This window comes from Pseudomonas sp. Marseille-Q5299, from assembly GCF_943737035.1.
Taxonomy (GTDB): domain Bacteria; phylum Pseudomonadota; class Gammaproteobacteria; order Pseudomonadales; family Pseudomonadaceae; genus Aquipseudomonas; species Aquipseudomonas putida_E.
In genome coordinates this window covers 171219-226685 of record NZ_CALSFR010000003.1, presented here as the reverse complement: position 1 = coordinate 226685, position 55467 = coordinate 171219, and the positions used below count along the sequence as shown (strand labels likewise).

Genomic DNA, 55467 nt, shown 5'->3' with positions numbered 1-55467 from the left:
CGGGACATACCCTGAAATCAATTTAAGCACCACGTCGCCCCGGTCCTGGCGGCGCTGACGCACCAGTACCCAGTAGTCGCGGTTCTGCCAGTGCAGGGTCAGGCGTACCGATACACCCAGGTTGGCCAGTTCAGCTACGAAACGCTGGTTATCGGGTAGCTGGATGGCCCGGCGCCGTTGTTGGGTCTGGGCGAAGTTCACCGGCATGCCGATGCTCTGGTAGACCAGGCTCTCGGAGGTGGCTTCGACATGCAATGGCAGTGTTTTGAAGTTGCTCGGGTTCTTGCGAATCAGCGTACGCGGCACGAGGCTCCTCCTTGCGTCGGGTCAGTCTCCAGGCCCGGGGTGGGGACAACTCAATGCTGGCCCAAAATGCGGGCGACCGTGGCCACGTTGTGGGCCAGGTGCAACGGGTTGATGGTGCCGACGATAGCACTGCTGACGCCAGGGTGGGCGAACAGCAGTTCGAAGCTGGCGTGTACCGGGTCGACACCAGGTGCGAGGCAGACATGCCCACTGGCCAAGGCCTTCTTCACCAGAATGGCTTTGCCGTGCTCGGCAGCGTAGTCCAGTACCGGTCGTTCTGCCTGCTCGTTGAGGTTGAAGGTGACCATGGCACAGTCGCCCTGCTCGAGTGCCTTCAGCCCGCCGGCGACAGTTTTGCCCGACAGGCCGTAGCCGAGGATCTTGCCCTCCTGCTTGAGGGCTGCGAGGGTCTGGTAGACCTCTTGCTGCTCGAGAATCTCCAGGTCGTTGCCATCGGAGTGCACCAGCACCAGTTCGATACGGTCGGTTTCCAGCCGGCGCAGGCTGCGTTCGACCGAAAGACGGGTGTGGGCTGCACTGAAGTCGAAGCGCGACAGGCCGTTTTCGAACTCTTCGCCAACCTTGCTGACGATCACCCATTCATCGCGCTGGCCGCGCAGCAGCGGCCCCAGGCGCTCTTCGCTGCGGCCATAGGCCGGTGCCGTGTCGATCAGGTTGATACCCAGTTCGCGCGCCTGGGCCAGCAGCAGGCGCGCTTCGTCATCGCCGGGGATCGTGAACCCGGTGGGGTACTTCACGCCTTGGTCGCGGCCAAGCTTGACCGTGCCCAGGCCCAGAGGGGACACCTTCAAGCCTGTGCTGCCCAGCGGGCGGTAGAAGTCGTGCAGGGTCGGCAAGGTCATGGCAGCAGTTGCTCCCAGGCGGGCACGCCGAGTGGCGGGCGTGGCAGCCCTGCAAGCTCGGCCTGGGCGCTTGGGCGGATGCCGTCACGTTCCAGGCTGGCCAGCACACGGTCACTGAAGTCGGGCGCCAGGGCAAGTTTGGTCGGCCAGCCCACCAGTAGGCGCTGCTGGTCGGCGAGGAACGCGTTGTCGGGCCGCACCAGGCCCGATTGTGCAGGCTCTGCGCGGTCGACCCGCAGCGTGGCCCAGCGGACCAGGCGTTGATCTACCCACGGCAAGAGCTGGCTGACTTCCTTCTGGGCTGCGGCAATCTGTGCCGCCGTGTCGCGTGCTACGCCATCGGCTTCAGCCAGGTCGCCGCCCAGGTACCAGACCCATTGGCCATCGGCTGCGGGGTGGGTGGTGATGGTGACGCGCGGCTTGGGGCCGCCGCCCAGGCAGTGGGCATACAGTGGTTTGAGGTTAGGGCCTTTGGCCATGACCATATGCAGCGGCCGTGTTTGCATGGCCGGTTGCTCAAGGCCCAGGGCGTGAAGCAGGCCCTCGGTGCCCGCGCCAGCACTGAGCACGATGCGCTGGGCCCGTATTTCACGGCCGTCCACGCGCAGGCCAACCAGTGAATCACCTTCACGCAGGGGCTCGATGTGCTCACCGGCGAGCAAGGAGTCGCCAGCCAGTTCAGCCAGGTTGGCCAGCAGGCTGGGGACATCGATCACCAGTTCGGCCAAGCGATACACCTTGCCTTTGAAGGCGCGGTCCTGCAGTGCGGGAGGCAACTGGTCCCCCTTGACCTGGTCAACCCGGCCGCGCACGGCTTTGCTGGCGAAGAAGCTGGTGAGGTTGCCGGCCAGGGTGCCGGGCGACCACAGGTAGTGGGCGTCGGAAAGCAGGCGGGTGCAGCTCAGGTCCAGTTCGCCGCTGCCGGCCACGGCTTCGCGCCAGCGCCGTGGCATGTCGGCGATGGCTTCCGAGGCCCCCGTCAACGCACCGTGCAGGGCGTACTTGGTACCGCCATGGATGATGCCCTGGGACTTGATGGTCTGTTCGCCGCCAAGGCTGGCGCGCTCCACCAGCACTGTCGAATAACCCAGGCGGCGCAGGCGGGCATTGAGCCACAGGCCTGCGACCCCGGCGCCGACGATGAGCACGTCAGTGGAAATGGCGGATGGCATGGCGGTACCTCGAAGTCTGGGACAGCTGGCAAGTATACAGGCTATGCCTGGCTTGGCTCATCGCCGACAGGCCCCATCAATGCCCGGCAGTCTTGGAGAACAACTGGATCACCACCACGCCGCCAACGATCATCGCCATCCCCAGCATCGCCGGCACATCGAGTTTCTGCCCATAGATCACCAGCGCCGCCACGCTGATCAGCACAATCCCAAGCCCCGACCAGATCGCATAGGCGATACCCACCGGAATGCTGCGCACCACCAGCGTCAGCATCCAGAACGCGATGGCATAGCCGACCACCATCAGCAGCAGGGGCAATGGCGTGCTCAGGCCTTTCACAGCCTTCATGGAGGCTGTGGCGATGACTTCGGCGACAATGGCGATGGCGAGGTAGGTGTAGGCGTTCATGGTTCGTTCCTCCGGTTCTGGGCGGGCATTCTAGAGTGTCCCTGAATGCGGTAAAGTCATTACCTATCACTCTGGGAGATAGGTTGATGGCCGAAAAGTGGAGCCTCGAGCAGTTGCGTACCTTTGTACGCGTCGTCGAACTGCGCTCGTTTTCTGCCGTCGCCCGCGAGCAGCGCAAAGCGCAGTCCGCCGTCAGCAATGCCATTGCAATGCTCGAAGCGGACCTCGGCGTCACTTTGTTCGAGCGCAGCAGCGGCCGTCAGCCCGGGCTAACCGAAAACGGTACCGCGCTGCTGGAGGATGCCCGCGAACTGCTGCGCCAGTGCGAGCGGCTCGATGGCCGCGCTCTGGCCCTGATGCGTGGCCAGGAAGCCTTGTTGCGGGTGGCCCAGGATGAAGCCATGCCTTATCAACCTGTGATCGACAGCCTCGACGAACTGGCCAGTCATTACCCTTTTCTGGAAGTGCAACTGGCCAGCGGTGCCCAAGGTGATGTAGCGCGCAAGCTGGTGGAGCGACGTGCAGACCTGGGTTTGTTTTTCCACCATGAAAGCATGCCTGCCTCACTGGAGCGGCGTGCCCTGGGTAGCGTGGAGATGGTCACGGTGTGCGCGGTGGATCATCCATTGGCGCGTGAAAGCCGCGTCACACGCCAGCAGCTGGCACGTTACCGCCAGTTGCTGATCGCCCCGCAGCAAAGTGGCTACCCCGGCGGCGAAGCGATCAGCCCGCAGGTATGGCGCGCCGACAGCTTCTACGCCATGGCCGAGCTGTTGATGCGAGGGCTGGGCTGGGCGTGGCTGCCACGCCACGTGGTGCAATACCCGACCTACCAGGCGCACATGGTCGAGCTGGCCAGCGAATGGCGGCCCCCGGCCTTGGTCGTCGAACTGGCCTGGCGCCGTGACGAACCGCTGGGGCCCGCCGCGCAATGGCTGGCCGAGCGCTTTGCGGTGCACTTGCGCGCGATCGGGTAAACTTCGCCGCCATGAACAGAACTCTCTATACCCTGTTGTTCCACCTGGGCCTGCCGCTGGTCGCGCTGCGCCTTTACCTGCGTGCACGCAAGGCCCCGGCCTACGGCCAGCGTATCGGCGAACGTTTCGCCCGCAATCTGCCGGCGATGCGCCAGGGTGGCATCTGGGTACATGCCGTATCGGTAGGTGAAAGCATTGCCGCCGCGCCCCTGGTGCGAGCCTTGCTCAAGGCCTACCCGGGCCTGCCGGTCACGCTTACCTGCATGACCCCCACCGGCTCCGAGCGCATTCGCGCGCTGTTCGCCGATGAGCCACGCATCCAGCATTGCTACCTGCCTTATGACCTGCCGTGGGCGGCGGGGCGTTTTCTCGACCATGTGCGCCCGCGGCTGGGCATCATCATGGAAACCGAACTGTGGCCCAACCACATTCACCAATGCGCCAAGCGTGGCATTCCGGTTGCGCTGGCCAATGCTCGGTTGTCCGAGCGTTCCGCCCGTGGCTACGCGCGTTTCGCCAAACTGACCCGGCCGATGCTCGCCGAGATGAACCTGATTGCAGTGCAGACCGAAACCGAGGCGCAACGCTTCCGCGACTTGGGTGCGCGTCCTGAGTGCGTGCAGGTCACAGGTTCGATCAAGTTCGACCTGAAGGTCGATGACCAGCTTTTGCCGCGTGCCAGGGCACTGCGTGAACAGTGGGGCGCAAGCGAGCGGCCGGTGTGGATTGCGGCCAGTACCCATGAGGGTGAGGACGCGCTGATCCTGCAGGCTCATCAGCAGTTGTTGCAGGCGCATGGCGACGCGCTGCTGATCCTGGTGCCGCGCCACCCCGAGCGTTTCGATGCAGTGCATGCCTTGTGCAGCGGGCAGTTCGCTACCGTTCGCCGTTCTGCCGGTGCGGCGGTCGATGGCCAGACCCGCGTGCTGCTCGGCGATACCATGGGCGAGCTGTTGTTCCTCTACGCACTGGCCGACATCGCCTTCGTTGGCGGTAGCCTGGTCGCCACTGGCGGCCACAACCCACTGGAGCCGGCAGCGCTGGCACTGCCGGTGATCATGGGGCCGCATGTGTTCAACTTCCTCGAAATCAGCGCGATGTTGCGTGATGCCGGGGCGTTGCAGCAGGTGGACGATGCCCAAGGGTTGGCACAGGCAGTGCGGCAGTTGATCGAATTGCCGCAGGATGCCCGGCGCATGGGTGAGGCGGGCAGGGCGGTGATGCAGGCCAATCAGGGGGCCTTGCAGCGGTTGCTGGATGGGCTGGCGCGGTTGATCCGCTGAGCCGCATCACGGTTCGTGAGCCCCCTGCGGCCCTGTTCATCTCTAGTAGAAAAGCCGCGGCTCGGACGAATCCAGCAAGCTGGCGAGTTTGGTCAGGGCAAAGCTCAGCTCGGCGCGGCTTGGCGTCATCAGGGCGATGCGCACGCCACAGCTGGCTGGGCTGCGCTCAGGCAGGAACTGGCTGCCGCTGACCACGGTTACGCCATTGTTGCGAGCCAGGTTGGCGAACTCATCGCTGGTCCATGGCTCTGGGAGTTCCAGCCAGATATGGAAGCTGTTGGGCTGGCTGCGCACCTTGTACCTGCCAAGGATTTCCTGGGCCATCAACTGGCGTGCGGCGGCTTCTTCCTGCTGCACCCGCACCAACTGCTCGGCCATGCCGCTGTTGATCAGGTTGCTGGCCAGCTGAGCCATCAGCGGGGAGGGCATCCAGACGCTGCTGCGCACCATAGACGACAACCGTGACAGCGTTTGTGGCGGCGCGTAGAGGTAGCCGATACGCAGGGCCGGCAGCACGCTCTTGGACAGGCTGGTCAGGTACACCGAGCGCTCAGGTGCATATGCGGCCAAGGGCTTGTAGTCAGGCGCCGGTTCGAGGAAGCCGTAGATATCGTCATCCACGATGAACAGGTCGAACTCGCGGGCAATCTGGGCGATAGCCTCGCGACGCGCGTGCGGCATTACCGAGTTGGTCGGGTTCTGGTGAGTGGTCACACATACCAGCAGCGAGGGGCGGTGCTCCAGGCAGGCGGCCCGCAAGGCCTCGGGCATCAGGCCGTGCTCGTCCATGGCTACCCCGCGCAAGCGGCGGCCCATGCTGTGGGCAAGGGAAATGATGCCGGGGTAGCAGAGCGACTCGCAGAGGATCACATCATCGCTTTTCGACAGGCTGCTGATCGCTACCAGCAGGCCATGCTGGGCGCCGGAGGTCAGCACCACCTGTTGCGCGCGAGCTTCGGGCAACCAGCGCTGAATCCATGTGGCGCCAGCCTGCTTGTGCGTCGCATGGCCACCGTCGGTAACGTAGTCGAGCACTTGGTCAAGGTCGGGGGAAGCCGCCAGCTCGGTGATCGCTCCGCGCAGCCAGTCGGCCATGTGCGCATCGTTGGGCTTGATGATCGAAAGGTCGATCTGGCCGCTTTCATGCTTGAGCGGTGCGGGCCGCGAGAATGCGGTGGGGGTAGGCGCCGGTCGTTGCTGCAGGACGAAAGTACCGCGGCCAACCTCGCCCACCACCAGGCCCCGCTTGGCCGCTTCGTCATAGGCTCGGCCAATGGTGCCAGGCGTCACGTGCAATGACTCGGCAAGATCCTTGAGTGTTGGCAGGCGGTCGCCAGGCGCCAGCCGGCCGTTGCCTATGTCCTGTTCAAGAGCATCGGCAATCATCAGGTAGACCGGCTGCGCCAGGTCGCTGTAGTGAGGAACCCACATGGAAATGGCACCAGAATCTGCAAGAACGCGGAAGCCTAGCACGAAAGGCAAGATCGGAGTAATCGCGTTTTTTGTATGTGAATTGCCTCTATTGATATGACGTGAAGGCTTGTCGCTGCGGGTCCTCCCTACACGACGGGAGCGCAAGCGTGAGCGCGATCAATCCACGTTCAGAAGAAATCTTTTGAAATCAATAAGTTGATTGATTCGATTCAATGCTGATGGCAATCGGCCAATGAAATAAATTTAATCGATTCTATTTTTGTAATTACAATTATTGAGTCGGTGCAATGTGGTGGTGCCTGGAGCAGCACCCCTCGTTCGCATCGCTTAGCTGTGAACGGTTTCAAAAAAAGACAATGACTGCCGCCTCTGCCCGGCATGGCACGACACCGAATGGCCAATGGAATAGCACTCGAAATGGAAAGCGCATACCTGCAACAAGCAGCCGAGCCTCAGACTTCACTGGAGATCCGCCTGCCCTGGGTTGTCTCCAGTGCCTGGCAAACCTTGCTGAGCAACACCCCGCTCGATTTCGAAACCAGCAAAGAGCTTTACCCGCAACTCAAGGAGCAGGCGCAGGAGGTCTTGGGCAAAGCGCTGTGCCAGCAAATCCGGGGGTTCGTTGAGGATCCGCAACTGACCAGCATGATCGTGCGTAATTGCCCGCGCGATCGCGATGTGCCTCCTACCCCTTACTCCGGTGTGCTCAGCCCACGCAGCACGCCGATTGCCTGCCTGGTCAGCCTGACCATGCAGAACCTGATGGGCATCAACCCGGTTGTCTACGAGGGTGAAAATGACGGTCGGCTGTTTCGCCATGTCATCCCGGCCCGTACTTCATCCAGCCACAAGAGCTCGCATGGCTCACGGCTGCGATTTTCCTATCACGTAGACAATCCCGACCTGCCATTGTCTTCCGAGCCGCTGGGTACGGTTTCCTGCTGCCCGGAATACCTGTCGTTCTTCGGCATGCGCTGTGATCCACGTATCAGCACCACCTTGGTCAACCTTGATGCTGTGATCGCGTCGCTGCCCTTGGCTACCGTGCGCGAACTGTGCGAAGCGCAATTCGAAATCCGCCGCCCCGACTCGTTCACCGGTAACCGCCGCTGCACCGCCGAACTGCCGGTGCTGGTGCGTGGCCATTCAGGCGAGTGGTTGTGCCGCTTCGACAGCGAGAACACCCACGGGCTGAACCTGCGCGCCGAGCAGGCCCTGGCCACCCTGCGCGGCTTGCTGGAAACCCGGCGTTTCGATGAGCCACACCTGCTGCTGCCAGGCGACTTCATGATCTTCAAGAACCAGCGCGTGCTGCATGCCCGCGATGGTTTCGAGCCGCAGAACGACGGCGCTGACCGTTGGCTGCTGCGGGTGTTCGCGGTCAACGACCTGAACCGTGTGCGCTTCGCCCGGGCCGACCACCTTTACGAAGTGCTCTCCTGATTTCTTTTCATTTTTCGACGGAATTACTGCTATGGAACTGTTAGGCGCTTACTGGGCAGAACACTGGCTGCTGGCGATCCTGCTGCTGGGCGCCATTGCCTTTGTCGCAGGCTTTGTGGACAGCATTGCCGGGGGTGGCGGGTTGTTCCTGGTACCAGGGTTTTTGCTGGTGGGCATGCCGCCTCAGGTAGCCCTGGGGCAGGAAAAACTGGTCAGTACGCTGGGCACGCTGGCTGCCATCCGCAATTTCCTGGCCAACAGCAAGATGGTCTGGCAGGTGGCACTGGTCGGCGTGCCGTTCTCACTGCTCGGCGCCTACCTGGGGGCGCACCTGATCGTGTCGATCTCTCAGGAAACCGTAGGCAAGATCATTCTGGCGTTGATCCCTTTCGGCATCCTGATCTTCCTCACCCCCAAAGACCGCCCGATAGAGGAGCGAGAGCTGTCGGCGCGGATGCTCTACACCGTCGTGCCGGTGACCTGCCTGGCCATCGGTTTTTACGACGGCTTCTTCGGCCCAGGCACTGGCAGCATGTTCATCATCGCCTTCCACTACCTGCTGCGCATGGACCTGGTTTCCAGTTCGGCCAACTCCAAGACCTTCAACTTCGCCTCCAACATCGGTGCGCTGGTCGCATTCATCATGGCCGGCAAGGTGGTCTACCTGCTGGCGTTGCCGCTGGTGGCCTGCAACATCCTCGGCAATCACATGGGCAGTGCACTGGCGCTGCGCAAAGGCAACGACGTGGTGCGCAAGGCGCTGGTGTTCTCGATGCTGTGCCTGTTCACCAGCCTTGGCGTGAAGTACCTGGTCTGACATTACCTTCTGGGAGACAAACCTGATGAAAACTGCATTCGTAACCGGCGCCTCCTCAGGCTTTGGCCGGGCCATATGCCGCACCCTGGTTGCCAAGGGCTATCGCGTGATCGGTGGCGCCCGCCGTATGGACAAGTTGCAGGCCCTGGAGCATGAACTTGGCGACAACTTCATTCCACTGGCGCTGGATGTGACTGATATGCAGTCGGTCAGCGCAGCGGTGGCGCAGATCAACGAAGCTGCGCCGGGCATCGATGTGCTGGTCAACAACGCAGGGTTGGCGCTGGGTATCGAGCGGGCCCAAGCCTGCAGCGCCGAGAACTGGCAGCGCATGATCGACACCAACATCACCGGCCTGGCCATGGTCACCCATGCGGTATTGCCGCAGATGGTCCGGGCCGACAGCGGCATGATCATCAACATTGGTTCGATTGCCGGCACTTATCCCTACCCGGGCGGCAACGTTTATGGCGCGAGCAAGGCGTTCGTGCGTCAGTTCAGCCTGAACCTGCGCGCCGATCTGGCGGGGACCCGCGTGCGGGTCAGCAACATCGAACCCGGGCTGTGTTCCGGGACCGATTTTTCGGTGGTGCGCCTGAACGGCGACCTGAATGCAGTGGATGCGTTGTACCGTGATGTGCAGGCGATTTTGCCCCAGGACATTGCTGCCACGGTTGCGTGGATCGCTGAACAGCCGCCACACGTAAACATCAACACGCTCGAAATCATGCCAGTGGCGCAGAGCAGCGCGGCCTTGAATGTGGCGCGCAATCTGCCGCCTTGCTGACTAGGGTCAATCGCACTTTTGGCATTCTTGGCTAGTCTTAACGGTTGGCGGCATCACTTTGCCGCCACCGTGATGACCCGAGGCGCCGGCAATGCCCCGAGCGCCCGAAACCTGATCAGGAGTGCACGATGGACCTCAACCGTCGGCAGTTCTTCAAGGTCGCCGCTGTCGGCCTTGGAGGCTCGAGCCTGGCGGCGTTGGGCATGGCCCCGACGCCGGCCTTCGCCGAGCAGGTGCGCCACTTCAAGCTGGCGCATACCAAGGAAACCCGCAACACCTGCCCCTACTGCTCGGTCGGCTGCGGGCTGATTCTTTACAGCCAGGGCGATGCGGGCAAGAACGTCAAACAGAACATCATCCATATCGAAGGCGACGCCGACCACCCGGTCAACCGCGGCACCCTGTGCCCGAAAGGCGCCGGCCTGCTGGACTTCATCCACAGCGAGAGCCGCCTCAAATACCCTGAGGTGCGCAAGGCGGGCAGCAAGGAGTGGGTGCGGGTCAGTTGGGACGAGGCACTCGACCGCGTCGCCGGACTGATGAAGCAGGACCGCGACGCCAACTTCATCCAAAAGAACGCCCAGGGGCAAACCGTCAACCGCTGGCTTACCACCGGTTTTCTCGCTGCCTCCGCCGCCTCCAGCGAGGCCGGCTACCTGACCCACAAGGTCATCCGCGCAACCGGCATGCTGGGGTTCGATAACCAGGCACGTGTCTGACATGGCCCGACGGTGGCAAGTCTTGCCCCGACGTACGGCCGTGGCGCCATGACCAACCACTGGTCAGATATCGCCAACGCGAATCTGGTTCTGGTGATGGGTGGCAACGCAGCAGAAGCGCACCCGTGCGGCTTCAAGTGGGTGACCGAGGCCAAAGCGCACAACAAGGCGCGGCTGATCGTGGTCGACCCGCGGTTTACCCGTACCGCCTCGGTGGCGGACTACTACGCGCCAATTCGTACCGGCAGCGACATCGCCTTCATGGGCGGGTTGATCAACTACCTGCTGAGCAATGACAAGATCCAGCACGAGTACGTGCGCAACTACACCGACGTGTCGTTCATCGTCAAAGAAACCTATGGTTTCGAAGACGGGCTGTTCAGTGGTTACGACGCGGCCAAGCGTGTGTATGCCGACAAGTCCGGCTGGGGGTACGAACTGGGCGAGGACGGTTTCGCCAAGGTCGATCCGACCCTGCAGCACCCGCGTTGCGTGTTCCAGTTGATGAAGCAGCATTACAGCCGCTATACCCCGGAACTGGCGAGCATGACCTGTGGCATGCCGCAGGACGCCATGATGAAGATCTGGGAAGAGATCGCCACCTGCTCGGTACCGGGCAAGACCATGACGATCCTCTATGCACTGGGCTGGACGCAGCATTCGATCGGCGCGCAGATCATCCGCAGTGCGGCCATGGTCCAGTTGCTGCTGGGCAACGTCGGCATGCCGGGTGGCGGGGTCAATGCCCTGCGCGGGCATTCCAACATCCAGGGCCTGACCGACCTTGGCTTGCTGTCCAACTCGCTGCCGGGCTACTTGAGCCTGCCTGGCGATGCCGAGCAGGACTATGCCGCCTACATTGACAAGCGGGCCTCCAAGCCGCTGCGCCCTGGCCAGTTGTCCTACTGGCAGAACTACGGCAAGTTCCATGTCAGCCTGATGAAGGCCTGGTATGGCGCCAATGCCACGGCAGAAAACAATTGGGGTTACGACTGGTTGCCCAAGCTCGACGTGCCGGCCTATGACGTGCTGCGCATGTTCGAGATGATGAGCCAAGGCAAGGTCAACGGTTACATCTGCCAAGGCTTCAACCCGATCGCCGCGTTGCCCGACAAGAACCGCGTGACTGCTGCCCTGGGCAAGCTCAAGTGGCTGGTGGTCATGGACCCGCTGGCCACCGAGACCTCGGAGTTCTGGCGCAATGCCGGGCCCTTTAACGATGTCGACACGGCCAATATCCAGACCGAAGTGATTCGCCTGCCCACCACCTGTTTCGCCGAGGAGGATGGTTCGCTGGTCAACAGCAGCCGCTGGCTGCAGTGGCACTGGAAGGGCGCCGACGGCCCGGGCGAGACCCGCACCGACGTGCAGATCATGAGCGAGTTGTTCCTGCGCATGCGTCAGCGCTATCAGACCGAGGGTGGCACTTACCCTGATCCGATCATGAACATCAGTTGGCCCTACAAGCTGCCTGACGAGCCGTCCCCGGAGGAACTGGCCAAGGAAATGAACGGCTGGGCGGTCACTGATGTGACCGACCCCTCGGGCGCGCTCATCAAGGCCGGGCAACAGTTGGCAGGCTTCGGCCAGCTCAAGGACGACGGCAGCACTGCGTCCGGCTGCTGGATCTTCGCCGGTTGCTGGACCGAGCAGGGCAACCAGATGGCGCGGCGTGACAACAGCGACCCGTATGGCATGCACCAGGCGCAGAACTGGGCCTGGGCCTGGCCGGCCAACCGCCGCATTCTGTACAACCGTGCCTCCAGTGACCTGCAAGGCAAGCCATGGGACCCGGAGAAAAAGCGCCTGGTATGGTGGAACGGCAAGGCCTGGACCGGCACCGACGTGCCCGACTTCAAGGTCGATTCGCCACCGCAAGCGGGCATGAACCCGTTCATCATGAACCCCGAGGGCGTGGCGCGGTTCTTTGCCATCGACAAGATGGCCGAAGGGCCGTTCCCCGAGCACTACGAGCCGTTCGAAACGCCGATCGGCATCAACCCGCTGCACCCGAAGAACAACAAGGCCACCAGCAACCCGGCCGGGCGGATCTTCGATTCGGTGTGGGACACCCTCGGCAAGCACGACGAATTCCCGTATGCGGCGACGACGTATCGGCTGACCGAGCACTTCCACTTCTGGAGCAAGCATTGCCGGCTCAACGCCATTGCCCAGCCTGAGCAGTTCGTCGAGATCGGTGAGGTGCTGGCCAACGAGAAAGGCATCAAGGCGGGCGACCGGGTGCGGGTGTCGAGCAAGCGCGGGCATATCGAAGCGGTGGCGGTGGTGACCAAGCGGATTCGCCCGCTGCAGGTCAACAACCAGACCGTGCACCAGATCGGCATCCCGTTGCACTGGGGCTTCACCGGCGCGACACGGCACGGTTACCTGACCAACACCTTGGTGCCCTTCCTCGGTGACGGCAACACGCAGACGCCGGAGTCCAAGTCGTTCCTCGTCAAAGTGGAGAAAGTCTGATGGCCAGCCAAGACATCATTGCCCGCTCGGCCACCACCACCGTACCGCCTTCGGTACGCCTGCAGCAGGAAGTCGCCAAACTGATCGATACCACCAAATGCATCGGCTGCAAGGCCTGCCAGGTGGCGTGTTCAGAGTGGAACGAGCTGCGTGACGAGGTCGGCCACAACCACGGCACCTACGACAACCCCCAAGACCTGACGGCCGATACCTGGACCCTGATGCGCTTCACTGAACACGAGCGCGACGATGGCAACCTGGAGTGGCTGATCCGCAAGGACGGCTGCATGCATTGCGCCGAGCCGGGTTGCCTGAAGGCGTGCCCGAGCCCGGGTGCGATCATCAAGCACGCCAACGGCATCGTCGATTTCAACCAGGACCATTGCATCGGCTGTGGCTATTGCATCACTGGCTGCCCGTTCAACATTCCGCGCATCTCGCAGAAAGACCACAAGGCCTACAAGTGCTCGCTGTGTTCCGACCGCGTGAGCGTGGGCCTGGAGCCTGCCTGCGTGAAAACCTGCCCGACCGGCGCGATCGTCTTTGGCAGCAAGGACGAAATGAAGGTGCATGCTGCCGAACGCATCGTCGACCTCAAATCGCGTGGCTACGACAACGCCGGGCTCTACGACCCGGACGGCGTCGGTGGCACGCACGTGATGTATGTACTGCACCATGCCGATACGCCCCGCTTGTATGCCGGCCTGCCGGACCAGCCGGTGATCAGCCCGCTGGTGGGCTTGTGGAAGGGCATCACCAAGCCGCTGGCACTGCTGGCGATGGGCGCGGCGGTGCTGGCCGGGTTCTTCCACTATGTGCGGGTTGGCCCGCAGCGGGTCGAGGAGGACGAACACCCCAGCCCCACGCCACCTGATGACAGCGTGCACCAGGTGGACCCGGCGGTGCATGTCTATGATCCGAAGCAGCCCGGTGGGCAAGGGGAGCAGCGGCCATGAACGACGACAAACCCATCCTGCGCTACAACGCCAACGAGCGGACCAACCACTGGATCGTCGCCATCCTGTTCGTGCTGGCCGGGCTTTCGGGGCTGGCGCTGTTCCATCCGGCGCTGTTCTGGCTCAGCCATCTGTTCGGCGGCGGGCCGTGGACACGCATCCTGCACCCCTTCATCGGGGTGGCCATGTTCGTGTTCTTTCTGTTCCTGGTGGTGCGTTTCTGGCGCGCCAACTTCATCACTGCCAACGACCGCCTGTGGCTGCGCCGCATCGACCGGGTGATGCTCAACAAGGAGGAGGGCGTGCCGCCGATCGGCAAGTACAACGCCGGGCAGAAGCTGCTGTTCTGGACGTTGTTGGTGTGCATGCTGGTGTTGCTGCTCAGTGGCGTGGTGATCTGGCGCGCTTACTTCAGCCATTTCTTCGGCATAGGTTCGATTCGCCTGGCGTCGTTGGCCCATGCGCTGGCGGGCTTCGTGCTGATTCTCAGCATCATCGTGCACATCTACGCCGGTATCTGGATCAAGGGCTCGATCGGCGCCATGCTGCATGGCTGGGTCAGCCGTGCCTGGGCGCGCAAACACCATCAGTTGTGGTACCGCGAGGTGACCGGCGACAAGACGCCGAGTGACCATGGACGTAAAGAAGGATGAACGCTTGAGCACGATACTCGAACCGGGGCAGATCGAAGCGTCGGCGGTGATGCCGCCGTTTCTTCACCTGCCGCCCGCCAACCTGTTCGAACTGCGCGCCATGCGCCTCGAACAGCTCGCTGCAGGGCATGCCCTTGGCGACTACCTGCGCCTGATCGCCCGGCTGTGTCGCATTCAGCAGCAGCTTGTGGATAACCCGCCTGGTGGTTTGCCAGTGGCCGATGACCGACAGCGCCTGTGCATAAGTCATGGTTTGCCACCCCTTGCGGCCGACGGCCTGGTGCGCGAGGGGCCGTGGCTGGCGTGGTTGCAGGCGCTGATCGATCATTTCGACGGCGAGGCCAATGGCCCTTTGGCGGCAGCACTGCTGGCGCTGCGTGGCAGTGATGACAGCCAGCGCAAAGGCTGGGGGAGCGCATTGCTGGCCGGGCAGTACGACGCTGTGCCCGCAGCACTGGTGCCGTTTCTGGGGGCCGCGCTGCAGGCGGCCTGGTCCAGCTGGTTGCTGGCGCTGCCGGCAGTTGAACTCAAGCCGTCGGGCAGCCAGGCCCAGTGCCCGGCCTGTGGTTCGCCGGCCATGGCGGGGGTGGTGCGTAACCGTGGCAAGCACAACGGCCTGCGTTACCTGGCGTGCTCCTTGTGTGCCTGCGAATGGCATGTGGTGCGGGTCAAGTGCGTGTATTGCGAATCGAGCAAGGGCTTGTGCTACACCAGCCTGGAGGATGACCGCCATGCGCCGGGCAAGGCGCCGCTGCGGGCGGAGTGCTGCCCGGGGTGCAATACCTACCTGAAACAGAATTACCTTGAGAACGACGCTGCTGCCGAGCCGTTGGCCGATGACCTGGCCAGCCTGGCGCTGGATATCCGGTTGGGCGAGGAGGGCTTTCATCGGCTGGCACCCAACCTGATGCTGGCGCCGGGTGGTGGGTGAGTGTCTACACTGCACAATTGAGTTGCCCCCATCGCCGGCAAGCCGGCTCCCACAGCTATTTCACCGCTCCCCAGAGCGATGCAGCCCTGTAGGAGCCGGCTTGCCGGCGATGAGGCCCGAACAGACAATGGATAAGGTAGTACCTGATGTCTTCAAGCCTTGCCAGCAATACACCACGGCTCCCTTCCATCGACACCCTGCTACGCCACCCGGCCTGCCTCCCGCTGATCGAGCGTCATGGCCGCGACGCCGTGCTCGCCACCCTGCGCCAGCTGCTCGGCGACCTGCGCGAACCTGTTCGCAACGGCCAATTCGGCGCTGCCGAACTGGGCGCTGAAATCCTCCTGGGCCGCAGCGGCGAGCGCCTGGCCGCCCAGCAGCGCAGCCAGGTACGCCGCGTCTTCAACCTCACCGGCACGGTACTGCACACCAACCTCGGTCGTGCCCTGTTGCCGGAGGAAGCCGTTGAAGCCATGCAGACCGCCGCCCGCTATCCGCTCAACCTGGAGTTCGACCTTGCCACCGGCAAGCGTGGCGACCGAGACGATCTGATCGAAGGGCTGATCCGCGAGCTGACCGGCGCCGAAGCGGTCACCGTGGTCAACAACAATGCTGCCGCCGTGCTGCTTGCGCTCAACAGCCTGGGCGCGCGCAAGGAGGGCATCATTTCCCGCGGTGAGCTGATCGAGATCGGCGGCGCCTTTCGCATTCCCGACATCATGGCCCGTGCCGGTGTACGCCTGCACGAGGTCGGCACCACCAACCGCACCCATGCCCGCGACTATGAAGCTGCCATCGGCCCGCGTACCGGCTTGTTGATGCGGGTGCATTGCAGCAACTACAGCATCCAGGGCTTCACCACCCAGGTGCCGACCGCGGAGCTTGCGCGAATCGCCCATCAGCATGAACTGCCGCTGCTGGAAGACCTGGGCAGCGGCAGCCTGCTCGACCTGACCCGCTGGGGCCTGCCCGCCGAGCCGACCGTGCGCCAGGCCCTGGCCGATGGTGCGGATATCGTGACCTTCAGCGGTGACAAGCTGCTTGGCGGCCCGCAGGCGGGGATCATTGTCGGTCGCAAGGATTTGATCGCGAGGATCAAGAAGAACCCGCTGAAACGTGCACTGCGCGTCGACAAGATCACCCTCGCCGCCCTCGAAGCCGTGCTGGCGCTGTACCGCAACCCGGACAAGCTGGCCGAGCGCTTGCCCAGCCTGCGCCTGTTGACCCGCAGCCAGGCTGAGATCCACGCCCAGGCCGAGCGCCTGGCACCCGAGCTCAAGGCTCGCCTCGGGGGGCAATGGGCCGTCAGCGTCGAGCCGGCGCTCGGCATGATCGGCAGCGGCAGCCAGCCGGTTGCGCGCCTGCCCAGCGCCGCGCTGTGCCTGCGCCCACAGGTGTCGAAGAAACTGCGCGGGCGCAGCCTGCATGTGCTGGAGCGCGCCTTGCGCGATCTGGCGGTGCCCGTGCTCGGCCGTATCGACGATGACGCGCTGTGGCTCGACCTGCGCCAGCTGGACGATGAAGCCCAATGGCTGGCGCAGCTACCGGCCCTGCAACTGGGGCCGGTGCAGTGATCGTTGGTACCGCCGGCCACATTGACCACGGCAAGACCGCATTGCTCCAGGCCCTGACCGGGCAGGCCGGCGACCATCGCCAGGAAGAACGCGAGCGTGGCATGACCATCGACCTGGGCTATCGCTATGCCGCCTTGGCTGAAGGCGCGCCACTGACGGGCTTCATCGATGTGCCCGGCCACGAGCGTTTCATCCACAACATGCTTGCCGGCGCCCAGGGTATCGATCTGGTGTTGCTGGTGGTGGCTGCTGATGACGGCGTCATGCCGCAGACCCGTGAGCACCTGGCGATCATCGAGTTGCTGGGCATTCCCCAGGCGCTGGTGGCAATCAGCAAGTGCGACCGGGTCGCGCCGGCGCGCGTGGCCCAAGTGCAGGTGCAGATTGCGCAGTTGCTGGCGCCCGGGCCTTATGCCGGGGCGGCGCAGTTCCCGCTGTCGAGTGTCACCGGCGCGGGGGTCGAGGCGCTGCGTCATGCGTTGCTGGCGGCGGGCGAGGGTTTGAAGCAGCGCAGCGTGCCTGGCGGCTTTCGGTTGGCTATCGACCGCGCCTTCGCGGTCACCGGGGCTGGCTTGGTGGTCACGGGTACGGCGCTGGCCGGGCGTGTCAGTGCGGGTGATACGTTGTTGCTGGGCAAGGCCGGTAAAGCGGTGCGGGTACGTGGCCTGCATGCGCAGAACCAGGCGGCGCTGGTGGCTGAAGCGGGGCAGCGTGTAGCGCTGAACATTGCTGCCGAGCGCCTCGCGGTGGAGCAGGTGCGCCGTGGCGATTGGCTGGTATCGCAATGGCTGCACGCGCCCAGCACACGGGTCGATATCGAACTGCAGCTGCTCGCCGGCGAGTCCCGTCCTTTCGAACATTTCAGTGCCGTGCATGTACATCTGGGGACCCAGGACGTCACCGCACGGGTCGCCCTGCTCGAAGGTGAGCGCCTGCTTGCAGGCCAGCGCATGTTCGCCCAATTGTTGCTCAATGCGCCGCTGCAAGCCGTGCATGGCGACCGCCTGGTGCTGCGTGACCAGCGTGCCCAACGCACCCTTGGCGGCGGTACGGTGCTGGACCCGTTCGCACCGAGCCGGCAGCGGCGCAGCGAGGCGCGCTTGCGCCAGTTGAACGTGCTGCGTGATGCCGAGGGCCTGGAGCAGGCCTTGATGGCGTTGCTCGACAACGCACCAGGCGGGCTCGACCCGCAGCGGCTGGAACGCCAGTTCAACCGCTTGCGTGAGGGCTGGCAGTTGCCAGCTGACGTGCTGGTGGTCGCAACCAGGCAAGGCCAGTTGTTGTTCGCTAAAGCCCAGTGGCAGGCGCTCAAACACCAGGTGCGCGAACAACTGGCGTTGTTCCATGAGCAGGAACCCGACCAGCTTGGCCCGGACCGTGACCGCCTGCGCCGCTTCGCCGCCCTGCCTGTCGAGCGTCCCGCATTCGTCAGCCTGCTCGAGGAGATGCTCGGCGAAGGCACTATTGCCAGCAGCGGGCCGTGGTTGCATCTGCCTGGTCACACGGTGCAGTTGAGCGACGCCGACAGTGCGCTATGGTCGCGGCTGCAGCCAAGGTTGCTGGAAGGGCGCTTCGACCCGCCTTGGGTGCGGACGCTGGCCAGCGAAGAGAAATGTGCCGAGGCGGATGTGCGCCTGTTGTTGCGAAAGTTGGCCAGGCTCGGCGTAGTGCATCAGGTGGTACGTGACCTGTTCTACCCCGAGGCGACGCTACAGCGCATGGCAGAGCTGCTGCTTGGGCAAGCGAATGAAACACCGATAGTGCAGGTGGCCGCATTTCGCGATATGTTGGGCATCGGTCGCAAGCGCAGTGTGCAGATTCTGGAATACTTCGACCGTATCGGCCTGACCCGCAGGGTTGCCGATCAGCGTCACATCCGCGCCGACAGCGCCCTGGCCCAACAGCAGGCCAGGCACTGAGTTCAAGGAAGGCAATCGCGCCCGGTGGCGCGGCCGGGCTTCAAACCCGGTTGGGGACGGCAGCCGTTCCCGGGCAGGTTCGACTCCCGCTGCCTTCCGCCAATTTCCTGTTCAAGCGCGCTCGCCGCACAGGTCCAGCGCAAACCACTGCTCTGCAGCATCTGCATCCAGCCCCGCGCCCAGCAGCGCAAACATCTTGCCCAGCGCAGCCTCACGGGTCATGCCACCGCCACTGACCAGCCCGGCACCGCGCAGGCGGTTGCCCGCCGCATAGGTATCGAACACCACCGAACCCTCGGGGCACTGGCTGATGGCAACCAGCATCACCCCACGCTGGCGCGCCGAGCGCAGCACGTCGAGCAAGGCTTGGTCATCCGACGGCCCGGTGCCGCTGCCGTAACATTCAAGCAGTAGCCCTTGCACCCCGGTGTCGAGCACCGCACGCAGGTGTTCGGCCTGCAAACCGGGGAATACCGGCATCACGGCAATGTTCACCGGTTGGCGCTGCTGGCGATAACCCAAGGTGGCAGGTACGTCGTTCGCCCGCTCGCCTTCACGATGACGCGGCAACGCGGCGAAGGCGTCGAACGCTTCGCTGCGAAGCTTCGAGGCGCGGCAGCCCTGCAACAGCTGGCCATGGAAGTACAGCTGCACGCCAGCCTCAAGGCCTTGCTCGAACTGGCGCAGGGCACCGCACAGGTTGTCCCAGGCATCACTGCCCGGTGCACCGGCCGGCAACATTGACCCGGTCAGCAGAACTGGCACCGGCAGGCCCAGCAGCAGGAACGACAACGCCGCAGCGCTGTGGGCGAGGGTGTCGGTGCCATGCAGCACCAGCACGCCATCGTGGCCGTCATTGTCCACTGCACGGACGATGGCATCGCGCATTGCCAGCCAGTTGTGCTGCTGCATGTTGGCACTGTCGAGCAGCGGGTTCATTTCCTGCAGCGTCCACTGCACCTGGGGTGCATCGCCCAGTTGGGCGAAGTGTTCGCGCATCCGCGCATCGAAACCACCGGCCGGCGCCAGGCCTTCGGCGGTTTCGAGCATGCCGATGGTGCCGCCGGTGTAGAGGACGAGAAGATTCGTGACTGCACGCATGGAAAGCATCCGTAGCGGTGAGCGGAGAGTAGGCAGCCGCCCGCGAACGGGGCGGCTGGGCAGGCGAGGATATCAGCGCTGCGGCTGAACTTCGCCGACGGCTTTGTCAACGGCTGTTTCGGCCTGCGGATTGGCCGGCCAGGCGTTGCGGTCCAGGTCCAGGTCGGCGAACTTGCTCGAGTCGAACACGGGCTGCTTGATGCCGGCTTTGCGCTGGTCGTCGTAATCGCGCATCACACGCAGGCCGACCTTGAACAGCAAGGCCAAGGCGACCAGGTTGACGAAGGCCAGGCAGGTCATGGTGATGTCGGCGAAGGCGAACACGGTGGTCAGGTCCTGTACCGAACCCCAGACCACCAGCGCCAGTACCAGGCCACGGAACACCAGCAGTACCAGGCGGTTGCGGCTGAGGAACTGCAGGCTGTTCTCGCCCAGGTAGTAGTTGTAGAGGATGCAGGTGAAGACGAACAGCGACAGCGCGACGCTGACGAACAGGCGGCCCCAGTCACCGACCACGGCGGCCAGCGAGTTCTGCGTCAGGACAATACCGTCACCTTCGAAACCCGGGGTATAGAAGCCAGACAGCAGGATCAGCAGGGCGGTGCAGGTGCAGATCAGGAAGGTGTCGAGGAACACGCTGAAAGCCTGGACCACGCCTTGCGCGCCCGGGTGCTTCACGGCAGCCACGGCAGCGACGTTGGGCGCACTGCCCAAGCCTGCTTCGTTGGCGAACACGCCGCGTTTCACGCCCATGACGATGGCGCTGCCGAGCAGGCCGGCGAATGCAGGGTCCAGGCCGAAGGCGCTTTTGAAGATGGTTTCCAGCATTGCCGGTACGTGTTCGATCTGGGTGCCGATCACGTACAGGGTCACGCCGATGTAGGCCAGGGTCTTGACCGGTACCAGCAGGTCGGAGACTGCGGCGATACGCTTGATGCCACCCAGGAACACGATAGCCAGCAGTACCGCCAGGGCGATACCGGTGTGGCTTGGGTCGAAGCCGAAGGCGTTCTGCAGCGAATGTGTCACGGTGTACGACTGCAGGCCCATGAAGGCGAAGCCGTAGGTGACCAGCAGCAGGATCGAGAACACGATGGCCATGCTCCTGAGCTTCAGGCCGTGCAGGATGTAGTAGGCCGGGCCACCACGGTACAGGCCATCGCCATCGGCGCGCTTGTACACCTGGGCCAGGGTACATTCGAAGAAGCTGCTGGCCATGCCCACCAGTGCGGTGACCCACATCCAGAACACGGCCCCCGGGCCACCCAGGGTCACGGCGATGCCGACACCGGCGATGTTACCGGCGCCAACGCGGCCGGCCAGGCTCAGCATCAGGGCCTGGAAGGAGCTCAGCTGGCCTGCCTGGCCACGCAGCGATTCCTTGAACACACTGAACATGTGGGCGAAATGGCGGAACTGTACGAACCGCGAGCGGATGGTGAAGTAACCGCCGAGACCGACGATCAGCACGATGAGAAGCTTCCCCGAAAGGAAATCGTTGAGTGCTTCGAGCATTGGAAAATGACCTCGATTCTTATTCTTCGCGTGAAAAGACCAGCGGACGGCAGGCGCACCGCTATCGTTGGGGCGCATGGTTGGCCATGACAAGAGTGGTTACAATTTCGCGGGTTGCTCTGAATTGATGCGACTTGATGCTACACTTGCGCCATTCGCGTCACCCTGGATTCAGAACATGAGCGATCATTTCGCTACCAACCTCAAATTGGCCTGCAGCCACTACCGCTCTATCTCCGAAGTTTGCCGCCAGCTGTCGATCAACCGTGCGCAGTTCAACAAGTACCTGAGCGGGCAGAGCCGCCCGACGGCGTTCAACCTCAAGCGCATCGGTGATTTCTTCGGTGTCGAGGACTACGAGCTGAACTTGCCTCCCGAGCAGTTCGCCCGCCTGATCGGCGCCCGGGTATCGGCCGTGGCCGATCAGCCCAGCGACCCGATCAGCGAGCTGTTCCGCCCGTTGCACGAGCACGCCGGCAACCTGTCGCGCTACTGCGGCTATTACTTCGAGTACTCCAACTGCATGTCGGTACCTGGCACGATCCTGGTGTCACTGGTGCACCTGCGCGAGGAGCGCGGCCGCTTCCTGTTCGAACGCCAGGAGCGTCAGGAGCGCTCCACCGCCACCGACCTGCATGCCGAGGTGCGTTGCCGCTACCTGGGCGCGGCGTTCCAGTTGCAGGACCGGATGTTTCTCATCGACTACGAGTCGCTGACCCTGAACGAGATGAGCCAGACCATCCTCATCCCCAGCTTCAAGAGCCGCATCACCCGCTTGAATGGCCTGAAGACCGGTGTTTCCAGCGGCGACCGGCGCAACCCGGCCTGCACACGGGTGGTGTGGGAGTACCTGGGTGAGGAGATCAACCGCATCAACGCCTACCGGCAGGTGAAGCTGTATCAGCCGGACGATCCGCGAATCGATGACGACGTGCGTGAGCGGCTGAGTGTGGGGCCACTCAGTAACGGCTTGTTCGAAATCGAATAGATTGAGCGTCTGTATGGGTATCGCTGCGGGTGACCATCTGATAGGTAAATGGCCAGCCAACAACGCGTCAAAGCTGTCGCAACCACTCCCCAGCCGGATGTCCCTCATTGAGTAACAGCTTCAACGACATCAGGCAGCAAACAGTGATTAGCAATGGCTTGATCAGCCGTGGCCCGAAGTAGATAGCACAACGTGCGCCAAGTTGTGCGCCAACAATGGCGCAAAGTGCCATTGCCAGGGCTAAAGGCCAGATGATTGCGCCGCTAAAGGCAAAGACCGAAAGGGCGCCGAGGTTGCAGGATGCATTGAGCAGTTTGCTGCTGCAGATCGCCTGCATAAGATGCTGCCCCAAGAGTAAGGTGAAGGCGACCATGAAAAATGAACCCGTGCCTGGTCCAAAGATACCGTCGTAGAACCCAATGGCTGGAGCAACTACCAGCGTGAAGCCCAGATACGACATCCTCTGCCTGCGATCCTTGGTACCAAGCTTGGGGCTGAACGCAAAATAGAGGGCTACTGTAATTAGCAAGATGGGGGCAATTGATTCCAGGAGGGCTTTGTCGAGCATGCTGATCGACAATGCACCCGTAACGCCACCCGCGAACGACAAAGCGGCCATCGGCCCGCCCGTTCGCCACTGGATCATTCGCTTGCGGGCGAACGCCCACACTGCTGAAACACTGGCTGAAGACGCCTGAAATTTGTTGGTAGCCATTGCAGCCAACGGATCGACACCTGCAATGAAAAAGGCCGGCAACGTAAGTAATCCTCCGCCTCCTGCTATCGCATCAAAGAAGCCGGCGAGCAATGCGACAGCGGCCAGCGTCAAGAGTATTGAAACTTCAGTCTCCATTTTTCTCTACCCCGCCTTAGCCGCGTACGATCAGTGGATCTTGTTGTAATGTCACCGGCCGTGCATCAGGTGAGTACCCGAATAGACGAACCAGTAGTCTTCGGTTGTCCTTGACGATGTCGCGAGCGTGAAGTGCCTGGCTGTTATTAATCAATATTGCGGAGTCAGGGCTTGGTAGAAAGTCGTAGGGTTGCTCGTTTTCTAGTAAGGCTTGCAATGTTTGATAAGCCTGTCGTGTTGAATGGCTGGCTTCATGGTGCAATGAGTGTCTATAGCTATTATAGCGGAGGGTAAAATCACCTCTAGAATCGAACTGAAGTATTGAACTTGCGTTCATCCCCTGATGCTCATCGTTAACGAAGCAGTCGCTGCGGGTAAAGCAAAATGACTTGGAAGATAACGCCAGCCCCTCAAGGGCGTTGAGTTTTGAAATTGCATTGCGTACGGGTATCACTTGCGTCGGTTCCCGTAATGGATTCCATCTTGCACTCAGGATCAATGCGCTTGGGGCTGGGGAATGCTCACCTTCGCACTGAACCGAGCAGGTATAGGGAGGTTCAGTGTGCGGACCTAGCTGAACGCCTGCATGGGAACTCAGTTCCGCGTGATGGTGGCTAAATTCATTCGGCAGCGATCGTTCTCCACCGCCTTTGAAATTACCAACAATCCGTACTTGCATGCCGCCATTGTCGATATCGAAAGCGAATGAGCGGTAGTCGACAAGGTTCAAAAGAATCTGGTTTCGTGATGCCATATAGAGGATTGCGGGGTCGGTTTTCAGAGTTTCAATGTCTGCCAGGCACTTTGGTACAGGGTCGGCATGGGGGGCTTCCATTGCCGCGAATTCAAGTGCTGCCGCTTTTCCGGAGGCAAATATTTCAAGCGATTCGAGTTGTACATCGTCCAGTGAGCTTTTCAATATTTGTGCCTGGCAGGCAGATAGTGCAGCAGCGCCTGCGGCATCTGGGCCGCCGATGGCGGCAGTTTGTCTGGAGCCGTGATCAAGTATGCTGGCTTGAAGTTTACTGAATGTGAGATGGAGGATCTCGGGTCTGGCTTTAGCGTTTACCCCTGGCATTGTTGTTCTCCTTGTATGTAGGGAAAGGTAAAACTTATTGTTAGGGCGCCGACTATTTAGCCAGATATTTTTTACCGCTGATGTAAGGTCGAGGTCTTGCGAGCTGTGGGGGATGTCCATGGGTCTGGTAGGAATCGTCTTAGGTAGGTAGTGCTGTCAGCCTCAGGGTTGGACTTCCCCGTCTGGAAACCGCAAAATGAACCCTTTCCCTCATCAACCTGTTCGGATCTGCTGACTCTATGCGTATGCGCCTGATGCTGTTGGGTGGTGGCAATGCCCTCGGGCAAGCGCTGATTCGTCTCGGGGCCGAGGAGGACATCGCATTTCTGGCGCCGCGCCCGCCGGAAGACGGCTGGACGCCAGCAAGCCTGACCCAGCTGCTTGACGATCATCGCCCCGATGCGCTGGTCAACCTGGCTTACTACTTCGACTGGTTCCAGGCCGAGTCGGTCAGCGAGCCGCGCCTGGCTCAGCAGGAGCGGGCGGTGGAGCGCTTGGCGGAGCTGTGCCAGCATCACCAGATCACCCTGGTGCAGCCTTCCAGCTACCGGGTGTTCGATGGTTCGCGTGCCACGGCCTATAGCGAAAAAGATGAGCCCGTGCCGTTGGGCCTGCGTGGCCAGGCCTTGTGGCGCATCGAACAGAGCGTGCGTGCGGCCTGCCCGCAGCATGTGCTGCTGCGCTTCGGCTGGTTGCTGGACGAGAGCATCGACGGTGCCCTGGGCCGCTTCCTGACCCGCGCCGAGCAACCGCAGGAGCTGTTGCTGGCCGATGACCGCCGCGGCAACCCGACGCCGGTCGACGATGCCGCGCGGGTGATCCTGTCGGTGCTCAAGCAGCTCGATTGCACCGCGCCGCTGTGGGGCACTTACCACTACGCCGGTAACGAGGCGACCACGCCGCTGGCGCTGGGCCAGGCGATCCTCACCGAGGCCGGGCAGCATCGCCAGCTGGCCGTGCAGGCACCGACCGCGCAGGCGCATGCCGCCCGCCCGGATGCCAGTGAAGAGCCGCAGAACGCGGTGCTGGCCTGCAAGAAAATCCTTCATACCTTCGGCATCAAGCCGCGTGCCTGGCGCGCCGGCCTGCCGCCTCTACTGGACCGTTTCTACCGCCATGGCTGACGCCCCCATCCTGATCACCGGCGGCGCCGGCTTCATTGGCTCCCACCTGTGCGATGCGTTGCTGGCTAAAGGCTACGCGGTGCGTGTGCTGGACGACCTTTCCACTGGCAAGCGCGACAACCTGCAACTGGGCAACCCGCGCCTTGAGCTGGTCGAGGGTGATGTTGCCGATGCCGCATTGGTGCAGCGCGCCGCGGCAGGTTGCAGCGCTGTGGTTCATTTGGCCGCGGTGGCTTCGGTGCAGGCTTCGGTCGAAGACCCGGTAAAGACCCACCAGAGCAATTTCATCGGCACCCTCAATGTCTGTGAGGCCATGCGCCTGCAGGGTGTGCGCCGGGTGCTGTTCGCCTCCAGCGCGGCGGTGTACGGCAATAACGGCGAAGGCCAGTCGATTGCCGAGGAGACGCCCAAGGCACCGCTGACCCCCTATGCGGTGGACAAGCTGGCCAGCGAGCAATACCTGGACTTCTACCGCCGCCAGCATGGGCTGGAGCCGGTGGTGTTCCGCTTCTTCAACATCTTCGGGCCGCGCCAGGACCCTTCGTCCCCGTACTCCGGGGTGATCAGCATTTTCAGTGAGCGGGCCACCCAAGGGTTGCCGATCACGGTGTTCGGCGACGGCGAGCAAACTCGGGATTTCCTGTATGTGGGCGACCTGGTGCAGGTGATGGTGCAGGCGCTCGAGCAGCCGCAGGTGGAAGAGGGCGCGGTGAATATCGGCCTGAACCAAGCGACTTCGCTGAACCAGTTGCTCAAGGCGCTGGAAACCGTGGTCGGCAGCTTGCCGCCTGTCAGTTATGGCGAGGCTCGTTCGGGTGACATTCGCCACTCGCGGGCGGATAACCAGCGTTTGCTGGCACGATTCGATTTTCCGCAGCCGACTTCGATGGTCGAAGGGCTGGCGCACTTGCTCGGCAAGGCCTGACTTAGGCCGCTTTGCGGCCCATCGCCGGCAAGCCGGCTCCCACGCTGATTGATGTACTCCGCACCTTGTGGGAGCTGGCTTGCCGGCGATGGGCTGCGTAGCAGCCCTAATGAGACTAACTGACTGGCATCAGGCCTTGGCCGCCCTGCATCGCAGTGGTCAGAACTTGTAGCCAAGGCCGACCATGTAGACCCACGGGTCGACTTCCACGTTGACCTTGGTCTTGCTGTAGCCCAGCGCGCTCGGGCCGTCGACGGTGGCCTTGGTGTCGATATCGACGTACCAGACCGAAGCGTTGACCAACAGGTTGTCGGTGAGCATGTAGTCCATCCCCAACTGCCCGGCGATACCGACCGAGTCCTGCAGCTTGAGGTTGCTGAAGCCTTGTTGCTTGCGCGCGCTGCTCAGGTCTTCGTCGAAGAACAGGGTGTAGTTGATGCCGATGCCCGCGTACGGCTGGAAGCGCGAGTTCGGTGCCATCGGGTAGTACTGCAGCGACAGGGTCGGTGGCAGTTGCTTGATGTCGGCCAGCTTGCCGTCCAGGCCGCCACCCAGGCCCTTCACGCCCACGGTGTGCTGGAACGGCGTGGCCGCCAGCAGTTCAAGGCCGACGTGGTCGGTGAGCATGTAGGCGAAAGTCAGGCCCAGTTGGGTGTCGCTGTCCAGGGTCGCCTTGGTGCCCGACACCTTGTTGCCGTCGAACTTCAGGTCGCCGCTGCTTTCGTTCGGGGCGGTGGTGATCGCGCCTGCGCGCAGGATCATGTCTCCCGCCTGGTAGGCGTGGGCGGCAGGGGCGGCGAGCGCAAGGGCCACAAGTGAGGCGCCGAGCAAGGACTTGTTCATGGAAGCTCCGAAAGGACGTGAGTAATCAAGTTGTCCAATGGTACGGAGCCGTCTAAACCGAATGTTTGACCCAGCTCAAAGAACTGCGTTCACGAATTAGAAACAGTTCTCACTTCAGCTCATAAACGTATATTTTCTCGGCTTCCATCTGGTAGCCGGCGTCGGCCAGTTCGCTGCTGGAGGCTCTGACGTGCAGCTTTCCTTCAATCCAGTAGGGCTGGTACAGGTCTTCGACGCGTACGCCCATTTCGCTGAAAATATGCACGATCTGGTTGGAGGGCGGTGGCGGTACATGGATACAGGCGCCGTAGTAGGGCACTAACAGGAACTCGGTAGTGCGACCTTCTTCGCTGACTTCCAGTGGCACGATATAGCCGGGAAGTTTGATTTGCTGGCCGTCCAGGTCCTTGACCACCGGCGCATCGGGCGCTTGCTGGCGCGCCGCTGGGGCTGATTCAGCGGACAGCGCGCTGCTCAGTTGCGACATGTCGTGTAGCGGGGCGAGTTGCGGCGGGATGATCGGCGCGCCTTCCGGGATCAGTGCAGGCCAGTCGAGTTCGCGGGGTTCGGCCGCCCAGGTGGGGGCGGCGAGCATCAGCAGGGATAAAAACAGCGCGCGGAACATGGCGTTTTCTCAGAGGTGAATCGACAACCCATCGGCCAGCGACTGCCGGTAAGCGCGCCAGGCCGGCACGCTGCCCATCAGCAGCGCTGCGCCGAGGATGATAGCAAGCAGCGTCCACTCGTGCGTGCTGGGCCAGGCCAGCGGCAGGTACAGGCCGTAGTTGGCCTGAACGTAGCCTTGGGCGAGGGCGATGCCGGCATACAGCAGGCCAAGCCCGGCAACGATACCGGCACTTGCCAGTGCCAGCGCTTCAAGCACCAGCAACCCGGCAATGTGCCAAGGCCGGGCCCCCACCGAGCGCAGAATTGCCATTTCCCGGCGACGTTCGTTGAGGCTGGTGAGAATGGCCGTGAGCATGCCGATCAAACCGGTCAACACGACGAACAGCGAGACCACGAACAACGCCTGTTCGGCCGTACCCATCAGGCTCCACAACTCCTGCAGCGCTACCCCGGGCAAGATCGCCAGCAGCGGCTCGCTGCGGTATTCATTGATCTCGCGCTGCAGGCTGAAGGTGGCGATCTTGCTGTTCAGGCCCAGCATGAACGCGGTGATCGCGGCGGGCTGAAGGTCCATGGCGCGAGCCTGTTCGGCGCTGATGCGCCCGGCACCACGGGCAGGCACGCCGTTATGCCAGTCGATATGGATCGCCTCCATGCCCGCCAGGCTGATGTGCAGCGTGCGGTCGACAGGTGTGCCGGTGCGTTTGAGCACGCCGACCACGGTGAACGGCTTGTCGTCGTGCTTGACCAGGCTGATTGCCGCCACGCCATGGGCAAGCACCAGCTTGTCGCCAAGCCTGTAGTGCAGCGCCTCGGCCACCTCGGCCCCCAGCACCACCTCGAACGGGTCGCTGGCGAACTCACGGCCTTGGCTCAGCTCCAGGTGCTGCCGGCGACCGTACTGGTAATGGCTGAAGTATTCACCGGTGGTGCCCATTACCCGGTAGCCGCGGTGCGAGTCGCCGAGCGAGATGGGAATCGCCCACTTCACCCGTGGGTCCTGGGCGTAATGCTGGTAACTGTCCCAACGGATATTGTTGGTGGCGTTGCCGATGCGGAACACCGAATACAGCAGCAGGTTTACCGAACCCGAGCGGGCGCCGACGATCAGGTCGGTGCCGCTGATGGTGCTGGCGAAACTGGCGCGTGCTTCGGTGCGCACACGTTCCACGGCCAGCAGCAGGCACACCGACAGGGCGATGGCGAAGGCGGTGAGAAACGCCGTGAAACGGCGATTGGCCAGGCTGGCCAGGGCAAGGCGAAGCAGGTACATCAGGCCTCCCGGGGCGTGGCTGCGCGGTTGAGTTCGGCCAGTGACAGATGACGGTCGAACAGCGGTGCCAGGCTCTGGTCATGGCTGACGAACAACAGGCTGGAGCCGGCGGCGCGACATTCATCGAACAGCAGGCGGATGAACGCCTCGCGGGTGTCGGCATCCAGTGCCGAGGTCGGTTCGTCGGCAATGACCAGCTCGGGTTGGCCGATCAATGCTCGGGCAGCGGCCACCCTTTGTTGCTGGCCGATCGACAGGCTGTCGGCGCGGCGGGCAAGCAGTGCCGGGTCGTTCAGGCCCAGATGGGCAAGCAGCTCGCGGGCAGCTTGGTCGACACTGCCGTGGCGTTGGCGGGCGCGGTCGGCCCGGCTGTGCGAAAAGCGGCAGGGCAGTTCGACGTTTTCCCGTACCGAGAGGAACGGCAGCAGGTTGAACTGCTGGAAGATATAACCGGTGTGATCGACCCGAAAGCGGTCGCGGGCGCCCTGGCCAAGGCTGCCGAGATCCTGGCCGAGCAACTGGATACGGCCCTGGGCTGGCACGTTCACCCCGCCCAGCAGGCCCAGCAAGGTGGTCTTGCCACTGCCGCTGGGGCCCTTGAGGAACAGGGCCTCGCCTGCTTCCAGGCGAAACGCGGGGATATCCAGCAATGGCGGCTGCCCTGGCCAGGCGAACACCAGGTCTTGCAGGGCGATCAACGGCAGGCTCATTCAGAACGCGACCACGGCCTTGGCAGGCGAGGTTTCCAGGCCTTTCTGGCCGTTCGGGCCGATCAACTGCACATTGATTTTCTGCGTGGCGGGGAAGGTCTTGAACAGCGGTGTGAGGTCGAGCTGAGAGAGTTTTTCCGGGGTGGAGCATTTGAGCTGATAGTGCGCACTGATGTCGCTGTGCTGGTGGCCATGCTCATGTTCATCACCGTCGTCATCTTTTGCCGTATCACCGAACAGTGGGCTCTCCAGCTCCTGAGCATCTTCCTGGCAGCCAGCAGCCGCTGCCAGGCCAAACAGCTTCAGAGGTTGCTCGAGCTGCTGGCGCACGGCGGCGACCTTGGCTTTGTCGGCATCACTGCTGGCGCTGTGTTCAAAGCCGACCAGGTTCATTGCCGGGCTGTCCAGCTCCAGCTCAAGGGTGTTGCCGTCGAGCACCACATTGAGCTTGGCCACACCGTGCTCATGCGCCCCGAGCGTGCCGTGGGCGTGATCATGGTCATGGTCATGGCCTTCGTGGCCATGAGCCACGGCCAGTGGCAGCAGTGCGAAGGGCAGGGCGAGCAGCAGGCGACGCATGGACGACTCCAGAAGCAGACGGGGAATGATTTGGTAATGTTATAACAACTTTTCTCTGTCCCGCCAGCCTGCGTGGTGCAGGTTTCATGTTGTTGTAGCATGAGGGTATTGAACGCGCTTGAAGGAATGCATCGTGAGAATTCGTGGACAGATTGGTGACTGGCCGGTGGACCTGAGCATTGAGCTGGAGCCCGAAGAGTGGGCGCAGTTGGGGCGGCAGCTTGAAATGCCTGTGGCGGCCGCAACGGTATCGCAGGCTATAGCGGCAGCGCCGCGCCAGGATGACGGGCAGTGGACGGCTGCGCGGGAGGTGCTGCGTCAGGCGGGGCAGATGAACGGGCCAGAATTGCTGGACCGGTTGGAAGGGCTGGCGGGTAGTACGGCGGCGGGCAAGCGGCTGCTGGTGCGGTTGCGACACAGCAGTGAGGTGAAGGTGGAAAGTGGCGCGGATGCGCCGGTGTATCACTGGATCGGGTAAAGCTGTAGGCCTGTGTTGCCCCACGAGCGAGGGCATGGCCCTCGCCTGTTGGGCGAATCAGAACATGGCCGAAGACAGCCTGCGGCGGTAAACAGCCACCAGCGGATGGTCGCCACCGAGCAGGTCGAACACTTGCAGCATCGCCTTCTGCGGCAAGCCGTTTTCATAGGCGCGGTTACGCTGGAACAGTTTCAGCAGCCCATCCAGCGCCGCTTCATACTGCTGGCGCGCCAGTTGCTGGATGCACAGCTGGTAAGCCGCCTCATCATCCTGCGGGTTCTGCGCCAGGCGGCTTTTCAGGTCGGCGACTTCCGGCAGGCTGGCAGCCTGGCGCAGGAAGGTCAGCTGCGCTTTGGCACCGGCCAGGGCGGCCTTGTGCTCATCGGTCTTGACCGCGTCCAGCACGATCTGCGCTTCGCCCAGCTCACCGCGCTCGGCCAGGCAGCGGGCATACAGGATCAGGGCCTCGGCATTGCTGTTGTCTTCACCCAGCAGGGCCTGCAGCAACGCCTCAGCCTCGGCGAAACGGCTCTCGGCGAACAAGCCTTTGGCTTGCTCCAAGGGCGAGGCGGCCGGTGCGGCAGGCATCTGCACATGCGGCTCGAGCATGGCGCGGATCGCCGACTCCGGCTGCGCGCCGGCAAAGCCGTCGACCGGCTGGCCATCCTTGAACAGCACAACCGTGGGCAGGCTACGAATGCCGAACTGGGCAACGACTTGCTGCTCAACGTCGCAGTTGATCTTGGCCAGCAGCAGCTCGCCCTGATAACCCTCGGTGATTTTCGCCAGCAGTGGCATCAGCGCCTTGCAGGGCGCGCACCACTCTGCCCAGAAGTCCACGAGGACCGGCTTGTGGAAGGAGTTTTCGATCACCAGTTGCTGGAAGTTGGCATCGGTGGCATCGAAGATAAACGGTGTTTCCTGGCTCATCGTGACTCTCGCAAATCCGTGAATGGCACCACTATAAAGGCTCGCGGCTGGCGTGGTACAGGCTGACCCGGCGGAATTCGTGCGGCTCGGCCAGGTCCGGCAGGGTCAGTGCTTCAAGCACGCCCAACTGCTGGTAAAGCGGGTGGCTGAAATCGCGTACTCGGGAGTCTGCCACCAGCGCCTGGCGACCGCGGCCGAGGAAGGCATCGAGCAGCGGCAGATTGGCGCGGTCGTACAGCACATCGGCAACCAGAATCAGGTCGAAACGGTCGTCTTCGGCGAAGAAGTCATTGCTGTAACTGAGCTCGACCCCGTTCAGCTCGGCATTGGCGCGGCTGGCATCGAGTGCCAGCGGGTCGAGATCGCAGGCCACCACTTCCAATGCCCCGGCGCGCGCTGCAGCAATGCCGGCGATACCGGAGCCGGCGCCAAAGTCCAGCACGCGCTTGCCGGCCACCCATTCAGGGTGCTCGGCTAGGTAGCGGGCCATGGCCAGGCCGCTGGCCCAGCAAAAGCTCCAGTACGGTGGGTCGTCGAGAATACGCCGGGTTTCTTCAATGCTGAAGGCGCGGTCCATGTTCTGATCGTCGATCAACCAGAGTTTGAGCGCGCACCCAGGCAGTTCACTGACGACCAGCCGCGCTTCGCCGATCAGGCCGCTGAGGGCCTGTTGCAAGGCAAGCGGCGCCACCTAAGGCGCCTTCTTGAAACGCAGCGGGCCAGTGGCCTGAGTCTGGGCCTGGGTGATGCGCACGGGCGGCAGGTGCATGATCAGTTGGCCCGACTGGCTGGCGCGGCCACGCAGTTCGACCCGAGCCCCGGCCGGAAAGACCTCCGGGTTGAAGCGCAGGCGGTAGGGCAGCGCCTGGCCGGTCCCGGTCAGGGTGCTGCTGGCCAGAAGCTGTTGCGGCCGGTCGCGCTCGTCGATGACCAGCAAGGCCAGCTCCACGTCGGCACCGCGGGGGATTTCCAGCAAGGTACCGCTCAGTTCGCGTTGATAGGCGGGCAGCGGGCCCAGTGGTTCGGCCTTTTTCGCCACCTTGGCGGGCGCAGGTGCCGGGGCTGGCTCGGTCTTCGGCCGATCGCTGCCACAGGCGGCGAGCAGGGCGGCGCAGCCCAGCACGACGAGCGCTCGATAATGCATGGGGTAGTCCTTCAGGGGCAGATTTACCTTGGATGTTAACCCCTTTGGCTTGTCTTGCCAGTGGGATGCGCTACCATGGCCCTCCCTTTTTTTGTTGCCTGCCACCATGCACTGTCCCTTTTGCGGTGCCAACGACACCAAGGTCATCGACTCGCGCCTGGTCGCCGAGGGCGAACAAGTGCGCCGCCGTCGCGAATGCGTGGCCTGCGGCGAGCGTTTCACCACCTTCGAAACCGCCGAGCTGGTCTTGCCCCGGCTGATCAAGCAGGACGGCACGCGCCAGCCTTTCGACGAAGAAAAGCTGCGTGCCGGCATGCAGCGCGCGCTGGAGAAGCGCCCGGTCAGCGTCGAACGCCTCGAGGCGGCCCTGGCACATATCAAGAGCCGGCTGCGCGCTACGGGTGAGCGCGAGGTCAAGTCGCTGGTGGTGGGTGAGCTGGTGATGGCCGAGCTGCGCAAGCTCGATGAAGTGGCCTACATCCGTTTCGCTTCGGTGTACCGCCGCTTCCAGGACCTCGATGAATTCCGCGAAGAAATCGACCGCCTGGCCCGCGAGCCGGCTAAAGAGTGAGCATGCCGAGCCAGACCGCGATCCTCGACGCCCATTACATGGCCCGTGCCCTGGAGCTTGCCCGCAAGGGCATCTACACCACTCACCCCAACCCGCGCGTGGGTTGTGTGATCGTCCGTGACGGCGAAGTGGTGGGTGAGGGCTGGCATGTGCGCGCCGGTGAACCACATGCCGAAGTGCATGCCCTGCGCCAGGCCGGTGAGCGTGCCCGCGGCGCCTGTGCCTACGTGACGCTCGAGCCTTGTAGCCACCATGGCCGCACCCCACCGTGCGCCGAAGCGCTGGTACAGGCTGGTGTGGCGCGGGTGGTGGCAGCCATGCAGGACCCCAACCCGCAGGTCGCCGGGCAGGGCCTGCGCCGCCTGGCCGAAGCGGGCATCGAAGTCGCCAGCGGCGTGCTCGAAGCCCAGGCCCGTGGCCTGAACCCCGGTTTCCTGAAGCGCATGGAGCACGGCTTGCCGTTCGTGCGGGCCAAGCTGGCCATGAGCCTGGATGGCCGCACCGCCATGGCCAGCGGTGAAAGCCAATGGATCACCGGCCCTGCCGCCCGCTCTGCAGTGCAGCGCCTGCGTGCCCGTGCCAGCGTGGTACTGACCAGCGCCGCCAGCGTATTGGCCGACAACGCACGGATGACCGTGCGCGGCGCCGAGCTGGGCCTGGACCCCGACACCACCGCGCTGGCGCTGAGCCGCCCCCCCTTGCGCGTGCTGATCGATGGCCGCCTGCGCCTGCCACTGGACGCGCCGTTCTTTCAGGCTGGCCCGGCCCTGGTGGTAACCGCCAGGGGGAACGACCCGCGGTACGCCCAGGCTGGCCACGAGCTGCTCAGCCTGCCGGGCAGCAATGGCCAGGTCGATCTGCTCGCCTTGATGCAGGCACTTGCAGCGCGTGGCGTCAACGACATCCTGCTGGAAGCCGGCGCTGGCCTGGTCGGCGCTTTTGCACAATTGGGCCTGATCGACGAGTACCAGCTGTTTGTCGCCGGCACCTTCCTTGGCTCCCAGGCCCGTCCGTTGCTGGACTGGCCGCTGTCGAAGATGAGCGAAGCGCCACGGCTGAAAATTACCGAAATGCGTGCAGTGGGCGATGACTGGCGGGTCACGGCCATCCCTCTGCCGGCGCCCGGCGTATAATGCCGGGCTTGCCCTGCGCAACCCGTTTTTGAGGAAGTCCCCATGTTCACCGGCATCATCGAATCCATCGGCACCATCCGCAGCCTGACCCCCAAGGGCGGTGACGTGCGCGTCTACGTCGAGACCGGCAAGCTCGACCTGGGTGACGTCAAGCTCGGCGACAGCATCGCCGTCAACGGCGTGTGCCTGACCGCCGTCGAACTGCCGGGCGATGGCTTCTGGGCCGACGTCAGCGTCGAGACCCTCAAGCGCACCGCTTTCATCGACCTCAAGAGCGGCAGCAAGGTCAACCTGGAAAAGGCCCTGACCCCGACCACCCGCTTGGGCGGCCACCTGGTCAGCGGCCACGTCGACGGTGTCGGCGAAATCATCTCGCGCAGCGATAGCGCTCGCGCCATCCAGTTCCGCGTGCGTGCACCCAAGGAGCTGGCCAAGTACATTGCCCACAAGGGTTCGATCACCGTCGACGGCACCAGCCTGACGGTCAATGAGGTCAATGGCGCCGAGTTCGAGCTGACCATTGTCCCGCACACCCTGTCCGAAACCATCATGGCCGACTACCGCGCAGGGCGTCGGGTCAACCTTGAGGTCGATTTGCTGGCCCGTTACCTGGAGCGCCTGCTGCTGGGCGACAAGGCTGGCGAACCGAGCAAGGGCAGTGGCATTACCGAAAGCTTCCTGGCCGCCAACGGCTTCTTGAAATCCTGATTGAGAAGGGGGTGCCGCGTGGCGCTCAACAGCATCGAAGAACTGGTCGAAGACATCCGCCAGGGCAAAATGGTCATCCTCATGGATGACGAAGACCGTGAAAACGAAGGCGACATCATCATGGCGGCCGAGTGCTGCCTGCCTGAGCACATCAACTTCATGGCCAAGCACGCCCGTGGGTTGATCTGCATGCCGATGACCCGCGAACGTTGCGAAACCCTCAAGCTGCCGCTGATGGCGCCGCGCAACGGTTCGGGCTTCGGTACCAAGTTCACTGTGTCGATCGAAGCGGCCGAAGGTGTTACCACCGGCATCTCGGCGGCCGACCGCGCACGCACCGTGCAGGCCGCAGCCGCCAAGGATGCCAAGGCCGAAGACATCGTAAGCCCGGGCCACATCTTCCCGCTGATGGCCCAGCCCGGCGGTACCCTGGCACGCGCCGGCCACACTGAGGCCGCCTGCGACCTGGCGCGCATGGCCGGTTTCGAGCCGAGCGGCGTGATCTGTGAAGTGATGAACGATGACGGCACCATGTCGCGTCGCGCCGAGCTCGAAGTGTTCGCCGCCGAGCATGGCCTGAAAATCGGCACCATCGCCGACCTGATCCACTACCGCATGATCCACGAACGCACCGTGCAGCGCGTTTCCGAGCAGCCGATCGAGAGTGAGCTGGGTGAGTTCAACCTGGTCACCTACCGCGACGCCGTGGAAGGCGATGTGCACATGGCCCTGACCCTGGGCAAGGTCTGCGCCGAAGAACCGACCCTGGTGCGTGTGCACAACATGGACCCGCTGCGCGACCTGCTGCTGGTCAAGCAGCCTGGCCGCTGGAGCCTTCGCGCCGCCATGGCCGCGGTTGCCGAGGCCGGCAGCGGCGTGGTGCTGTTGCTGGGCCACCCACTGGATGGCGATGTGCTGCTGGCACATATCCGCGAAAGCGCAGGCGATGCACCGACCAAGGCACCGACCACCTACAGCACTGTGGGTGCCGGTTCGCAGATCCTGCGTGACCTTGGCGTGCGCAAGATGCGCCTGATGAGTTCGCCGATGAAATTCAATGCGATATCCGGATTCGATCTGGAAGTTGTAGAATACGTGCCCTCCGAGTGACTTGAGGCGGCGCTTGCGCCCTCACGCTCGAGTCCAAACCCTCCCGAGGCCGCCAGAGCGCGGCCTCGCTCTTGAAGATGAGAACATCGGAATGACCCTGAAGACCATCGAAGGTACCTTCATTGCCCCCAAAGGTCGCTATGCTTTGGTGGTTGGCCGCTTCAACAGCTTCGTCGTAGAAAGCCTGGTGAGCGGTGCCGTTGATGCCCTGGTACGCCACGGTGTCAGCGAAAGCGACATCACCATCATCCGTGCCCCGGGCGCGTTCGAAATCCCGCTGGTGGCTCAGAAAGTCGCCCAGCAAGGTGAATACGACGCGATCGTCGCCCTGGGCGCAGTGATCCGTGGCGGTACCCCGCACTTCGAATACGTGGCGGGCGAATGCACCAAGGGCCTGGCCCAGGTGTCCATGGAGTTCGGTGTGCCGGTGGCCTTCGGTGTCCTGACCGTCGACTCCATCGAGCAAGCCATCGAGCGTTCCGGCACCAAGGCCGGTAACAAAGGTGCTGAAGCTGCCCTGTCCGCTCTGGAAATGGTCAGCCTGCTGGCGCAGTTGGAGGCCAAGTGATTAGCGACGAAAGCGATCGTTTCAACCCGCGCGATCCAAAACCTGCGGATGCCGGCAAGCCATCGAAGAGCGCCAAGCGCCGCGAAGCCCGCAAGCTCGCGACCCAGGCACTGTACCAATGGCACATGGCTCAGCATTCGCTGAACGAGATCGAAGCGCAGTTCCGGGTCGATAACGATTTTACCGATGTAGATGGCGCCTATTTCCGCGAAATCCTGCATGGGGTTCCGGCCATCAAGAGCGAAATCGACAGCGCGCTGAAACCGTGCATGGACATCGCCCTGGAAGAGCTCGACCCGGTCGAACTGGCCGTATTGCGCCTGTCCACCTGGGAGTTCATCAAGCGTGTCGATGTACCGTATCGCGTTGTGATCAACGAAGGCGTAGAGCTGGCCAAGGTCTTCGGCGCCACTGACGGCCACAAGTTCGTCAACGGCGTGCTGGACAAGCTGGCACCTTCGCTGCGCGAAGCAGAAGTCAAGGCGAACAAGCGCTGATCCTGGCGCTGTCGAGCCATGGGTGAGTTCGAGCTGATCAACCATTACTTCGCCGCCGCGCCCTGTGCGCAGGGCGGGGAGGGCGTGGCGCTGGGCATTGGCGACGACTGCGCCTTGCTCGAGCTTGCCCCGGGCGAGCAGTTGGCGGTGTCTACCGACACCCTGGTTGCCGGGGTGCACTTCCCGACGGTCTGTGACCCGCGCTTGCTGGGGCAGCGCTCACTGGCCGTGGCGGCCAGCGACCTTGCAGCCATGGGCGCCAATGCCATCGGCTTCACCCTTGCCCTCACCCTGCCCGATGTCGGTCCCGACTGGCTCGCCGCCTTCGCCGACGGCCTCAGCCGCATGGCCCAGCGTTGCCGCATGAGCCTGATTGGTGGCGACACCACCCGCGGCCCCTTGAGCATCACCGTCACTGTTTTGGGCAGCGTCCCGGCTGGCCAGGCTCTGCGCCGCAGCGGTGCCCGGCCGGGTGACCTGCTGTGTGTGGGGGGCGTGCTGGGCAAGGCAGCCGGTGCGTTACCGTTGGTGCTGGGCGAGCGGGAAGCGCCTGCCGAGCAGGCCGAGCCCCTGCTGGCCCACTACTGGTCGCCGCTGCCTCAACTCGGCCTGGGCCGGCGCTTGCGCGGGCGGGCGACGGCGGCGCTGGACATTTCCGATGGCCTGCTTGCCGATTGTGGGCACATCGCCAAGGCCTCCGGCGTCGCCCTTGAGGTGAACCTGGCGCAGGTGCCAGTGTCTCCTGCACTAGAGGCCTTTCTCGGCCGCGACGCGGCGGTGCAGGCGGCGCTCACCGGTGGCGACGATTACGTATTGGCGTTCACCCTGCCGCCTGAGGCGCTTTCATCCCTGGCGGACGCCGGCGTACATGTCGTCGGCCGAGTGCTCCAAGGGCAGGGCGTGACCCTGCGTGACCCCCAAGGCCAGGACATCACTCCCGTACAGCGGGGCTATCAACACTTTAGGGAGACACCGTGACCGACCACCCCAACCAGGTGCCTGCGGAGTTCGTTCCGCCATCGGTCTGGCGCAACCCGTGGCACTTCATCGCTTTCGGCTTCGGTTCGGGCACGCTGCCCAAGGCACCCGGCACCTGGGGCTCGATGGTGGCCATTCCGTTCATCCCGCTGTGGCAGATGCTGCCCGATTGGGGTTACTGGCTGCTGCTGGGCATCACCATGCTGTTCGGCTTCTGGCTGTGCGGTAAAGTCGCCAATGACTTGCGCGTGCACGACCATGAAGGCATTGTCTGGGATGAAATGGTCGGCATGTGGATCACCCTCTGGCTTGTGCCGCAAGGGTGGCAGTGGATTCTGGCGGGGTTCCTGATGTTCCGCTTCTTCGACATCCTCAAGCCATGGCCGATTCGCTGGATCGATCGCCATGTGCACGGCGGTGTCGGCATCATGCTCGACGATATCCTGGCCGGCGTGTTCGCCTGGCTGGGCATGCAGGTTCTGGTGTGGGCGGTAGGCTGAGACAGGGAGCGCTTTGATGGCCATTCGGACTGTGCTGCTGGCAATTTTGTTCAGCGTTGCCCATGGGGCGCTGGCGGCCGAAGGCGTACCGAAACAGGTCCATCTGGTCAGTGAAGAGTGGCTGGACTACACCAATGCCGATGGTACCGGCGTGGCCTGGGATGTCTTGCGCAAGGTCTTTGAGCCTGCCGGCGTCAAGGTGGTGGCAAAGAGTGCTCCTTACAGCCGTGCCGTCGGGCTGGTCAAACGCGGCGAGGCCGATGCCTGGGTCGGTTCCTACAAGGATGAGAACGACGACAATCTCTACCCGCGTTGGCACTTCGACATGGACCACATCTATGCGCTGGGGCTTGCCAGCAAACCGGTGCCTACCCTGGAGACCGTTGGTCAGTATCGCTTGGCCTGGGTGCGTGGCTACGATTACGGCAGCTACCTGCCGAACGTAAAGGAGTCGCGCGAGATTCAGCGCCGCGAAGGCATCCTGCCAATGCTTGAGCATGATCGCGTGGACTTCTACATCGATGCGCTGACCGAAGTTGACTACGTGCTTGGCCAAACCTCTCAGCCAGAACGGTTCCGGCGAACCCATGTCGCCGAACTGCCGTTGTACCTGGCCTTTGCCCGCAACGAGCACGGCAAGGCCCTGCGTGAACTGTTCGACAGACGCATGGCTGAACTGGTACGCAGCGGCGAGTTGAAGCCTATCTTCCAGCACTGGAAACAGCCGTATCCCTTTACTGCCGACAGCAAGCCTCAATAGCACCATGGGCTGCCACAGGCTAACCGAACATCGAACTTTTCGATCTTAACCCACGGTATTCAGCCAGCGCACAGGCGCTGACCTGCTGATACAATCGCTTCACGAGAATTTTCCTACTTATCCAGGAGCACAACGTGCCCGTCGTCTTTGTTGCCGCCTCTAAACTCCCGACCCCCTTCGCGACTTTCACCATGCATGGTTTCCTCGACGAAGCCACCGGCCGTGAGCACGTGGTGCTCAGCCTGGGTGACATCGCCGACGGTGAGCCGGTGTTGGGGCGCCTGCACTCCGAGTGCCTGACTGGCGATGCCCTGTTCAGCCAGCGTTGCGACTGCGGCTCGCAACTGGAAGCCGCCCTGCAGGCCATTGCCCGTGAAGGGCGCGGCGTGCTGCTTTACCTGCGTCAGGAAGGCCGTGGCATCGGCCTGCTGAACAAGATCCGCGCCTATGAGTTGCAGGATGGTGGTGCCGACACTGTAGAGGCCAACGAGCGTCTGGGGTTCGCTGCCGACCAGCGTGATTACGCGATCTGCCTGCCGATGCTCGAGCACCTGGGCGTGAAATCGCTGCGCCTGATGACCAACAACCCGCGCAAGGTCAAGGCGCTAACCGACATGAACATCAAGGTTGCCGAGCGCGTGCCGCTGCATACCGGGCATAACCCGCACAACCGTTACTACCTGGCGACCAAGGCCGACAAGCTTGGCCACATGCTGGGTAACGAACACCAGGGTGAGGTCCCCCAGGCGTGACCCGCAGCGAGGTGAAGCGGCGCCTGGCGCTGGCCTGGTGGCAATACCTGGCGGTTGGCCTGGTGCCGCTACCGGTGATGGCCTGGGCCTTTGGCGGTGGCGATGCGCTGATCCCGGTGCTGGCGATGCCGCTGTTCATCGCCGGTGCGGCAACCATGTTCCTCAGCCTGCCGCGTTTCGGCGCCTACAAGCGTGCTTTGATCGCCACCTCCAAGTTGCTTGGCACGGCTGAAGAGCCGGCTGCCTGGATCGAGTTGGCCCGGGTGCGGCGCATGGCCATGCTGTTCGCCTGTTTCCCTGCCTGGGTCGCCGCGCTGTCGGTGCTGGTAGGGCTCGAAGCTGTGCCGCAAATCCTCTTGGCGTTATCCACAGTGGTGGTGCTTTACCTCTACCGCATCCCGCGTCAGCTGGGGTGATGCGCCGCCTGCTCTGCCTGCTGGCGCTGCTGGCCTGTACCGTCCAGGCTGGCGAGCCTCTGCGCGTGGTCAGCCTTGCGCCTTCGATGAGCGAAATCATGCTTGAGCTGCAGGCCGATGACCTGCTGGTGGGCGTGCTCGACGGCGGCGAGCGCCCAGCGGCGCTGCGCCACCTGCCTTCGGTAGGGCGCCAGGGGCAACTGGACATGGAACGCCTGCTCAGCCTCAGGCCTGACCTGCTGTTGCTCTGGCCCGGCAGTGTGGCTCCGGCCCAGCGCGATCAGCTTACGCGCCTGGGTATCGCGACCTACAGTGCAGAACCCCACGACCTTGAGCAACTGCTTGAACAGATCGAGGCCATTGCCGTGCGTGTAGGGCGGGCACAGCAGGGGCGGCGTTATGTGGGAGGCCTGCGTGAACGGTTGCGGCAACTGCGTCAGCACTATCGGCGTGAACAGCCGCTACGGGTGTTCTATCAGGTCTGGGACCGGCCGCTGTACACCTTGGGTGGGCGACAGGTGGTGAGTGATGCCTTGGCGGTGTGTGGGGCGCGCAATATCTTTGCCGACCTGAGCCAGCCGGCACCGCAAGTGAATGTGGAATCAGTGCTGATGCGCGATCCGCAGGTGATTCTGGCTGGCGACCAGGGGCAGTTGGCAAGCTGGAAGGCCTGGCCAGATTTGGGCGCTGTGGCCGGTGATCGTCTGCTGGTGGTGCCGGACAAGGGCCTGGAGCGGCCCAGCGGGCAGATGATCGAAGCCACCGCCCGCTTGTGTGCGCTGCTCGAAGCTAAAGCGCCGGCGTCCAGGTGACGCTGAACAGGGCCGTGCGGCCCTCTTCGCGGTAGCCGTAGCTGGCGCCATCGTAGCTGTACAGCGCACGGCTGTAGCCTTTGTCCAGCAGGTTATCCAGCTTTAGTTCCAGCTTCAGCTCGTCGGTCGCTGCCCAGCTGCTGCGCAGGCCCAGCAAGCCATAGCCGCCGAGGCGGTTGCGGTTGGCCTCGTCGTCGTAACTGGCGCTGACGGCCTGCCAGCTGCCTCCTACCGTAAAACGCTCGAATTGACGGTCCAGGTCCAGGCTCAAGGTGCGCCTTGCGCGGCGGGCGAGGGTGTGGCCGCTGTCACGATCACGTGGATCGATCAACGCAAGGCCCAGCTGGCTGCGCCATTGGCCCCACTGTTGCTCCAGTGCCATTTCCACGCCGTTGATACGCGCAGAGGCCACATTACGCGGGATCGAGTCCTGGCCAAAGATAATCGCATCGCGCAGGTCAGTACGGTACAGCGAAGTTTCCAGGCGGCTGTCGCGGCTGAGCTGGCTGCGCCATTGCAGCTCGTAACTTCTGGAATGCTCCGGGTCCAGCTGCGGGTTGCTGTACTGCGGGTAGTACAAGTCGTTGAAGGTCGGCGCACGAAAGCCTTCGCTGTAGGACAGCAGCACATCGTTGTGCGTATTCAGCGGCACGGTCAGGCTACCGCTCCATGTGGTCTGGCCGCCAAACTGCTGGTTCTGGTCGCGGCGCACGCCCAGTTCGGTAGAGACGTGCTCGCCGCGCAAGCGATGCTGGATGAAAGCGGCGCGGTTCCAGCGGCTGTCTTCGCTGAAATCGGTGCTGGCGTGCACGCGGTCTTCGTACCAGTCGCCGCCGATCAACAGGTTCTGCCGCTCGCTCAGGGCCAGGTCGTTCTGCCAAGTGACCTGGTCGCGATAGGTGTTGAACACCGAGCGTTCGTCACTGAGCTTGTCGCGCTTGTCGTCGCGGTTTTCGCTATGGCCCAGCTCCAGGCGTGAATGCCACACGTCATTGAGCTGTGCATCGAAGTAAGTACCCAGGCTGCTGACGCTGAAGTCGGTGTAGGGCTTTTGCCCGAAGCTTTCGAAGGTGACCGGGTCGAAGCCACCGAACGGATTGTCGTACTCGCTGCGCCCTTGGCTGTCGAGCAGGTTCAGGCCGGCTTCGAAACGTTCGCCAAAGGTGTGGCTCAGGCTCAGGTTGAACGACTTGTTGCGGTAGGCATCATGATCGCCGTCGCTGGCGAAGGACGGGCCGGTCGAGTCGATGCCTGCTGTTTCGTCCAGGCTGGCGCCCAGGTTGAAGCGGGTCGCGCCCTCGCCTCCGGACAGGCCCAGGCTGCGTTGCCAGGTCTGGTTGCTGCCTGCCGCCATGCGCAGGCGCGGCTGCAGGCCCGTGCCGTTGCTGCGACGGGTGAAGATCTGAATGACACCGCCGATGGCATCGCTGCCGTAGATCGCCGAGCGTGAGCCGCGCAGCACTTCGACACGCTCGATCTGGTCGACGTCGAGAAACTGCAGGCCGCTGTCGCCCGAGGTGGCGTTGGCGATGCGCACACCGTCGACCAGTACCAGGCTCTGCGCGGCCTTGGTGCCGCGGATGAAGATACCCGGCAGGCTACCGCGGCCACCGGTGGGCGCGACTTGCACGCCTGGCACGCGGGCGAGCAGGTCGGTGACGCTGGTCGGTTGCAGGCGGTCGATGTCGTTGCGGGTGAAAACGGTGTTGGCGGCGCTGGTGGCGGTGCGTGATTCGACCTGGCGGTTGGCGCTGATCAGCACGTCGGGGAGCTTCAGGGCGTCGTCGCGTTCGGCGGCCAGAAGCGGCAGGGGCAGGCAGAGCAGGGTGGCGAAGGTTGAGGTTTTCATGGGCAGTACCAGTTTGCGAGGGCTGCGCCCTCGATCGCGACACGAGTCCGCGGTCCTGTGTAGGAGCGGCCTTGTGTCGCGATGGGCCGCAAGGCGGCCCCAGGGATTACAGGCCGAGCCTGGCCATGCGGGCCTTCACCGAAGCTTCGATGCCGGCCGCATCCAGCCCACATTCAGCCAGCATCTGCGCAGGCTTGGCGTGCTCGACATAGATATCCGGCAGGCCCAGGTGCAGCAGCGGCTTGATCACGGCCTGGCTGGCCAAAAACTCACCCACCGCAGCCCCCGCACCGCCCATGATGGCGTTCTCTTCGAGGGTCACCAGCAGCTCATGACTGCCTGCCAGCTCCAGCACCAGTGCCTCGTCCAGCGGCTTGACGAAACGCATGTCGACCACGGTGGCGTTGATTTGCTCGGCAACCTGCAGGGCTTCGGCCAACTGCACGCCAAACACCAGCAAAGCGACCTTTTCGCCCTGACGACGGATGACGCCCTTGCCGATTTCCAGCGGTTCCAGGTCACCACTGATCGGCGCGTTGGGGCCGGTGCCGCGTGGGTAGCGCACCGCTGCCGGGCCGTTGTACAGGTGGCCGGTGCTGAGCATCTTGCGCAGTTCGTTCTCGTCGCTGGGCGTCATCACCAGCATGCCCGGGATGCAGCGCAGGTACGACAGGTCGTAGCTGCCCGCGTGGGTCGGGCCGTCTTCGCCGACCAGGCCTGCCCGGTCAATGGCGAACAGGACGTCGAGGTTCTGTACCGCCACGTCGTGGATCAGCTGGTCGTAGGCGCGCTGCAGGAAGGTCGAGTAGATCGCGACCACCGGCTTGCTGCCTTCGCAGGCCATGCCCGCCGCCAGCGTCACGGCATGCTGCTCGGCGATGGCCACATCGAAGTAGCGCTCGGGGTAACGCTCACTGAAGGCAACCAGGTCGGAGCCTTCCTTCATTGCCGGGGTGATGCCCACCAGGCGGTTGTCGGCAGCGGCCATGTCGCACAGCCACTGGCCGAATACCGCAGAGTACTTCGGCCCGCTGGCCTTCTTCGGCGCGGCCGGCTTGTCGGCAGGCTCGAGTTTGGTGATGGCGTGGTAGCCGATCGGGTCGATCTCGGCCGGCGCGAAGCCTTTACCCTTCTTGGTCACCACGTGCAGGAACTGCGGGCCTTTGAGGTCACGCATGTTGCGCAGGGTGGCGATCATGGTCGGCAGGTCGTGGCCATCGATCGGACCGATGTAGTTCCAGCCCAGCTCTTCGAACAGGGTGCCGGGTACCAGCATGCCCTTGGCGTATTCCTCGGTGCGGCGGGCAATCTCCCAGGCACCTGGCAGGCGCGACAGCACCTTCTTGCTGCCCTCGCGCATGCTTGCGTAGGTGCGGCTGGAAAGAATCTTGGCCAGGTAATTGGACAGCCCGCCAACGTTGCGCGAGATCGACATGTCGTTGTCGTTGAGAATGACCAGCATGTCGGCGTTGACTTCCTGGGCGTGGTTCAACGCCTCGAACGCCATACCGGCTGTCAGGGCACCGTCACCGATCACTGCAATCGACTTGCGCGCGCTGTTCTGCAGGCGGGCGGCAATGGCCATGCCCAGTGCGGCGCTGATCGAGGTGCTGGAGTGGCCGACGCCAAAGGTGTCGTACTCACTCTCGCTGCGGCGCGGGAAGGCGGCGATCCCGTCCTTCTGGCGCAGGCTCAGCATGCGGTTGCGCCGGCCGGTGAGGATCTTGTGCGGGTAGGCTTGATGGCCGACGTCCCACACCAGCCGGTCGTCCGGGGTGTCGAAGACGTAGTGCAGGGCGATCGTCAGTTCGATCACGCCCAGGCCGGCGCCAAAATGCCCACCGGTCTGACCCACGGTGTAGAGCAGCTCCTGGCGCAGCTCGTCGGCCAGGTGCTCAAGGTCGGCTTCGGCCAGCCGGCGCAGGCCGGCAGGCGTGTCAGCGCGGTCGAGCAGCGGCGTGACCGGGCGTTCGCGGGGGATCTCTTGAAACGTCGTGGGCATCAGGCGAGTCGTTATAGATGTTAAGACGCGGCAGTTTACCCCATTGTGGGAAAAGTGCCCATTCGACCAGAGGTTGCAGCCCCCTGTGTGCGGGTTTGGAACCAGTGCTTCTTAATGGCGGCGTTCGACGATGTAGCGCGCCAACGCCCGCAGAGGTTCTGCGTTTTCACCAAACCCTTCAAGTGCGACCAGCGCCTGGTCGCGCAGTTCGATCGCATAGGCCTTGGCCGCTTCCAGGCCAAGCAGGGCCGGGTAGGTCGGTTTGTCACGGGCGATGTCGGCACCCTGGCGCTTGCCGAGGGTGGCGGTGTCGCTTTCCACGTCGAGGATGTCGTCCTGCACCTGGAATGCCAGGCCAATGGCCTGTGCATAAGTCTGCAGGGCGTCCAGCTGCGCCTGCTCGGCGCGGCCGCTGGCCAGGGCGCCAAGGCGCACGCTGGCTTCGATCAGCGCGCCGGTCTTGTGCCTGTGCATGAACTCCAGGGCCTGCTGGTCCAGCTTCACGCCGACCGAGCCAAGGTCGATGGCCTGGCCTCCGACCATGCCGGCAGGGCCTGCAGCTTTGGCCAGGGCCTGGACCATGGCCAGGCGGATGGCGTCGGGCTGCGGGCTCAGCCGGGGGTCGAGCAGGGCGCTGAAGGCCAGGCTCTGCAGGCCGTCGCCGGCGAGGATCGCACAGGCTTCGTCGAAGGCTTTATGGGTGGTCGGCTGGCCACGGCGCAGGTCGTCATCGTCCATGGCCGGCAGGTCGTCGTGCACCAGCGAATAGGCATGGATCAGCTCCACCGCGCAGGCGGCGCCGTTGGCCTGCTCGGCCGGTGCGCCCAGCGCTTGGCAAGCCGCATAGGCGAGTAGCGGGCGCACGCGCTTGCCGCCGTTCATCACGCTGTAGCGCATGGCGGTGTACAGCCGCTCAAGCTCCTTGGTGGGCGCAATGAACAGGGGTTCAAGGGCCGCATCGACGCGCGCCTGGCTGCTGGCCTGGTAGGCGCCGATCATGCCTCTGGCTCCGCATCGAAGGGCTGAGCGGCGAGCTCGCCGTCGCGTTCCAGCAGTATCTGTACTTTTTGCTCGGCCTGGGCCAGGGCGCCCTGGCAATCGCGGGTCAGGGCGATACCTTGCTCGAAGGCGGCCAGCGAGTCTTCCAGCGACAACTCGCCGTTCTCCAGGCGTTCGACCAGCGCTTGCAGGTCGGCGAGGGATTGCTCGAAATCGATGGAGGCTTTTTTGCGGGCCATGGCGACGGGTCTCGGTGGCGGTTCAGAACGGCGCGACACTAGCAGAGCGGGGCGGGGGGAGCAAACTTGAGGGTGGTTTTTCCGGCCCACAGGTACAGCACAATGCCAGAAGGCTGTGCTGAACCTGTTGGAGCCGGCTTGCCGGCGATTGGGCCGCAAAGCGGCCCCGTCGATCAATCAGGCTGGCACAGCTTCCAGCTCCACCATTGCCTCGCGGCAGCGTGCCAGCTCGGCAATGGTCAGCACCGGCAGATTGTACTGGCGGGCATACACCGCCACTTGCTCGCCGCGGGCCATGCTGCCGTCGGGGTTCATCAGCTCGCACAGCACCGCTGCCGGGCGCAGGCCTGCCAGGCGAGCCAGGTCCACCGAGCCTTCGGTATGGCCGCGACGGGTCAGCACCCCACCATCACGCGCCCGCAGCGGGAACACGTGGCCGGGGCTGACGATATGCCGTTGCTGCGCCGTCGAGCGCAGCGCTGCTTCGATGGTGGTGATGCGGTCCTGGGCGCTAACGCCGGTGCTCACTCCTTCTGCCGCTTCGATGGTCACGGTGAAGCCGGTGCCATGGCGCGCCTGGTTGTTCGCCACCATCGGTGCCAGTTGCAGGGCGTCGACGGTGGCTTCGTCCAGGCACAGGCAGACGATGCCGCTGCAATCGCGAATCATCATGGCCATGGTCTGCAACGACAGGTTTTCGGCGGCGGCAACGATATCTGCTTCGTCCTCGCGGTCGTCATCGTCGAGCAGCAGCACGGGGCGGCCTGCCTGGAAGGCGGCGATGGCAGCGGACACATTGGGGAATTGCTGGTGATGCTTGGGGGACATGAAACGCTCCTCGTGAATGATCGATGAACGTCTCGGGGCGAACAAAATGCGCGCGCAAGGGCGCCCGAATGGCCCTTGCCTGACGCCTTCTTTCATCCGGACTATGACCGTCGGCTCTGGAGTCGCACCAGATCTGCTGACCCCCGGCATGGCCGGGGCGCTCGCGGGCTCATCTTTCGATTTACCGCCGGTGGGGACTTTCACCCCGCCCTGAAGACCGGGCAAGCATACCGCACAGCCTTACCCTGCTGGCAACCCTGTGGCCTACGACTTTCGAAGGGATCTGCCGCCAAACGCGAACGTATTAGTTATCTACCGCTCGCCCGCCAGTCATGGCTCTACCGTGGTGGCCTTCGCCACTCACCATCAAGGAAGTTTGCGCCATGTCCGACACTTATTCTTTTACAACAGCCGATGTGCATGCTGTGTTTGCATCTCTCGCCTCATCGTTGTTCGATAAACCACGTGACTACATAGACGGCGAGTTAAAGCCCAAGATGCTCATCATCGCCGGTGCCCAAGGCTCAGGTAAGACCTACCTCTTGGAAAACACGCTGCTTAAAGAAAGCAAGTACGCCAATTATGTCCGCCTGTACGAGACGCGCTTTCGCCAACTGCACCCGCACTATGAGGCCATGAAGGATAAAGGGGTGCTGCACGTTTATGAACATACCGAGCAGTTCATCTGGCAGTTGGGCACAATGATCTGTACCTACGCCATGCAGAACAGCTACAACATCATCATGGAAACCGCGCTTGATAGCCCTGTTTTCGCCGATTTTCCTCCTGTTGCGGCCCAGCAGGGCTACCAGGCCGAAGTCCACCTGATTGCGTGCCAGAAAGAATTCAGCCACTGGTCGACGCTTGACCGCGTGGTCGCCAGCGTGGGCGAAGAAGAGATAGAACGGGTCGTCAGCCTGGCGCAGATCGAACAAGCGCAGCTCAACGCCAGGTCGATTATCGATGCTTTCGAAAATGCCTGTACCCAAGTGCCGGGTGCGGAAATCGTCATCTATCAACGCGGCCTGGAGACCGGCAAGGAAAGCATGCCGGTCTGTCACAGCATCTGCACCGAGCACGGCGTGCTAACGCCCCAGGAAACTTACAACGGGAAAGCGTTTTTCCGTGCCCCGCATTTGAACGTGGACTTCAAGGTCTTGCGGGGCCCTGCTTCTGATTTTCCTTGTTCCTACATTCAATATGCCCAGGTTGTGCATGCCGGGTTGCTCGGCGCGAATCATCGACAGTCCATGGCCGAACTCAACTGCAAAACCCTGGGACGAGCACAGCGCCTGCTGCCCCAGCTCCCCGTCGATGTCTACCGGGAGTTGTGCCTGTATGTACTCAAGTACGCTCAGCCTTGATCGGGTAACGTTCAACGGGCATTGGCCGGGTCGGACATGCCTTCGACCACCCGGTGCAGTGATGCGGCCAGCATGGGGCCGTGTCCCAGTCCCGCGAAGCGCTCAAAGCGCACTTGTAACCCTCGTACCTTGAGCAAAGCTGCGGCCAGCGTTTGCGCTGGCCGCTGCGCGTCACCGGTCACCGGTGCGCGCGGGCTCGACGGTTCGTCGCCACCGCGCATGAGCAACAGCGTCGGTCGGTTATTGCCCAAGCGCTGCTGTAGCCCCTGCGCTTGCCGAATGATAGCTCCATCGTGCCACCACAACGACGGGCTGGCCGCCGCATATTCGCTGAACGCTCCAGGCCGAGTGAACAACGCGTGCAACACCGCCAAGCCGCCATAGGAATGCCCCCACAGCGTCTGCCGCTGCGGGTCGATGGGCGCCATGCCGGCTACCATCGGCCGCATGCGCTCGGTAAGCAAGTCCAGGAATGCATCCACGCCACCGCTGGGCAGGTGGGTCAGCGGATCGCGCTGTTCTGCAAACCCGGCAATTGCCGGTGTGTAGTCGTAGGTACGCCCGGTTCGCTCGATGCGCTGCTCGGTCTGATACCCAACCGCCACCAGCAGCGGTGCCTGGCCCGCTGCGAGTTTGCCCAGTTGTGCACTGTCCAAAGCACCGAGTGCGGCATTGCCGTCAAGCATCCACAACACCGGATAACCTGAGGCGGGCGCCGGGCGGTCCGGCTTGCCGACCCACAAGCGGTAATGGCGCTGGCCATCGGCCGAGTCCAGGTCCAGGTGGCTGAAACGATAGGCCAGGTCCTGGCGCTGCAGCAGTGAAGTGTCCATCTTCTGCTCGCGTTGCGGCTGCGCCAGGGCAAGCGGGGCCGCAAGGGCCAACGCCAATGCCAGGGACAGGGTGATCTTGCTCATCAGGCGCCTCATCGATGCTTTGCAAGGAGCGCAAAGCGGGAGAGCCCAGATGATAATCAGTCCTGATTGAGCGTAAAGCGTATTAACTTTCTAAACATTCCTGGGCAACAGGCAGCAACAGGTGCAGGCAAAGGCCGGGATGACCATTGCTGGCCCACAGCCGGCCGCCTTGCAGTTCGACCGCGCGGCGGGCGATGGCCAGCCCCAGGCCGAAACCTGCGCCGCTGTCGGGCAAGCGCTGGTAGGGCTTGAAGATGCGTTCGAGTTCAGCGTGAGGCACGCCGGGACCCTGGTCACTCAGGCGCAAATGCCAGCGGTCGCCCTCACGCCAGCCATCGAGGCTGACCCGGCCATCGGCAGGCGAATGGCGGATGGCATTGCGCATGAGGTTTTCCAGCGCCTGGGCCAGGCTGTCCAGATGGGCCTGCACCACGCATTCGATGCCGAGCGAGCAGGGCAGCCGTGCACGGTCCCAGCCGCTCTCGAAGCAGGCGTCCTGGCATAACGCTTCCCACACGGACACCATCAGCACCGGTTCGGTGCGTAACTGCGGCTGCTCGGTGTCCATCCAGGCGAGGTCCAGCGTGTCCTCGAGCAGCTTCTGCATGTCATTGACCTCGTGGCCCAGGCGCTCGCGCAACTGGGCGGGGGGCAAATCACTGTCATGGGCGATGCGCAGCCGCGCCAGGGGCGTGCGCAGTTCGTGAGACAAAGTACGCAGCAGCAGGCGTTGCTGCTCCAGGCTTTGGCGCAGGCGCCCGGCCATGTGTTCGAAGGCCTGCGCCAGTTCGCCCAATTCATCGCGGCGATCCTGCAGGGGCAGGCCAGGGCCGTCCAGGTCGTCCGCGCGCAAAGCATCAGCGCGGTCGCGCAGGCGGTTGAGCGGTACCACCAGGTGCCGGTAGATCGCCAGGCCAAGTAACAGCGCCAGCAGTGTGGGTGCAACGCCGTGAGTGATGAGGTGGGTCCAGGGGGTCAGGCCGGTGGGTAGCAGGCGCTCGGGCAGCTGCAACACCAGCCGGCCCTGTTCTGGATGCTGCGGGAACTCGATGCTGACGTAGGGCAGCTCATCCTGCAGGCGCCGGCTCATCGGCCAGTCGAGTTTGCGCATGAAGGTCAGGCGGCTGGCCTCGTCGACATTCAGCGGCGCGGTGCCGAGGCTTTGCAGGTGCGGCCCGATCAATGCCGCCCAGGTGTTCTCGGCGTGCTGCAGCTTTGTGCGAAAGGCTTCGGCGCCGGCCGCACCGCCTTGCTGCCAGGCCTGTTCAGCCTGCTGCGCATAGCGCGCCAGATAATCCTGGTCGGCCTGGGACAGAAAATAAGTGCTGCGCTCCACCGACAGGCCCCAGGTCCAGATCAGCCAGGTCATCAGCAGGCAGAAGCTGACTTGCAGTGCGGCCAGTTTCCACAGCAGGGGATGGCGGCGCATCACAGGTGTTCCGTGTCGACCAGGATGTACCCTTGGCCACGTACTGCCTGTATCTGCACATGCTGGGCACCGATATCGGCCAGCTTGCGGCGCAGGTTGCACACATGCACGTCCAGCCCACGGTCCAGGCGGGTGTAGGCGCGGTGCAATACGGTCTGGTAGAGGAATGCTTTGCTCAAGGCCTCACCGGGGTGGGCGCTCAAGGTGGCCAGCAAGCGAAACTCAGAGGCAGTGAGGCCGGCAGCCTTGCCGTGGTGAATGACATCCTGATGGTCCTGGTCGAGCATTACCTTGCCGGTTTCGGTTGGTGCCGCCGGCCTGCGGTCAAAGGCCACCCGGCGCATCAGAGCATCGACCCGCGCGTCCAGTTCCGCCAGGCTGAAGGGCTTGGGCAGGTAATCGTCCGCCCCGCGGGTAAAGCCACTGATGCGGTCCTGCTCGGCCCCCAGCGCCGACATCAGTATCACCGGAACTGCCTGCTGGCGGCGCAACTCGTCGAGCAGGCTGAGGCCGTCCAGGCCTGGCAGCATGATGTCCAGCAACACCAGATCGAAGCCATTGTGTTGCACCGCGTTCAACGCCTGAGGGCCGGTGGCGCAGGCGTTGACCCCAAAGCCCCGGTTGAGGAAGTGGCGCTGGAGGTCCTCACGCAGGCGTGGGTCATCTTCGACGAGCAGGAGTGAGGTTGGCATTGGCAGTCTTGAATGAGAATTCGTATCAGTTGGCGATCATCCCATTGCAGGCAGGGGAAGGGCAATCGCCCCGTGCCGGGCCTAAGTGTTAAGAAGGTTAATCCTGCTGCACCCCTAGTTTTCGTCCGGTATCGTTCGCAAAAAGCAACGTGTTTCGTTTGCGATTAAATATCATTTGGGCGGAAGGTGTGTCATGAGCGGTTTCAAAGGTGTGGGAAGCCCCCGACGGGTGCGGGGCTGGCTGATGCTGGGGTTGTTGGCGCCGTTTTCTTTGTCGGCACTGGCCGAAACGGTCGCCAGTGAGGTTGCTGCGGACAGCTCGCTCGACCTGCCGGCGCTGACCATCGAAGGCAACCGCCTGTACGACATGCTGCCTTCGGAAGAAACCGGCGGTTACAGCGTCGACGCTGCCACGGTGGGCACCAAGACCCCAGCGTCGCTCAAGGAAATACCGCAGTCGGTCACCGTTTACACCCAGGACTACCTCAAAGACCGCCAGTTCGTGCACCTCGATGACCTGGCCAAGTACACCGCGGGCCTGCGCACCCTGACCAACGACAGCGGGCGGTCATCGATCTATGCCCGTGGTTACGAGTACAGCGAGTTCAACATCGACGGCCTGCCGGCGCCCATGGCCAGTATTTTTGGCACCGTGCCGTCGCTGGCGGCATTCGACCGTGTGGAGATCATGCGCGGCCCGGCGGGGTTGTTCAGCAGCACCAGCGAGCTGGGCGGTATCGTCAACATGGTGCGCAAGCGCCCAACCGCCGATTTCCAGGGCCACGTCGAAGCCAGCTACGGCACCTGGGACACCAACCACGAAGAAATCGACCTGAGTGGGCCGCTGGATGATGCAGGCCGGGTGCGCGGGCGATTCGTTGCATCGCGGGACGACACCAATGGTGAAGTGGACTACAACGCCAATACCAGCAACAGCTACTACGGCGCGCTGGACATCGACCTTGATGACGACACCCAGCTATCGTTCGGCCTGATCCACGAAGTGAAGAACATCACCCCGCACAACGGCTACCCGGCAACGCTGTCTGGTGAGGTCCCGGATTTCAGCCATTCGAAGTTCCTTGGCGCTGACTGGAACTACTTCGACGGCAAGACCACCGACCTGGTTGCCGAGTTGACGCACCGCTTTGACAACGGTGGTTATGGCCGTATCGCCGCCCGTGGCTCGCACCGCGACACCAACTACCTCTATGCCTTCACTGCGACCAATGCCACCACCGGTGCCAACTCCGAGCGCGCCAGCGCCCGAGACTTCACCCAGGATACCTATTCGCTGGATGCCAGCTACAGCCAGCCGTTCGAAACCTTCGGCCAGGTCAGCGAATTCGTGGTGGGTACCGACTACAAGAACTACGACACCGAGTACCTCAACGGCACCACCAACCTGGGGGCCATCAACGTCAACAGCTACTCGCCGACCCAGTTCGCCAAGCCGTCACCGAACTACAGCACCGAAACCGGTATGCAGGAGGAAGAGTACGGCCTGTACTCCAAGGTCACCTTCCGCCCGGTCGAGCGTTTGGCGCTGATTGCTGGTGGCCGCTTCAGCTGGTATCGCGGTGATTTCTACACCACTACCCTGAGCACTGCTTCGACTGTCGATGACAACAAACGCGTGGATGGACGGTTCACACCGTACGGTGGCGTGGTCTACGACCTGACCGAAAACCATGCGCTGTATGCCAGCTATTCGCAGGTATTCAAGCCGCAGTCAGATACCGACAGCAATGGCCGCGTACTCAAACCGCGTGAAGGCGAGCAGTATGAGTTTGGCCTCAAGAGCAGTTACTTTGGCGGCGACCTCAATACGCGTGTCTCGGTATTCCGTTTGACCGACGAGAACCGCGCCAGCACCGAATATGATGAAGATGGCGTAGACACCGGTTTCTCCGTGGCATCGGGCAAGACCCGCGTGAAGGGCGCCGAAGTGGAAGTCAGCGGCAAGCTGACGCCGAACTGGGAGCTGCTGGCGGGCTACACCTGGATGGAAACCGAAACCCTCGACGGTGATGCCGAAACCACCTTCTTCATCATGCCGCGCAACCAGGCGTCGCTGTGGAGCAAGTACACCATCAGCCAAGGGCCTTTGACCGGGCTGGCCATTGGTGGCGGCGTCTCGGCGATGAGCAACTTCCATTCCGAGAGCGGCGGCGTGCGCATCGATGCACCGGGTTATGCCACGGTGGATGCGATGCTGTCGTACCCGGTCACCTCGAAGCTGACGGCCACCTTCAACGTCAACAACCTGTTCGACCGCGATTACCTGTCGCGGGTGGGATCGACTTCGACGTTCAACTTCTATGGGCCTTCGCGCAGCATGATGGTTGGTGCACGTTACGATTTCTGACGTATTTCCCAGGAAATATTCAGATTTTTACCGTTGCTTGTAGTCCATTTCTGAAATAGCTTGCTACCGCCTTTTCGGCATTGTGCTGCTTTTCTCTGCGGCCTAGTCTGGGCCCGTCGTTGCCAAATCAGCGACCGGGCCTGCAAGCCCGCACAGAAAACGCATGCTTATCACCGAAAGCCAATGGTTTGCCATTGAGCACGTTTGACGGTGGCTGCGTACGGGAGGTTTTCGAACCTGCCGGTTTTCGTTCTCTGTCCGGTCTTGCAGACCCGTACGTGGCCGCCACCCATCACACTGCAAGTCATGAGTGCGGCTCTAGTGAATCCACAGAGGGCTACGCCATGCTTAAAATTGTCCCCGACCCACCCCATGATAATCATTCCCTTGAAGACACCCTGATCCAGGCCGCGGACTATGCGCTGTGCGCCACGACCGTGGTGCACCAGGCACTGCTGCTGCACCCCAAGTCCCCGGTATCGATCTTGATGATGACCTCGCTGCATGAAATGGAGGCGCTACGGGTTTTGCTCGAATCGGCGCTGATCCAGGTGCAGATGCCCACAGGCCCTCGGACCTTGCATTAAGGCTTAAATGATCTGCCGCTTGAGCCGGCCCACAGGGCTCAGCAGCGCTGCGGGCATTGTAGGAGCCGGCTTGCCGGCGATGAGGCCAGGCCGGGCAGCGGAAATTTCAAGGAGACCTCGACGCTGACGGCCACCTTCAACGTGAACAACCTGTTCGACCGCGATTACCTGTCGCGGGTGGGGTGGATTTCGACGTTCAACTTCTATGGGCCTTCGCGCAGCATGATGGTTGGTGCACGTTACGATTTCTGACGTATTTCCCAGGAAATATTCAGATTTTTACCGTTGCTTGTAGTCCATTTCTGAAATAGCTTGCTACCGCCTTTTCGGCATTGTGCTGCTTTTCTCTGCGGCCTAGTCTGGGCCCGTCGTTGCCAAATCAGCGACCGGGCCTGCAAGCCCGCACAGAAAACGCATGCTTATCACCGAAAGCCAATGGTTTGCCATTGAGCACGTTTGACGGTGGCTGCGTACGGGAGGTTTTCGAACCTGCCGGTTT

55 protein-coding genes, 1 tRNA gene and 1 riboswitch (1 of these 57 cut by a window edge) are annotated in these 55467 nt (G+C 63.1%); of the genes, 31 read left to right on the top strand and 25 right to left on the bottom strand.

The window, feature by feature from the left end:
- The 4 genes from NGJ21_RS09735 to NGJ21_RS09720 form a co-directional block, all read right to left on the bottom strand.
- Nucleotides 1-306: the beginning of a metal ABC transporter ATPase gene (locus NGJ21_RS09735; protein WP_115273451.1), read on the bottom strand. 663 nt of this gene lie to the left of the window's left edge; the window shows 306 of its 969 coding nt (coding positions 1-306); the start codon lies at nt 304-306; its stop codon lies off the left edge, out of view.
- Nucleotides 307-356: 50 nt separating this feature from the next.
- The gene (locus NGJ21_RS09730) at nt 357-1169 is read right to left on the bottom strand and encodes an aldo/keto reductase (RefSeq protein WP_046785069.1); all 813 of its coding nucleotides are present in this window, start codon (nt 1167-1169) and stop codon (nt 357-359) included.
- Nucleotides 1166-2341 carry an NAD(P)/FAD-dependent oxidoreductase gene (locus NGJ21_RS09725; RefSeq protein ID WP_251962063.1) on the bottom strand — a complete coding sequence of 392 codons (1176 nt, stop codon included), beginning with the start codon at nt 2339-2341 and terminating at the stop codon, nt 1166-1168. The genes NGJ21_RS09730 and NGJ21_RS09725 overlap by 4 nt, the downstream gene beginning before the upstream one ends.
- A gap of 76 nt (nt 2342-2417) precedes the next feature.
- Nucleotides 2418-2750 carry a DMT family transporter gene (locus tag NGJ21_RS09720; protein WP_046785071.1) on the bottom strand — a complete coding sequence of 111 codons (333 nt, stop codon included), beginning with the start codon at nt 2748-2750 and terminating at the stop codon, nt 2418-2420.
- 86 nt (nt 2751-2836) lie between these two features.
- Here NGJ21_RS09720 and NGJ21_RS09715 point away from each other — a divergent pair, with 86 nt between their 5' ends.
- Both NGJ21_RS09715 and waaA read left to right on the top strand, forming a co-directional pair.
- Entirely contained in the window at nt 2837-3727 is an 891-nt protein-coding gene (locus NGJ21_RS09715) for a LysR family transcriptional regulator (RefSeq protein WP_119688177.1), read from the top strand.
- Between the two features lie 11 nt (nt 3728-3738).
- The gene (gene waaA, locus NGJ21_RS09710) at nt 3739-5010 is read left to right on the top strand and encodes a lipid IV(A) 3-deoxy-D-manno-octulosonic acid transferase (RefSeq protein WP_115273453.1); all 1272 of its coding nucleotides are present in this window, start codon (nt 3739-3741) and stop codon (nt 5008-5010) included.
- Between the two features lie 42 nt (nt 5011-5052).
- Here waaA and NGJ21_RS09705 read toward each other — a convergent pair whose 3' ends face one another.
- Complete coding sequence (locus tag NGJ21_RS09705; protein WP_046785074.1) at nt 5053-6441, bottom strand: aminotransferase-like domain-containing protein; 1389 nt, start codon at nt 6439-6441, stop codon at nt 5053-5055.
- A 420-nt stretch (nt 6442-6861) separates the two neighbouring features.
- Here NGJ21_RS09705 and NGJ21_RS09700 point away from each other — a divergent pair, with 420 nt between their 5' ends.
- From NGJ21_RS09700 to NGJ21_RS09655, 10 genes are all read left to right on the top strand, one after another.
- The gene (locus NGJ21_RS09700) at nt 6862-7887 is read left to right on the top strand and encodes a TauD/TfdA family dioxygenase (RefSeq protein WP_046785075.1); all 1026 of its coding nucleotides are present in this window, start codon (nt 6862-6864) and stop codon (nt 7885-7887) included.
- Between the two features lie 31 nt (nt 7888-7918).
- Nucleotides 7919-8704, top strand: a complete 786-nt coding sequence (locus NGJ21_RS09695) for a sulfite exporter TauE/SafE family protein (protein WP_046785076.1) — start codon at nt 7919-7921, stop codon at nt 8702-8704.
- A 25-nt stretch (nt 8705-8729) separates the two neighbouring features.
- Nucleotides 8730-9491, top strand: a complete 762-nt coding sequence (locus tag NGJ21_RS09690; RefSeq protein ID WP_125923485.1) for an SDR family NAD(P)-dependent oxidoreductase — start codon at nt 8730-8732, stop codon at nt 9489-9491.
- 128 nt (nt 9492-9619) lie between these two features.
- Nucleotides 9620-12688, top strand: coding sequence for a formate dehydrogenase-N subunit alpha (fdnG, locus tag NGJ21_RS09685; RefSeq protein ID WP_251962062.1), 3069 nt, complete (start codon nt 9620-9622; stop codon nt 12686-12688).
- On the top strand, nt 12688-13644 hold the full coding sequence (gene fdxH, locus NGJ21_RS09680; RefSeq protein ID WP_046785079.1) for a formate dehydrogenase subunit beta: 957 nt from the start codon (nt 12688-12690) through the stop codon (nt 13642-13644). The genes fdnG and fdxH overlap by 1 nt, the downstream gene beginning before the upstream one ends.
- Nucleotides 13641-14297: a formate dehydrogenase subunit gamma gene (locus NGJ21_RS09675; protein ID WP_115273456.1), complete on the top strand. Its 657-nt coding sequence runs from the start codon at nt 13641-13643 to the stop codon at nt 14295-14297. Before fdxH ends, NGJ21_RS09675 begins: the two co-directional genes overlap by 4 nt.
- Before the next feature lie 4 nt (nt 14298-14301).
- Nucleotides 14302-15228 (top strand): formate dehydrogenase accessory protein FdhE, encoded by a 927-nt coding sequence (fdhE, locus tag NGJ21_RS09670; protein WP_115273457.1) that lies wholly within the window; start codon nt 14302-14304, stop codon nt 15226-15228.
- Nucleotides 15229-15374: 146 nt separating this feature from the next.
- A complete protein-coding gene (gene selA / locus NGJ21_RS09665) occupies nt 15375-16802 on the top strand; it encodes an L-seryl-tRNA(Sec) selenium transferase (protein WP_251962061.1) in 1428 nt (475 codons plus the stop codon).
- Nucleotides 16799-18721 carry a selenocysteine-specific translation elongation factor gene (gene selB, locus NGJ21_RS09660; RefSeq protein WP_115275466.1) on the top strand — a complete coding sequence of 641 codons (1923 nt, stop codon included), beginning with the start codon at nt 16799-16801 and terminating at the stop codon, nt 18719-18721. Before selA ends, selB begins: the two co-directional genes overlap by 4 nt.
- A gap of 6 nt (nt 18722-18727) precedes the next feature.
- Nucleotides 18728-18823: transfer RNA gene (locus NGJ21_RS09655), tRNA-Sec, on the top strand.
- 9 nt (nt 18824-18832) lie between these two features.
- Here the strand turns inward: NGJ21_RS09655 and NGJ21_RS09650 are convergent.
- On the bottom strand, nt 18833-19822 hold the full coding sequence (locus NGJ21_RS09650; protein ID WP_115273459.1) for an asparaginase: 990 nt from the start codon (nt 19820-19822) through the stop codon (nt 18833-18835).
- 72 nt (nt 19823-19894) lie between these two features.
- On the bottom strand, nt 19895-21337 hold the full coding sequence (locus NGJ21_RS09645) for an alanine/glycine:cation symporter family protein (protein ID WP_115273460.1): 1443 nt from the start codon (nt 21335-21337) through the stop codon (nt 19895-19897).
- 178 nt (nt 21338-21515) lie between these two features.
- On the opposite strand from NGJ21_RS09645, the gene NGJ21_RS09640 reads away from it, so the two are divergent.
- Nucleotides 21516-22325: a helix-turn-helix domain-containing protein gene (locus NGJ21_RS09640; protein ID WP_012312493.1), complete on the top strand. Its 810-nt coding sequence runs from the start codon at nt 21516-21518 to the stop codon at nt 22323-22325.
- A 67-nt stretch (nt 22326-22392) separates the two neighbouring features.
- On the opposite strand, the gene NGJ21_RS09635 is transcribed toward NGJ21_RS09640, so the two are convergent.
- Entirely contained in the window at nt 22393-23178 is a 786-nt protein-coding gene (locus NGJ21_RS09635) for a TSUP family transporter (protein ID WP_115273461.1), read from the bottom strand.
- Between the two features lie 16 nt (nt 23179-23194).
- Complete coding sequence (locus NGJ21_RS09630; RefSeq protein ID WP_119688184.1) at nt 23195-24256, bottom strand: hypothetical protein; 1062 nt, start codon at nt 24254-24256, stop codon at nt 23195-23197.
- A 239-nt stretch (nt 24257-24495) separates the two neighbouring features.
- On the opposite strand from NGJ21_RS09630, the gene NGJ21_RS09625 reads away from it, so the two are divergent.
- Together NGJ21_RS09625 and pgnE are read left to right on the top strand one after the other, a co-directional pair.
- Nucleotides 24496-25380 carry a sugar nucleotide-binding protein gene (locus NGJ21_RS09625; RefSeq protein WP_046785086.1) on the top strand — a complete coding sequence of 295 codons (885 nt, stop codon included), beginning with the start codon at nt 24496-24498 and terminating at the stop codon, nt 25378-25380.
- Complete coding sequence (gene pgnE, locus NGJ21_RS09620; RefSeq protein ID WP_046785087.1) at nt 25373-26305, top strand: UDP-N-acetylglucosamine epimerase PgnE; 933 nt, start codon at nt 25373-25375, stop codon at nt 26303-26305. The genes NGJ21_RS09625 and pgnE overlap by 8 nt, the downstream gene beginning before the upstream one ends.
- A 159-nt stretch (nt 26306-26464) precedes the next feature.
- Here the strand turns inward: pgnE and NGJ21_RS09615 are convergent, their stop codons facing one another.
- The 5 genes from NGJ21_RS09615 to NGJ21_RS09595 all read right to left on the bottom strand — a co-directional run bounded on the left by NGJ21_RS09615 (nt 26465) and on the right by NGJ21_RS09595 (nt 30337).
- Nucleotides 26465-27148, bottom strand: coding sequence for an OmpW/AlkL family protein (locus tag NGJ21_RS09615; RefSeq protein ID WP_012312498.1), 684 nt, complete (start codon nt 27146-27148; stop codon nt 26465-26467).
- Between the two features lie 109 nt (nt 27149-27257).
- Entirely contained in the window at nt 27258-27773 is a 516-nt protein-coding gene (locus tag NGJ21_RS09610) for a DUF3299 domain-containing protein (RefSeq protein WP_046785088.1), read from the bottom strand.
- Between the two features lie 9 nt (nt 27774-27782).
- On the bottom strand, nt 27783-29048 hold the full coding sequence (locus NGJ21_RS09605) for an ABC transporter permease (RefSeq protein ID WP_204919470.1): 1266 nt from the start codon (nt 29046-29048) through the stop codon (nt 27783-27785).
- Complete coding sequence (locus NGJ21_RS09600) at nt 29048-29758, bottom strand: ABC transporter ATP-binding protein (RefSeq protein WP_046785090.1); 711 nt, start codon at nt 29756-29758, stop codon at nt 29048-29050. Before NGJ21_RS09600 ends, NGJ21_RS09605 begins: the two co-directional genes overlap by 1 nt.
- On the bottom strand, nt 29759-30337 hold the full coding sequence (locus NGJ21_RS09595; RefSeq protein WP_251962060.1) for a DUF2796 domain-containing protein: 579 nt from the start codon (nt 30335-30337) through the stop codon (nt 29759-29761).
- Nucleotides 30338-30470: 133 nt separating this feature from the next.
- Between NGJ21_RS09595 and NGJ21_RS09590 the strand changes: the two genes are divergently transcribed.
- Nucleotides 30471-30815 (top strand): hypothetical protein, encoded by a 345-nt coding sequence (locus tag NGJ21_RS09590; protein WP_251962059.1) that lies wholly within the window; start codon nt 30471-30473, stop codon nt 30813-30815.
- 57 nt (nt 30816-30872) lie between these two features.
- Here the strand turns inward: NGJ21_RS09590 and trxA are convergent, their stop codons facing one another.
- The 3 genes from trxA to NGJ21_RS09575 are packed head-to-tail and all read right to left on the bottom strand — an operon-like array spanning nt 30873 to nt 32889.
- Nucleotides 30873-31745 (bottom strand): thioredoxin, encoded by an 873-nt coding sequence (gene trxA / locus NGJ21_RS09585; protein WP_251962058.1) that lies wholly within the window; start codon nt 31743-31745, stop codon nt 30873-30875.
- 31 nt (nt 31746-31776) lie between these two features.
- Entirely contained in the window at nt 31777-32436 is a 660-nt protein-coding gene (locus tag NGJ21_RS09580; RefSeq protein ID WP_251962057.1) for a class I SAM-dependent methyltransferase, read from the bottom strand.
- On the bottom strand, nt 32437-32889 hold the full coding sequence (locus tag NGJ21_RS09575) for a YbaY family lipoprotein (RefSeq protein WP_012312506.1): 453 nt from the start codon (nt 32887-32889) through the stop codon (nt 32437-32439).
- 106 nt (nt 32890-32995) lie between these two features.
- On the opposite strand from NGJ21_RS09575, the gene nrdR reads away from it, so the two are divergent.
- The 12 genes from nrdR (at nt 32996) to NGJ21_RS09515 (ending at nt 41694) form a co-directional block, all read left to right on the top strand.
- Nucleotides 32996-33460, top strand: a complete 465-nt coding sequence (gene nrdR, locus NGJ21_RS09570) for a transcriptional regulator NrdR (RefSeq protein WP_008092351.1) — start codon at nt 32996-32998, stop codon at nt 33458-33460.
- A 2-nt stretch (nt 33461-33462) separates the two neighbouring features.
- On the top strand, nt 33463-34593 hold the full coding sequence (ribD, locus tag NGJ21_RS09565) for a bifunctional diaminohydroxyphosphoribosylaminopyrimidine deaminase/5-amino-6-(5-phosphoribosylamino)uracil reductase RibD (protein WP_115273467.1): 1131 nt from the start codon (nt 33463-33465) through the stop codon (nt 34591-34593).
- A gap of 42 nt (nt 34594-34635) precedes the next feature.
- Nucleotides 34636-35301: a riboflavin synthase gene (locus NGJ21_RS09560; RefSeq protein ID WP_046785096.1), complete on the top strand. Its 666-nt coding sequence runs from the start codon at nt 34636-34638 to the stop codon at nt 35299-35301.
- Between the two features lie 18 nt (nt 35302-35319).
- The gene (gene ribBA, locus NGJ21_RS09555; protein WP_012312509.1) at nt 35320-36411 is read left to right on the top strand and encodes a bifunctional 3,4-dihydroxy-2-butanone-4-phosphate synthase/GTP cyclohydrolase II; all 1092 of its coding nucleotides are present in this window, start codon (nt 35320-35322) and stop codon (nt 36409-36411) included.
- Between the two features lie 91 nt (nt 36412-36502).
- Nucleotides 36503-36979 (top strand): 6,7-dimethyl-8-ribityllumazine synthase, encoded by a 477-nt coding sequence (ribH, locus tag NGJ21_RS09550; protein WP_043210219.1) that lies wholly within the window; start codon nt 36503-36505, stop codon nt 36977-36979.
- Nucleotides 36976-37476 carry a transcription antitermination factor NusB gene (gene nusB / locus NGJ21_RS09545; protein WP_012312511.1) on the top strand — a complete coding sequence of 167 codons (501 nt, stop codon included), beginning with the start codon at nt 36976-36978 and terminating at the stop codon, nt 37474-37476. Before ribH ends, nusB begins: the two co-directional genes overlap by 4 nt.
- 18 nt (nt 37477-37494) lie before the next feature.
- Entirely contained in the window at nt 37495-38454 is a 960-nt protein-coding gene (gene thiL / locus NGJ21_RS09540; RefSeq protein WP_046785098.1) for a thiamine-phosphate kinase, read from the top strand.
- Nucleotides 38451-38954, top strand: coding sequence for a phosphatidylglycerophosphatase A family protein (locus NGJ21_RS09535; protein WP_046785099.1), 504 nt, complete (start codon nt 38451-38453; stop codon nt 38952-38954). The genes thiL and NGJ21_RS09535 overlap by 4 nt, the downstream gene beginning before the upstream one ends.
- 16 nt (nt 38955-38970) lie before the next feature.
- Nucleotides 38971-39714: a substrate-binding periplasmic protein gene (locus tag NGJ21_RS09530; RefSeq protein WP_119688194.1), complete on the top strand. Its 744-nt coding sequence runs from the start codon at nt 38971-38973 to the stop codon at nt 39712-39714.
- 134 nt (nt 39715-39848) lie between these two features.
- Complete coding sequence (gene ribA / locus NGJ21_RS09525) at nt 39849-40466, top strand: GTP cyclohydrolase II (protein ID WP_012312515.1); 618 nt, start codon at nt 39849-39851, stop codon at nt 40464-40466.
- Nucleotides 40463-40882, top strand: a complete 420-nt coding sequence (locus NGJ21_RS09520) for a hypothetical protein (RefSeq protein WP_046785101.1) — start codon at nt 40463-40465, stop codon at nt 40880-40882. Before ribA ends, NGJ21_RS09520 begins: the two co-directional genes overlap by 4 nt.
- On the top strand, nt 40882-41694 hold the full coding sequence (locus tag NGJ21_RS09515) for a cobalamin-binding protein (protein WP_115273471.1): 813 nt from the start codon (nt 40882-40884) through the stop codon (nt 41692-41694). The genes NGJ21_RS09520 and NGJ21_RS09515 overlap by 1 nt, the downstream gene beginning before the upstream one ends.
- On the opposite strand, the gene NGJ21_RS09510 is transcribed toward NGJ21_RS09515, so the two are convergent.
- The 5 genes from NGJ21_RS09510 to ribB all read right to left on the bottom strand — a co-directional run bounded on the left by NGJ21_RS09510 (nt 41672) and on the right by ribB (nt 47611).
- A complete protein-coding gene (locus NGJ21_RS09510) occupies nt 41672-43543 on the bottom strand; it encodes a TonB-dependent receptor domain-containing protein (RefSeq protein WP_119688195.1) in 1872 nt (623 codons plus the stop codon). The genes NGJ21_RS09515 and NGJ21_RS09510 overlap by 23 nt on opposite strands.
- A gap of 106 nt (nt 43544-43649) precedes the next feature.
- Nucleotides 43650-45545, bottom strand: a complete 1896-nt coding sequence (gene dxs, locus NGJ21_RS09505) for a 1-deoxy-D-xylulose-5-phosphate synthase (RefSeq protein WP_125923496.1) — start codon at nt 45543-45545, stop codon at nt 43650-43652.
- A gap of 111 nt (nt 45546-45656) precedes the next feature.
- The gene (ispA, locus tag NGJ21_RS09500; RefSeq protein ID WP_115273474.1) at nt 45657-46544 is read right to left on the bottom strand and encodes a (2E,6E)-farnesyl diphosphate synthase; all 888 of its coding nucleotides are present in this window, start codon (nt 46542-46544) and stop codon (nt 45657-45659) included.
- On the bottom strand, nt 46541-46783 hold the full coding sequence (locus tag NGJ21_RS09495; protein WP_008092375.1) for an exodeoxyribonuclease VII small subunit: 243 nt from the start codon (nt 46781-46783) through the stop codon (nt 46541-46543). Before NGJ21_RS09495 ends, ispA begins: the two co-directional genes overlap by 4 nt.
- Before the next feature lie 177 nt (nt 46784-46960).
- The gene (gene ribB, locus NGJ21_RS09490) at nt 46961-47611 is read right to left on the bottom strand and encodes a 3,4-dihydroxy-2-butanone-4-phosphate synthase (RefSeq protein WP_115273475.1); all 651 of its coding nucleotides are present in this window, start codon (nt 47609-47611) and stop codon (nt 46961-46963) included.
- A gap of 80 nt (nt 47612-47691) precedes the next feature.
- Nucleotides 47692-47833: riboswitch (FMN riboswitch) on the bottom strand.
- 161 nt (nt 47834-47994) lie between these two features.
- On the opposite strand from ribB, the gene NGJ21_RS09485 reads away from it, so the two are divergent.
- The gene (locus NGJ21_RS09485; RefSeq protein ID WP_115273476.1) at nt 47995-48975 is read left to right on the top strand and encodes a zeta toxin family protein; all 981 of its coding nucleotides are present in this window, start codon (nt 47995-47997) and stop codon (nt 48973-48975) included.
- Between the two features lie 11 nt (nt 48976-48986).
- Here the strand turns inward: NGJ21_RS09485 and NGJ21_RS09480 are convergent, their stop codons facing one another.
- From NGJ21_RS09480 to NGJ21_RS09470, 3 genes are all read right to left on the bottom strand, one after another.
- Nucleotides 48987-49892 carry an alpha/beta hydrolase gene (locus NGJ21_RS09480; protein ID WP_115273477.1) on the bottom strand — a complete coding sequence of 302 codons (906 nt, stop codon included), beginning with the start codon at nt 49890-49892 and terminating at the stop codon, nt 48987-48989.
- An 82-nt stretch (nt 49893-49974) separates the two neighbouring features.
- Complete coding sequence (locus NGJ21_RS09475) at nt 49975-51321, bottom strand: HAMP domain-containing sensor histidine kinase (RefSeq protein WP_251962056.1); 1347 nt, start codon at nt 51319-51321, stop codon at nt 49975-49977.
- Nucleotides 51321-52013, bottom strand: a complete 693-nt coding sequence (locus NGJ21_RS09470) for a response regulator transcription factor (protein WP_251962055.1) — start codon at nt 52011-52013, stop codon at nt 51321-51323. The genes NGJ21_RS09475 and NGJ21_RS09470 overlap by 1 nt, the downstream gene beginning before the upstream one ends.
- A 193-nt stretch (nt 52014-52206) precedes the next feature.
- Here NGJ21_RS09470 and NGJ21_RS09465 point away from each other — a divergent pair, with 193 nt between their 5' ends.
- A complete protein-coding gene (locus NGJ21_RS09465; RefSeq protein ID WP_251962054.1) occupies nt 52207-54381 on the top strand; it encodes a TonB-dependent siderophore receptor in 2175 nt (724 codons plus the stop codon).
- Between the two features lie 344 nt (nt 54382-54725).
- Nucleotides 54726-54968: a hypothetical protein gene (locus NGJ21_RS09460; protein ID WP_115273483.1), complete on the top strand. Its 243-nt coding sequence runs from the start codon at nt 54726-54728 to the stop codon at nt 54966-54968.
- Nucleotides 54969-55467: the final 499 nt, after the last annotated feature.

What these genes read in the sequence shown, in the direction of transcription:
- NGJ21_RS09625 (WP_046785086.1), top strand. Translation starts at nt 24,496, where the DNA reads ATGCGTATGCGCCTGATGCTGTTGGGTGGTGGCAATGCCCTCGGGCAA.
- NGJ21_RS09635 (WP_115273461.1), bottom strand. Translation starts at nt 23,178, where the DNA reads ATGGAGACTGAAGTTTCAATACTCTTGACGCTGGCCGCTGTCGCATTG.
- NGJ21_RS09645 (WP_115273460.1), bottom strand. Translation starts at nt 21,337, where the DNA reads ATGCTCGAAGCACTCAACGATTTCCTTTCGGGGAAGCTTCTCATCGTG.
- NGJ21_RS09730 (WP_046785069.1), bottom strand. Translation starts at nt 1,169, where the DNA reads ATGACCTTGCCGACCCTGCACGACTTCTACCGCCCGCTGGGCAGCACA.
- NGJ21_RS09480 (WP_115273477.1), bottom strand. Translation starts at nt 49,892, where the DNA reads ATGAGCAAGATCACCCTGTCCCTGGCATTGGCGTTGGCCCTTGCGGCC.
- NGJ21_RS09470 (WP_251962055.1), bottom strand. Translation starts at nt 52,013, where the DNA reads ATGCCAACCTCACTCCTGCTCGTCGAAGATGACCCACGCCTGCGTGAG.
- NGJ21_RS09650 (WP_115273459.1), bottom strand. Translation starts at nt 19,822, where the DNA reads ATGCGTGCAGTCACGAATCTTCTCGTCCTCTACACCGGCGGCACCATC.
- thiL (WP_046785098.1), top strand. Translation starts at nt 37,495, where the DNA reads ATGGGTGAGTTCGAGCTGATCAACCATTACTTCGCCGCCGCGCCCTGT.
- NGJ21_RS09495 (WP_008092375.1), bottom strand. Translation starts at nt 46,783, where the DNA reads ATGGCCCGCAAAAAAGCCTCCATCGATTTCGAGCAATCCCTCGCCGAC.
- ispA (WP_115273474.1), bottom strand. Translation starts at nt 46,544, where the DNA reads ATGATCGGCGCCTACCAGGCCAGCAGCCAGGCGCGCGTCGATGCGGCC.
- NGJ21_RS09595 (WP_251962060.1), bottom strand. Translation starts at nt 30,337, where the DNA reads ATGCGTCGCCTGCTGCTCGCCCTGCCCTTCGCACTGCTGCCACTGGCC.
- ribH (WP_043210219.1), top strand. Translation starts at nt 36,503, where the DNA reads ATGACCCTGAAGACCATCGAAGGTACCTTCATTGCCCCCAAAGGTCGC.
- NGJ21_RS09715 (WP_119688177.1), top strand. Translation starts at nt 2,837, where the DNA reads ATGGCCGAAAAGTGGAGCCTCGAGCAGTTGCGTACCTTTGTACGCGTC.
- NGJ21_RS09695 (WP_046785076.1), top strand. Translation starts at nt 7,919, where the DNA reads ATGGAACTGTTAGGCGCTTACTGGGCAGAACACTGGCTGCTGGCGATC.
- NGJ21_RS09575 (WP_012312506.1), bottom strand. Translation starts at nt 32,889, where the DNA reads ATGCATTATCGAGCGCTCGTCGTGCTGGGCTGCGCCGCCCTGCTCGCC.
- NGJ21_RS09610 (WP_046785088.1), bottom strand. Translation starts at nt 27,773, where the DNA reads ATGTTCCGCGCGCTGTTTTTATCCCTGCTGATGCTCGCCGCCCCCACC.
- NGJ21_RS09690 (WP_125923485.1), top strand. Translation starts at nt 8,730, where the DNA reads ATGAAAACTGCATTCGTAACCGGCGCCTCCTCAGGCTTTGGCCGGGCC.
- NGJ21_RS09705 (WP_046785074.1), bottom strand. Translation starts at nt 6,441, where the DNA reads ATGTGGGTTCCTCACTACAGCGACCTGGCGCAGCCGGTCTACCTGATG.
- pgnE (WP_046785087.1), top strand. Translation starts at nt 25,373, where the DNA reads ATGGCTGACGCCCCCATCCTGATCACCGGCGGCGCCGGCTTCATTGGC.
- NGJ21_RS09630 (WP_119688184.1), bottom strand. Translation starts at nt 24,256, where the DNA reads ATGCCAGGGGTAAACGCTAAAGCCAGACCCGAGATCCTCCATCTCACA.
- NGJ21_RS09510 (WP_119688195.1), bottom strand. Translation starts at nt 43,543, where the DNA reads ATGAAAACCTCAACCTTCGCCACCCTGCTCTGCCTGCCCCTGCCGCTT.
- NGJ21_RS09720 (WP_046785071.1), bottom strand. Translation starts at nt 2,750, where the DNA reads ATGAACGCCTACACCTACCTCGCCATCGCCATTGTCGCCGAAGTCATC.
- NGJ21_RS09485 (WP_115273476.1), top strand. Translation starts at nt 47,995, where the DNA reads ATGTCCGACACTTATTCTTTTACAACAGCCGATGTGCATGCTGTGTTT.
- NGJ21_RS09725 (WP_251962063.1), bottom strand. Translation starts at nt 2,341, where the DNA reads ATGCCATCCGCCATTTCCACTGACGTGCTCATCGTCGGCGCCGGGGTC.
- NGJ21_RS09700 (WP_046785075.1), top strand. Translation starts at nt 6,862, where the DNA reads ATGGAAAGCGCATACCTGCAACAAGCAGCCGAGCCTCAGACTTCACTG.
- dxs (WP_125923496.1), bottom strand. Translation starts at nt 45,545, where the DNA reads ATGCCCACGACGTTTCAAGAGATCCCCCGCGAACGCCCGGTCACGCCG.
- NGJ21_RS09465 (WP_251962054.1), top strand. Translation starts at nt 52,207, where the DNA reads ATGAGCGGTTTCAAAGGTGTGGGAAGCCCCCGACGGGTGCGGGGCTGG.
- NGJ21_RS09640 (WP_012312493.1), top strand. Translation starts at nt 21,516, where the DNA reads ATGAGCGATCATTTCGCTACCAACCTCAAATTGGCCTGCAGCCACTAC.
- ribB (WP_115273475.1), bottom strand. Translation starts at nt 47,611, where the DNA reads ATGTCCCCCAAGCATCACCAGCAATTCCCCAATGTGTCCGCTGCCATC.
- waaA (WP_115273453.1), top strand. Translation starts at nt 3,739, where the DNA reads ATGAACAGAACTCTCTATACCCTGTTGTTCCACCTGGGCCTGCCGCTG.
- NGJ21_RS09600 (WP_046785090.1), bottom strand. Translation starts at nt 29,758, where the DNA reads ATGAGCCTGCCGTTGATCGCCCTGCAAGACCTGGTGTTCGCCTGGCCA.
- NGJ21_RS09605 (WP_204919470.1), bottom strand. Translation starts at nt 29,048, where the DNA reads ATGTACCTGCTTCGCCTTGCCCTGGCCAGCCTGGCCAATCGCCGTTTC.
- NGJ21_RS09615 (WP_012312498.1), bottom strand. Translation starts at nt 27,148, where the DNA reads ATGAACAAGTCCTTGCTCGGCGCCTCACTTGTGGCCCTTGCGCTCGCC.
- NGJ21_RS09530 (WP_119688194.1), top strand. Translation starts at nt 38,971, where the DNA reads ATGGCCATTCGGACTGTGCTGCTGGCAATTTTGTTCAGCGTTGCCCAT.
- ribD (WP_115273467.1), top strand. Translation starts at nt 33,463, where the DNA reads ATGCCGAGCCAGACCGCGATCCTCGACGCCCATTACATGGCCCGTGCC.
- fdxH (WP_046785079.1), top strand. Translation starts at nt 12,688, where the DNA reads ATGGCCAGCCAAGACATCATTGCCCGCTCGGCCACCACCACCGTACCG.
- NGJ21_RS09675 (WP_115273456.1), top strand. Translation starts at nt 13,641, where the DNA reads ATGAACGACGACAAACCCATCCTGCGCTACAACGCCAACGAGCGGACC.
- NGJ21_RS09475 (WP_251962056.1), bottom strand. Translation starts at nt 51,321, where the DNA reads ATGCGCCGCCATCCCCTGCTGTGGAAACTGGCCGCACTGCAAGTCAGC.
- NGJ21_RS09515 (WP_115273471.1), top strand. Translation starts at nt 40,882, where the DNA reads ATGCGCCGCCTGCTCTGCCTGCTGGCGCTGCTGGCCTGTACCGTCCAG.
- NGJ21_RS09560 (WP_046785096.1), top strand. Translation starts at nt 34,636, where the DNA reads ATGTTCACCGGCATCATCGAATCCATCGGCACCATCCGCAGCCTGACC.
- selA (WP_251962061.1), top strand. Translation starts at nt 15,375, where the DNA reads ATGTCTTCAAGCCTTGCCAGCAATACACCACGGCTCCCTTCCATCGAC.
- trxA (WP_251962058.1), bottom strand. Translation starts at nt 31,745, where the DNA reads ATGAGCCAGGAAACACCGTTTATCTTCGATGCCACCGATGCCAACTTC.
- NGJ21_RS09460 (WP_115273483.1), top strand. Translation starts at nt 54,726, where the DNA reads ATGCTTAAAATTGTCCCCGACCCACCCCATGATAATCATTCCCTTGAA.
- nrdR (WP_008092351.1), top strand. Translation starts at nt 32,996, where the DNA reads ATGCACTGTCCCTTTTGCGGTGCCAACGACACCAAGGTCATCGACTCG.